Annotated in this window: 55 protein-coding genes and 4 pseudogenes (1 of these 59 running past the window's edge); 19 read left to right on the top strand and 40 right to left on the bottom strand. The window is 67.3% G+C overall.

Annotated features, from left to right (window positions below):
• The 7 genes from ACIRJP_RS25715 to ACIRJP_RS25685 all read left to right on the top strand — a co-directional run.
• Positions 1–213, top strand: partial view of an ATP-binding protein gene (locus tag ACIRJP_RS25715; RefSeq protein ID WP_404178528.1) — the 3' portion only. Its footprint begins 492 nt before the window's first position; 213 of the gene's 705 nt are visible here — the last part of the coding sequence; its start codon lies off the left edge, out of view; the stop codon is at positions 211–213.
• A gap of 115 nt (positions 214–328) precedes the next feature.
• On the top strand, positions 329–895 hold the full coding sequence (locus ACIRJP_RS25710) for a WhiB family transcriptional regulator (protein ID WP_404178525.1): 567 nt from the start codon (positions 329–331) through the stop codon (positions 893–895).
• On the top strand, positions 892–1,944 hold the full coding sequence (locus ACIRJP_RS25705) for a DUF2637 domain-containing protein (protein ID WP_404178522.1): 1,053 nt from the start codon (positions 892–894) through the stop codon (positions 1,942–1,944). Before ACIRJP_RS25710 ends, ACIRJP_RS25705 begins: the two co-directional genes overlap by 4 nt.
• A 101-nt stretch (positions 1,945–2,045) precedes the next feature.
• Complete coding sequence (locus ACIRJP_RS25700; RefSeq protein ID WP_404178519.1) at positions 2,046–2,273, top strand: hypothetical protein; 228 nt, start codon at positions 2,046–2,048, stop codon at positions 2,271–2,273.
• Positions 2,274–2,476: 203 nt separating this feature from the next.
• On the top strand, positions 2,477–2,935 hold the full coding sequence (locus ACIRJP_RS25695; RefSeq protein ID WP_404178516.1) for a plasmid mobilization protein: 459 nt from the start codon (positions 2,477–2,479) through the stop codon (positions 2,933–2,935).
• Positions 2,935–4,707, top strand: a complete 1,773-nt coding sequence (locus ACIRJP_RS25690) for a relaxase/mobilization nuclease domain-containing protein (protein ID WP_404178513.1) — start codon at positions 2,935–2,937, stop codon at positions 4,705–4,707. The genes ACIRJP_RS25695 and ACIRJP_RS25690 overlap by 1 nt, the downstream gene beginning before the upstream one ends.
• A 105-nt stretch (positions 4,708–4,812) precedes the next feature.
• Positions 4,813–5,214 (top strand): hypothetical protein, encoded by a 402-nt coding sequence (locus tag ACIRJP_RS25685; RefSeq protein WP_404178510.1) that lies wholly within the window; start codon positions 4,813–4,815, stop codon positions 5,212–5,214.
• Positions 5,215–5,380: 166 nt separating this feature from the next.
• Here the strand turns inward: ACIRJP_RS25685 and ACIRJP_RS25680 are convergent, their stop codons facing one another.
• From ACIRJP_RS25680 to ACIRJP_RS25650, 7 genes are all read right to left on the bottom strand, one after another.
• Positions 5,381–6,202, bottom strand: a complete 822-nt coding sequence (locus tag ACIRJP_RS25680) for a DUF3800 domain-containing protein (RefSeq protein ID WP_404178507.1) — start codon at positions 6,200–6,202, stop codon at positions 5,381–5,383.
• Positions 6,203–6,642: 440 nt separating this feature from the next.
• Positions 6,643–6,876: a hypothetical protein gene (locus ACIRJP_RS25675; protein WP_404178504.1), complete on the bottom strand. Its 234-nt coding sequence runs from the start codon at positions 6,874–6,876 to the stop codon at positions 6,643–6,645.
• A 32-nt stretch (positions 6,877–6,908) separates the two neighbouring features.
• Positions 6,909–7,145 (bottom strand): MarR family transcriptional regulator, encoded by a 237-nt coding sequence (locus ACIRJP_RS25670; RefSeq protein WP_404178501.1) that lies wholly within the window; start codon positions 7,143–7,145, stop codon positions 6,909–6,911.
• A 105-nt stretch (positions 7,146–7,250) separates the two neighbouring features.
• Complete coding sequence (locus ACIRJP_RS25665) at positions 7,251–7,580, bottom strand: esterase (RefSeq protein WP_404178498.1); 330 nt, start codon at positions 7,578–7,580, stop codon at positions 7,251–7,253.
• Positions 7,581–7,671: 91 nt separating this feature from the next.
• A complete protein-coding gene (locus ACIRJP_RS25660; protein ID WP_404178495.1) occupies positions 7,672–7,884 on the bottom strand; it encodes a hypothetical protein in 213 nt (70 codons plus the stop codon).
• 94 nt (positions 7,885–7,978) lie between these two features.
• Positions 7,979–8,197: a hypothetical protein gene (locus ACIRJP_RS25655; protein ID WP_404178492.1), complete on the bottom strand. Its 219-nt coding sequence runs from the start codon at positions 8,195–8,197 to the stop codon at positions 7,979–7,981.
• A 296-nt stretch (positions 8,198–8,493) separates the two neighbouring features.
• Positions 8,494–8,835, bottom strand: a complete 342-nt coding sequence (locus tag ACIRJP_RS25650) for a DUF317 domain-containing protein (RefSeq protein ID WP_404178490.1) — start codon at positions 8,833–8,835, stop codon at positions 8,494–8,496.
• 220 nt (positions 8,836–9,055) lie between these two features.
• On the opposite strand from ACIRJP_RS25650, the gene ACIRJP_RS25645 reads away from it, so the two are divergent.
• Positions 9,056–9,319 (top strand): hypothetical protein, encoded by a 264-nt coding sequence (locus ACIRJP_RS25645; RefSeq protein WP_404178487.1) that lies wholly within the window; start codon positions 9,056–9,058, stop codon positions 9,317–9,319.
• 4 nt (positions 9,320–9,323) lie between these two features.
• On the opposite strand, the gene ACIRJP_RS25640 is transcribed toward ACIRJP_RS25645, so the two are convergent.
• The 11 genes and pseudogenes from ACIRJP_RS25640 to ACIRJP_RS25590 all read right to left on the bottom strand — a co-directional run.
• Entirely contained in the window at positions 9,324–9,812 is a 489-nt protein-coding gene (locus tag ACIRJP_RS25640; protein ID WP_404178484.1) for a hypothetical protein, read from the bottom strand.
• Between the two features lie 77 nt (positions 9,813–9,889).
• Positions 9,890–10,828, bottom strand: coding sequence for a DUF317 domain-containing protein (locus ACIRJP_RS25635; protein ID WP_404178481.1), 939 nt, complete (start codon positions 10,826–10,828; stop codon positions 9,890–9,892).
• A gap of 120 nt (positions 10,829–10,948) precedes the next feature.
• Complete coding sequence (locus ACIRJP_RS25630; RefSeq protein ID WP_404178478.1) at positions 10,949–11,794, bottom strand: winged helix-turn-helix transcriptional regulator; 846 nt, start codon at positions 11,792–11,794, stop codon at positions 10,949–10,951.
• A 56-nt stretch (positions 11,795–11,850) separates the two neighbouring features.
• Positions 11,851–12,393 carry a hypothetical protein gene (locus ACIRJP_RS25625; RefSeq protein WP_404178475.1) on the bottom strand — a complete coding sequence of 181 codons (543 nt, stop codon included), beginning with the start codon at positions 12,391–12,393 and terminating at the stop codon, positions 11,851–11,853.
• A 23-nt stretch (positions 12,394–12,416) separates the two neighbouring features.
• Positions 12,417–12,848: a hypothetical protein gene (locus tag ACIRJP_RS25620; RefSeq protein WP_404178472.1), complete on the bottom strand. Its 432-nt coding sequence runs from the start codon at positions 12,846–12,848 to the stop codon at positions 12,417–12,419.
• Positions 12,845–13,513 (bottom strand): hypothetical protein, encoded by a 669-nt coding sequence (locus tag ACIRJP_RS25615; RefSeq protein ID WP_404178469.1) that lies wholly within the window; start codon positions 13,511–13,513, stop codon positions 12,845–12,847. The genes ACIRJP_RS25620 and ACIRJP_RS25615 overlap by 4 nt, the downstream gene beginning before the upstream one ends.
• Positions 13,510–13,986, bottom strand: a complete 477-nt coding sequence (locus ACIRJP_RS25610) for a hypothetical protein (protein ID WP_404178466.1) — start codon at positions 13,984–13,986, stop codon at positions 13,510–13,512. Before ACIRJP_RS25610 ends, ACIRJP_RS25615 begins: the two co-directional genes overlap by 4 nt.
• A complete protein-coding gene (locus tag ACIRJP_RS25605; RefSeq protein ID WP_404178464.1) occupies positions 13,983–14,750 on the bottom strand; it encodes a glycosyl hydrolase in 768 nt (255 codons plus the stop codon). Before ACIRJP_RS25605 ends, ACIRJP_RS25610 begins: the two co-directional genes overlap by 4 nt.
• A complete protein-coding gene (locus ACIRJP_RS25600; RefSeq protein ID WP_404178462.1) occupies positions 14,747–15,352 on the bottom strand; it encodes a DUF4913 domain-containing protein in 606 nt (201 codons plus the stop codon). Before ACIRJP_RS25600 ends, ACIRJP_RS25605 begins: the two co-directional genes overlap by 4 nt.
• Before the next feature lie 93 nt (positions 15,353–15,445).
• Positions 15,446–16,342, bottom strand: a pseudogene (locus tag ACIRJP_RS25595) (DNA cytosine methyltransferase); the annotation flags it as partial.
• 121 nt (positions 16,343–16,463) lie between these two features.
• Positions 16,464–16,583 (bottom strand): annotated as a pseudogene (locus ACIRJP_RS25590) (DNA methyltransferase); the annotation flags it as partial.
• Here ACIRJP_RS25590 and ACIRJP_RS25585 point away from each other — a divergent pair.
• Together ACIRJP_RS25585 and ACIRJP_RS25580 are read left to right on the top strand one after the other, a co-directional pair.
• Positions 16,536–16,697 (top strand): hypothetical protein, encoded by a 162-nt coding sequence (locus tag ACIRJP_RS25585; protein WP_404178711.1) that lies wholly within the window; start codon positions 16,536–16,538, stop codon positions 16,695–16,697. The pseudogene ACIRJP_RS25590 and the gene ACIRJP_RS25585 sit on opposite strands and share 48 nt — an antisense overlap.
• A 205-nt stretch (positions 16,698–16,902) precedes the next feature.
• Positions 16,903–17,178, top strand: a complete 276-nt coding sequence (locus ACIRJP_RS25580) for a hypothetical protein (protein ID WP_404178459.1) — start codon at positions 16,903–16,905, stop codon at positions 17,176–17,178.
• Between the two features lie 92 nt (positions 17,179–17,270).
• Here ACIRJP_RS25580 and ACIRJP_RS25575 read toward each other — a convergent pair whose 3' ends face one another.
• The 7 genes and pseudogenes from ACIRJP_RS25575 to ACIRJP_RS25545 all read right to left on the bottom strand — a co-directional run.
• On the bottom strand, positions 17,271–18,440 hold the full coding sequence (locus ACIRJP_RS25575; RefSeq protein ID WP_404178456.1) for a DnaB-like helicase N-terminal domain-containing protein: 1,170 nt from the start codon (positions 18,438–18,440) through the stop codon (positions 17,271–17,273).
• Complete coding sequence (locus ACIRJP_RS25570; protein WP_404178453.1) at positions 18,437–18,667, bottom strand: hypothetical protein; 231 nt, start codon at positions 18,665–18,667, stop codon at positions 18,437–18,439. Before ACIRJP_RS25570 ends, ACIRJP_RS25575 begins: the two co-directional genes overlap by 4 nt.
• Positions 18,664–20,452 (bottom strand): annotated as a pseudogene (locus tag ACIRJP_RS25565) (type IV secretory system conjugative DNA transfer family protein). Before ACIRJP_RS25565 ends, ACIRJP_RS25570 begins: the two are co-directional and overlap by 4 nt.
• Positions 20,338–20,994: a hypothetical protein gene (locus ACIRJP_RS25560; RefSeq protein WP_404178450.1), complete on the bottom strand. Its 657-nt coding sequence runs from the start codon at positions 20,992–20,994 to the stop codon at positions 20,338–20,340. The pseudogene ACIRJP_RS25565 and the gene ACIRJP_RS25560 overlap by 115 nt, the downstream one beginning before the upstream one ends.
• A gap of 59 nt (positions 20,995–21,053) precedes the next feature.
• Positions 21,054–21,551: a hypothetical protein gene (locus ACIRJP_RS25555; protein WP_404178447.1), complete on the bottom strand. Its 498-nt coding sequence runs from the start codon at positions 21,549–21,551 to the stop codon at positions 21,054–21,056.
• Between the two features lie 26 nt (positions 21,552–21,577).
• Entirely contained in the window at positions 21,578–22,348 is a 771-nt protein-coding gene (locus ACIRJP_RS25550) for a hypothetical protein (RefSeq protein WP_404178444.1), read from the bottom strand.
• A 1,231-nt stretch (positions 22,349–23,579) separates the two neighbouring features.
• A pseudogene (locus ACIRJP_RS25545) lies at positions 23,580–23,940 on the bottom strand (hypothetical protein); the annotation flags it as partial.
• Between the two features lie 228 nt (positions 23,941–24,168).
• On the opposite strand from ACIRJP_RS25545, the gene ACIRJP_RS25540 reads away from it, so the two are divergent.
• Positions 24,169–24,528, top strand: a complete 360-nt coding sequence (locus ACIRJP_RS25540) for a hypothetical protein (RefSeq protein WP_404178441.1) — start codon at positions 24,169–24,171, stop codon at positions 24,526–24,528.
• Position 24,529: 1 nt separating this feature from the next.
• Here ACIRJP_RS25540 and ACIRJP_RS25535 read toward each other — a convergent pair whose 3' ends face one another.
• The 7 genes from ACIRJP_RS25535 to ACIRJP_RS25505 form a co-directional block, all read right to left on the bottom strand.
• Positions 24,530–26,035, bottom strand: coding sequence for an ATP-binding protein (locus tag ACIRJP_RS25535; protein ID WP_404178438.1), 1,506 nt, complete (start codon positions 26,033–26,035; stop codon positions 24,530–24,532).
• A gap of 26 nt (positions 26,036–26,061) precedes the next feature.
• Entirely contained in the window at positions 26,062–26,514 is a 453-nt protein-coding gene (locus tag ACIRJP_RS25530) for a DUF6238 family protein (RefSeq protein WP_404178435.1), read from the bottom strand.
• Positions 26,515–26,548: 34 nt separating this feature from the next.
• Entirely contained in the window at positions 26,549–28,021 is a 1,473-nt protein-coding gene (locus tag ACIRJP_RS25525; RefSeq protein WP_404178432.1) for an SCO6880 family protein, read from the bottom strand.
• Between the two features lie 144 nt (positions 28,022–28,165).
• Positions 28,166–29,596, bottom strand: coding sequence for an ATP-binding protein (locus ACIRJP_RS25520; RefSeq protein WP_404178429.1), 1,431 nt, complete (start codon positions 29,594–29,596; stop codon positions 28,166–28,168).
• Between the two features lie 27 nt (positions 29,597–29,623).
• The gene (locus tag ACIRJP_RS25515) at positions 29,624–30,313 is read right to left on the bottom strand and encodes a hypothetical protein (RefSeq protein WP_404178426.1); all 690 of its coding nucleotides are present in this window, start codon (positions 30,311–30,313) and stop codon (positions 29,624–29,626) included.
• A complete protein-coding gene (locus ACIRJP_RS25510; RefSeq protein WP_404178423.1) occupies positions 30,313–30,621 on the bottom strand; it encodes a DUF6112 family protein in 309 nt (102 codons plus the stop codon). The genes ACIRJP_RS25515 and ACIRJP_RS25510 overlap by 1 nt, the downstream gene beginning before the upstream one ends.
• A 326-nt stretch (positions 30,622–30,947) precedes the next feature.
• Entirely contained in the window at positions 30,948–32,096 is a 1,149-nt protein-coding gene (locus tag ACIRJP_RS25505; RefSeq protein ID WP_404178420.1) for a C40 family peptidase, read from the bottom strand.
• A gap of 578 nt (positions 32,097–32,674) precedes the next feature.
• Here ACIRJP_RS25505 and ACIRJP_RS25500 point away from each other — a divergent pair.
• Positions 32,675–33,421 carry a DNA-methyltransferase gene (locus tag ACIRJP_RS25500; RefSeq protein ID WP_404178417.1) on the top strand — a complete coding sequence of 249 codons (747 nt, stop codon included), beginning with the start codon at positions 32,675–32,677 and terminating at the stop codon, positions 33,419–33,421.
• A 95-nt stretch (positions 33,422–33,516) separates the two neighbouring features.
• On the opposite strand, the gene ACIRJP_RS25495 is transcribed toward ACIRJP_RS25500, so the two are convergent.
• From ACIRJP_RS25495 to ACIRJP_RS25465, 7 genes are all read right to left on the bottom strand, one after another.
• The gene (locus ACIRJP_RS25495) at positions 33,517–34,458 is read right to left on the bottom strand and encodes a transporter (protein WP_404178414.1); all 942 of its coding nucleotides are present in this window, start codon (positions 34,456–34,458) and stop codon (positions 33,517–33,519) included.
• Between the two features lie 313 nt (positions 34,459–34,771).
• Positions 34,772–36,073 (bottom strand): DNA sulfur modification protein DndB, encoded by a 1,302-nt coding sequence (locus ACIRJP_RS25490; RefSeq protein WP_404178411.1) that lies wholly within the window; start codon positions 36,071–36,073, stop codon positions 34,772–34,774.
• A 27-nt stretch (positions 36,074–36,100) separates the two neighbouring features.
• On the bottom strand, positions 36,101–36,706 hold the full coding sequence (locus ACIRJP_RS25485; protein WP_124284328.1) for a GIY-YIG nuclease family protein: 606 nt from the start codon (positions 36,704–36,706) through the stop codon (positions 36,101–36,103).
• Between the two features lie 143 nt (positions 36,707–36,849).
• On the bottom strand, positions 36,850–37,686 hold the full coding sequence (locus ACIRJP_RS25480; RefSeq protein ID WP_124284327.1) for a phosphoadenosine phosphosulfate reductase family protein: 837 nt from the start codon (positions 37,684–37,686) through the stop codon (positions 36,850–36,852).
• A gap of 2 nt (positions 37,687–37,688) precedes the next feature.
• On the bottom strand, positions 37,689–41,258 hold the full coding sequence (locus ACIRJP_RS25475; RefSeq protein ID WP_404178407.1) for an ATP-binding protein: 3,570 nt from the start codon (positions 41,256–41,258) through the stop codon (positions 37,689–37,691).
• Entirely contained in the window at positions 41,255–42,373 is a 1,119-nt protein-coding gene (locus ACIRJP_RS25470; RefSeq protein ID WP_241200023.1) for a DUF4007 family protein, read from the bottom strand. Before ACIRJP_RS25470 ends, ACIRJP_RS25475 begins: the two co-directional genes overlap by 4 nt.
• 35 nt (positions 42,374–42,408) lie before the next feature.
• Positions 42,409–43,578: a cysteine desulfurase family protein gene (locus ACIRJP_RS25465; RefSeq protein WP_404178403.1), complete on the bottom strand. Its 1,170-nt coding sequence runs from the start codon at positions 43,576–43,578 to the stop codon at positions 42,409–42,411.
• Positions 43,579–44,027: 449 nt separating this feature from the next.
• Here ACIRJP_RS25465 and ACIRJP_RS25460 point away from each other — a divergent pair, with 449 nt between their 5' ends.
• From ACIRJP_RS25460 to ACIRJP_RS25440, 5 genes are all read left to right on the top strand, one after another.
• Positions 44,028–45,644 (top strand): DEAD/DEAH box helicase, encoded by a 1,617-nt coding sequence (locus tag ACIRJP_RS25460; protein WP_404178400.1) that lies wholly within the window; start codon positions 44,028–44,030, stop codon positions 45,642–45,644.
• Positions 45,641–47,509: an ATP-binding protein gene (locus ACIRJP_RS25455; protein WP_404178397.1), complete on the top strand. Its 1,869-nt coding sequence runs from the start codon at positions 45,641–45,643 to the stop codon at positions 47,507–47,509. Before ACIRJP_RS25460 ends, ACIRJP_RS25455 begins: the two co-directional genes overlap by 4 nt.
• On the top strand, positions 47,506–48,417 hold the full coding sequence (locus tag ACIRJP_RS25450; protein ID WP_124284323.1) for a phospholipase D family protein: 912 nt from the start codon (positions 47,506–47,508) through the stop codon (positions 48,415–48,417). Before ACIRJP_RS25455 ends, ACIRJP_RS25450 begins: the two co-directional genes overlap by 4 nt.
• 154 nt (positions 48,418–48,571) lie before the next feature.
• Positions 48,572–49,249: a hypothetical protein gene (locus tag ACIRJP_RS25445; RefSeq protein ID WP_404178393.1), complete on the top strand. Its 678-nt coding sequence runs from the start codon at positions 48,572–48,574 to the stop codon at positions 49,247–49,249.
• Between the two features lie 214 nt (positions 49,250–49,463).
• On the top strand, positions 49,464–50,267 hold the full coding sequence (locus tag ACIRJP_RS25440; RefSeq protein ID WP_404178390.1) for a phosphoadenosine phosphosulfate reductase: 804 nt from the start codon (positions 49,464–49,466) through the stop codon (positions 50,265–50,267).
• Between the two features lie 131 nt (positions 50,268–50,398).
• Here the strand turns inward: ACIRJP_RS25440 and ACIRJP_RS25435 are convergent, their stop codons facing one another.
• On the bottom strand, positions 50,399–51,838 hold the full coding sequence (locus ACIRJP_RS25435) for a DNA phosphorothioation-associated putative methyltransferase (protein ID WP_404178705.1): 1,440 nt from the start codon (positions 51,836–51,838) through the stop codon (positions 50,399–50,401).
• Between the two features lie 843 nt (positions 51,839–52,681).
• On the opposite strand from ACIRJP_RS25435, the gene ACIRJP_RS25430 reads away from it, so the two are divergent.
• Positions 52,682–53,599: an esterase/lipase family protein gene (locus tag ACIRJP_RS25430; RefSeq protein ID WP_404178702.1), complete on the top strand. Its 918-nt coding sequence runs from the start codon at positions 52,682–52,684 to the stop codon at positions 53,597–53,599.
• A 332-nt stretch (positions 53,600–53,931) separates the two neighbouring features.
• The gene (locus tag ACIRJP_RS25425) at positions 53,932–55,296 is read left to right on the top strand and encodes a PQQ-binding-like beta-propeller repeat protein (RefSeq protein WP_404178387.1); all 1,365 of its coding nucleotides are present in this window, start codon (positions 53,932–53,934) and stop codon (positions 55,294–55,296) included.
• The last annotated feature ends 198 nt before the right edge of the window (positions 55,297–55,494 follow it).

Here is a 55,494-nt window from a genome sequence, read left to right as displayed (position 1 = left end):
GCGGCCAAGGCGTCCGAGTGGGTCGAGGAAGTGACGTACCGGCTGATCAACCGCCGGTACAACTACGAGCTCCCGACCTTGATCACCACCAACCTGGCGATCAAGGACCTCCGGGCCTACCTCGGCGACCGCGTCACCAGCAGGCTCGCGCAGATGACCACCCGGGTCGAGTTCGAGCCGGTCGACCGCAGACGCCACCGCACCGCAGCCTGAGCCACCGCAGGCCGCCACACCGGGCCGTGCGCCACGCGCCGCCCGTGCACCTCACCGACCCAGCGCACCTCTCCGCCGACGCCCCTGCGCGCGGAGAGCGATCGGAGCACCTCGCATGACCACCATGACGATCAGCCCTGCCCGCCACCGGTCGCTCGGCGACCAGACCTGGCAGGACGAGGCCGTCTGCCAGAGCACCGAGTACAACCCGGTGGATCCCGACATCTTCTTCCCGGAGCCCGACGAGACCGGCAAGATTGCCGCGGCGAAGGCGCTGTGCGGCCAGTGCCCAGTCCGCCGGACCTGCCTCGATGCCGCGCTGGAAGGCGGCAATAGCGACGGTATCCGGGGCGGCCTGACCGAGGAGGAGCGCGGGCCACTGCACGAGAAGATCGCCCACCGCCTCGACTACAGCCGTGTCAACGACACGATCGCGGGGCGCGACATCCACCTCACCAATGCCGAGCGCCGCGCGGTCGTCTACGCCGCCTTCCACCATGGGGTGACCGAGCAGCGTCTGGCCTGGCTCCTGAAGATCTCCGAGGAGCATGCCCAGAAGCTGTACCGAGAGACCCGCCGCGCTCTCGTACACCGTGACCTGGAGCCGGCCACGAACACCACCACGTCTCCCGAGGCCGACGGTGAGCGCCTGGGCCGCGACGACTTCGGGACGGCGGCGTGAGTACCGCGAGCATGCCGAAGGCGGCGCACATCACCGGCTGGGACCGCGCGGTCGTCATCGCCCTGGGCGGCGCAGGATGCGCGCTGTCGTACGACGCCCTCCAGCAGATGGCCGTCGCCGTCCACATCCGCGGTTTCCTCACCTACCTCTTCCCGCTGGTGATCGACGGGTTCATCGCCTACGGCATCCGGGCACTCCTGGTCCTCCGCGACGCGCCTCTGCGCGCCCGGCTCTACGTCTGGACCCTCTTCGGCACGGCCACCGCCGCCAGCATCTGGGCCAACGCGCTCCACGCGGTGCGACTCAACGAGGACGCAGTCGCCGACACCGGACTCCGGCTCGGGGACACAGTGGTCGCGGTGCTGTCCACCATCGCCCCGCTCGCGCTGGCCGGAGCGGTCCACCTCTACATCCTCATCGCCCGGGGCCCGGTCAAGGGCAGTGACCGCGAGGACCTCGGTCAGGCCGGTCACCTCGGTCAGGCTGACCGACCCGAGGGAATCGCGGTCACCCGGACTGACCGGGTCGGTCAGCAGCAGCCGCAGGCCGGTCAGGTCAGCGCCGGACAGCCGGTCACTGCCCTGACCGACCGGCCGCGACTGTCCCTGGACAAGCAGACCCCGAGTCCTCGGTCACTGACCGGGGACAGTGCCCCGGCGGACAGCAGCAACCCGGTCACCGGTCACCACGAGCAGCCGCACGAGGCCGCTGACCTGCCCGGACAGTCGGACACCGCGCCGCCGGTCACTGACCGCCCGGCCGGCACCGAGCCGGTCACCGACCACCAGGACCGCCTCTCGCCGGTCACCGACCGGCCGGTCACTGACCGGGACACCCGCACAACCAGTGACCGGCGGCCTGACCCGGATACCGAGGAGCTGCTGAAGATCGCCCGGTCAGCGGTCAGGGCCGAGGACAAGCTGACCCGCAAGGTGGTCGCCCAGGCGATCCGAGGCCAGCAGATCCCCCTGTCCAACGACACGCTGACCGCCCTGATGGCCCAGCTCCGCAAGCACCACGGACAGCCGGTCACCTCCGCCCGGAACTGACCGGACAGCCCGAAGCGGGTGACCGAGCCGGACACCTTGGCCGGTCACCCGCCCCGGACACACACCCCCACAGCCTCCCGAAGCGGAGCGGAGAGCACCACATGCGCACCCACCCGGCCACACCTGCCGAGGTCGATTCCTGGCTGACCGTCCTGCACCAGCGCGGCCACCTCCGCCGCGGCGCCCAATCCGGCCCCGACAACACCTGGACTGTGCAACGAACCCCGCACAGTCGCCCCTGGACCCTGCACCACCCGGTCCTGGCCATGGACTGGATCGAGGAACTCGTCCGCGAAATCCGGCAGCAGAATCCGGAGACGAGCCGGTGACCGCCAACGACCTGGTGGTCACCACGGCCGGACAGCAGCGTGACCCCACGACGGCTCCTGGCGGAGCAAGTTGTCGCGTACGACGGTCCTACGGCCCGTCGTACGCACTTGCCCCCGCCCAGGAGGGCGGGGGAAGTCCGGTTGGTCCCCGAGCGAGGGCGCACGGTGACCAACCGGACTCCCGGCACCAGGAGGCGCCCGTCGTGGGAGGAGAAGCAGACCGCCACGACCACCGCGAGCAGCCGAGCCCGAGCACGCCCGCTTTCCCCGACCGCAAACCGCGCCGCCGCAGCCGCAACCCGAGCGAGCGCACCCGCAAGACGACCACTCGCCTCTCCGACACTGAGAAAGCCGAGATCGTCGCCGCCGCCGCGCAGCGCGGCGTCACCGTCGCCCGATTCCTCGCCGCCGCCGGCCTCGCTGCCGCCCGCGGTTCCACCACCTTGCACACCAACGACCAACTCGACACCGCCATCGACGAGCTGGCCGCCCTGCGCACCGCCCTCTCCAGGGTCGGCAACAACATCAACCAGATCGCCTACATCTACAACGCCGGAGGGCAGCCCAGCCCCGGCGAACTCGACCACGCCCTCACGGCCCTGACCCGACTCCTGGCCCGCATCGACGACACGGCCGACGCCCTGGTGAAAAAGCGACTCTGATGGTCCCCAAAATCCGACGCGGCTCACGAACGCACGGCCTGCTCGTCTACCTGTACGGTCCCGGCAAACGCGATGAACACATCGACGCCCACCTCGTTGGGAGTTGGGACGGCTTCGCCCCCGACCCCGGACGCGACACCAGCCCCGACTCCGACCCCAAGGTCACCCTCGCCCGCCTCGCCGCCGCGTTGGACCTGCGTGTCAAGCAGGCCGGCACCACGGCACCGGCCGAGCACGTCTGGCACTGCTCGGTCCGCACCGACCCCGGCGACCGGACCCTGACCGACGCCGAGTGGAACACCGTCGCCCGCCGCCTGGTCCACGCCGTCAACCTCGCCCCCGAAGGGGACCCGGACGGCTGCCGCTGGGTCGCCGTGCGGCACGCGGACGACCACATCCACATCCTGGCCACCATGGTCCGAGGCGACCTTCGCCGCCCCAGGATGAACTACGACTTCAAGAAGGCCCAGGCCGAATGCCGCCGTATCGAAAAGCAGATGGGACTGCGCGAGCTCAAGCCCGGCGACGGCACCGGAGCCAAGACCCCCACCAGCGCCGAACGCTTCAAGGCCGAGCGCACCAACCGACCCGAGGCGCCACGCGAGACACTCCGGGAAGCCGTCCGCCACGCCCTCGCCGGGACCGCCACCGAAGAGGAGTTCTTCACCCGGCTGCGCCAGGCGGGCCTGCGCGTGAAGATGCGAATCGCCCCATCCGGCGATGCCATCGGCTACAATGTCGCACTCCCCGGTGACCGCAACCGCGACCGCAAGCCGATCTGGTTCGCGGGCTCCACCCTGGCCCCTGACCTGTCCCTGCCGAAGATCCGCCTTCGGCTGGCCGACGGCACTGCCGACCAGAGGACGCCTCCGGCCGCCACCAGCGGCCGACCGGACTGGTCCCAGCCCGCCCGGGAACGACGGAGCGCCACCGGTATCGCCGAGCACGCCGCCATCATGCTCGCCAGCGACGACGACGAAGCCGCAGCCCAACTCGTCGGGGTCGGCGAACTCCTGGACGCGGTCGCACAGACCTCTCCGGCCGCCACCCGCTCCGAGCTGGGTGCAGCCGCCCGCGCCTTCGAGCGCGCCACCCGCAGTCACGTCCGAGCCGAGCGCGCCGACACCCGGGCAATCCGATCGGCGGCCCGGGGCATCATCCAGGCCGGCAGCGCACTTGGCCGTGGCGAGGACGGCGGCACCACCGCCATGCTCGTCTCCACCCTGGTCCTCGTTGCCCTCGCCGCCGCCCGCTGGCACTCCGCTCGTGGCCATGCCCAACAGGCCCACGCCTCCCGACAGACCGTCGAGCATCTGCGAGCCGCCTACCGCCAGGCCGCCGCCACGCCCATGCAGGCACTGCGCGACCAAGGCCGCGCCCTGCTCGAAGCCGAACGCCGAACCTACGAGGCCACCATCCGTGCAGCCCTGCCGGAAGAGAGGCTGCGAGCAGACAGCTCGTCGACGAAGACCGATGCCCTGGCCGCGACCCTTGCCCAGGCCGAGCAAGCAGGCCACGACCCCAAGGCCCTCCTCCAGCAAGCCATCGACATGCGCGAACTCGACACCGCCGAGGACGTGAACGATGTCCTGGTCTGGCGACTGCGCCGTGTCGCCCAGCTCCCCGCTCACCCGGGCGAGGCGATCCGCCGCCCGCAGGCCGGCACCAGCCAGCGCAAGCCCTCGGCCAACCGCACCATCACCCGAACAGCACCCATGGCCGCACCTCGCCCCGCCGCCTCAGACCCGCGTAACCGCCCACCGCGCCGCTGACCGAACTCCGGCAGGTCGGTCACCGGCTGCCAGACTCCGAGAAACCCCTGGACAACCGGTTCCACCGGCTGTTAGGGATGGAAACAGAAGGCCCTCGACCGGGAGATGACGCTCGTGCTCAGAACCACCGACCGCCCCGCAGAGCCGACACCCGTGCTGCCCATCCTCCCCGCCGGCAACGATCCCCTGCTGCAACTCGAGTACGAGACGCAGCCGCCCAGCGGCCCCGGCGCGACGCGCTGCCTCAGCCACCCGCGCGAACTGGCCCTTCGCGGGATCCCCGTGATGTGCACGGCCTGCCGCGCCCGGCGCGACTGGCTGCTCATCAACCACGGCCGCAACGTCTGGATCGTCTGCCGGTGCAGCGACCAGTGGCTCGAACCCGAGATCAGCCGCGCCGACTTCGACGCCCTGATCGCCACTCAGGACGGGACTACCTACCCCAGCATCGAGCAGGGGCTCGCGGCTCTCGGCTTCGACGGTGCTTTCGCTGGCACCTACCTGTAGCGGTGATCAACTGGGCGACCGTCTGGCCCAGGGACGATGCCGACAGTGACGCAGGTGGGTGTACTCGTCCTTGAGCACGATTGACTTGTCAGTGCCTGGTCCTACAGTGGGAACCACGCACGGACAGTCGTCTGCCACCGAATTCGGCGGCACCCGCGTCACGCGGCTACAGCCGGCTGACGTGCAGCCCAAGGTCGCTTACCCACTGGTAAGCGACCTTTGTGGTTTCGTTCCACGGGTGCATCTTGAGCCCGTATGAGGTCAAAGGAGAACTGCCACGGCGGTAGAGCCGGGGATGGAGGTGCTCAAGGTAGCGGCGCTCGGTGTTGCCGAACTTGTCGTTGTCGAATGCCTTGTAGGTGGCGGACGCAGCGATATCAGCGAGTTGGAGCATCTCGTTGCGTTTAGGCTGGTCGATCCGGCCACCGCGGGGGTCGAGAGCCGCCCATTCAATGCGGCAGGTTTCCGGGCCTTCCTTGCGGAGCAGTGCTTCAAAGGTGCGGAGCTTCGCTACTTCCATCCGAACGATGTGCGCAAGGGTGTAGCAGAGGTTTGCGTCGGTGTCCCGGGCGAGCCAAGAGAGCCGCTCAAGCAGGTACCGCACGGTGAGGAGATATGCCTCATCCTCGTCGAGGATCCGGGTCTCATCAGGTAGAAGGCGCTTCGCCACCACGACGGTGGAGATGGTTACCCACTCTTGCTCGCCGAGAAGCCGTGCTGCGTGCACACGTTCCTCGTGTTTGAGCTTCTGCCAGTGGAGAGTATCTCCAGGGCGGCGACCGAAATCGTGGCGGAGGTTCGCCAGGAACTCGCGAGCGCTGGGCAGGTCTTCGTCAGCGATGATGACCGCAGAGAGGATGAAGTGGTCACTCGCCTTCGGTTTGTGCGAGCGGACGCCGGCTTCATCAATGAACGCGTGCAGCCGACGTACGATCGGCTGATGCCGGTCTTGTGCGGGCAGGGCAACTTCTACTGCCGGGTCCACCACTTCTGGCCCTCCACTCCTGCGTGACGGCGGTTGTACGGTCGACCGTCTAACAGGAACGGCGGCGCATACGTCTGGAGGAATGGTGGCACTGCAAGCCGTACTTAGCCACGTGACTATCCACAGGCGTTGTTTGTACTGCCAGTAGAACTGTGGAAAACCTCCTCAACTCTGTGGATACGGCGGTGGATAGACGCACTTTCAGTGCCCCTAGGATCCGCCCATCATGCCTCTGAACTGGGCGTTCGCGTGTAACTGGCCTGTGGGAGAAAGAATTCCCTCACCGGTCCGACTCAAAGGAGCGCACTTAGCCGACAATTGGGCAACTTTGGCCCGCGTTCGCGCTTCAGCTCGGCACCGCCCTTTGCCTGGTGGCGAACTACAGCCGCTCTCACCCTGTGACTACCGACACAGTCGCGGCATTCCTCGGTCTTGCATGGTGGTCAGCCGCGGTTGTCGTTCTTCGGCAGCCCACCCCGGAAGTGGCAGCCGGGGCACTCGTCCTCGCCCTGGATATGACCCTCGTTCCAGCCGTGGACGGTCACGTGCAGGATCGCCTCTTCCACCGAGGCTTCGCCGTCGCGTACTGATGCGATGGCGTTGCCGACGACCACCTGGAGCACAGCGTTGTCAGACGAAGGGAACGGCGGAGACGGCATCGGCGAGTCGGACGTCATGGCCGCAGCCTACGGGCGGGCACGACTACAGGTCAGCCGGACGGAGTGATCTCGTGCTGAGAGGGGCCGTGCAGGTCGCTCCGGAACCCTCGGCCGACGGGCCGCCAGCCCTGGAAGGTAGCGGGCTTCCAGCGCGGCCGGTCCGGCACGCTGGTGTCGTCGGGCTTCGGCAGGCTGCCCCGGCTCTTGCGGCTACGGGCAGCTCGGACGCTGATGCCCAGGTGAGCGGCGACCTCCGGATACCCCCAGAGTTGCTGGTCGTCGGCCATCGTGTCCTCCTCGTTCGTCGGTGGTGAGCGTACGCAACGCGCGGCTGGGCGTGCGGCAAGGCCGCCCCTGCCTGAGCGACACGGGGCGGCCTTCTGCGGTTTCGGTCAGACCTGGGCGAGGCGATTCGAGAGATCGAGGGCGGCGGTCGCGACCGCGAGGGCGGCGCACAGGCCGAGCACCTCGTGGATGGTTGGGCGGACCAGGCGCGGCCAGTCGTCCGGGGCGGCGGGCCAGGAGGCGAGATGCACCTCTGTGGTGGCCAGGCCCAGATGGGCTGTGACGTCCCAGCCTGCGAGGGAGGCTGGCTCCCAGTGAAGGCGAATGCGCCCCAGGGGGAGCGTCTGAGTTTCGGCGGCGAGCCAGGTGACGTCGAGCGGCCCGTTGGGCAGGGCGGAGACGCGCTGGACCAGCGCGCCGCGTACGCCGCTCGGCATGGGCCGTATGGCGAGGCCGTGCAGCGGAAGGACGTGCGAAGGTCGGGATCGCGACGAGATAGGAACCTCCGGGGTGGGTCGGTGGGACTGGTCAGGCCCAGGCGAGGGCGTCGCTGACCTCCACCGGGAGGTAGCCCTCTTGGCCGTCGTCGGTGATGAACGCCTTGCCGTTTCGGACGATGATCTCGGCCCCCAAGTAGTGGGTGAAAGGGAAGTCCGGGTTGATGGCGAGGCGGATCGGCAGGTTGGGGTCGAGGTCCTGGAGCTGGCGGAGCAGGTGGCCGACGGTCAGGTAGTGGGGCACGGAAACCTCCGAAAGGGGGATGGGATGACGGGGCGAAGTTGGTGGTGGAGCATCAGGAACCGTCGAGTCGAAGGAGGTAGCGAAGGACCTGCGGTCACTGGGTGTGGCTGGCGAGGTGCCGCTTGCGGCACTCGTTGACGTAGCCCTTGCCGTACTCCTCCATCTCCCAGCCGCCGCAGGAGTAGATGGCCCGCGTGTATGCGCGGCCGGGGCAGTCGGGGTGGAGCGGCTTACCGGAGCTGGTGTGCTTGTGGTCCGCCGGGCGGCCGGTGCCATCAGCGTGGTGGTTGGTCAGCGGGGCGCGGAAGGGCATGGTGGATTTCTAGTGGTGTAGGGGGCCGGAAACCGGTCGGCCGGGTTCGGTGGGTATCAGGTGTGCGCGGTCATTCAGTGAAGTCGCGCTGCCACTGGCGTCGTTCGGCACGACGGGCTGCACGGCGGCGCACGGTCTTGGCACGGCGGCCGTACTGACCGGGTAGGTAGAAGCAGGTGCAGCGTCGGGCGTAGGCGCACTTACAGCGGTAGCCGGGGCGGGTGGCCAAGAGCATGCGCACGGTCGGAACCTCCTGTCGGATGGTGCTGTTCGGAGCAGGCGGCGTGGAGGCGCGGTCAGCGGTGGGCAACGAGGGCAGTGATGAATCCGGCGACGGCCTCGGACGGCGTGTAGAGGCCGAACTCCTGGACCCAAGGCTCGGCATTGGTGGGGTGCACCCGGACCTGCCAGACGATGCCGCGCTTCCAGGCGGCGGGGTCCTCGGGGAGCCAGCCGACGTAGACACGGCCGTCCGGGCTCCTCGCGTGGACGTTGGCCTCCGGGGTGTCGACGACTGCCCAGCCGAGGGCGTCGAGGAGGTCGAGCACTGGGCCCGCGCAGTGGTCGGAGGAGAGCCAGCAGCGGTCTTCCGTGGCGGGGCGGACGACAGCGGGCAGGAGGGTGGCGGAGGCGTTCACGGTTGGACGGTCCCTTCGTTGACCTGCGGTTTTTCCCAACACCCGTACGTTGACATGCGGTGTGCCGAAGTACGTAGTCCTTTCCCGGGAAGCGGCGTCTGCCGTGGGCGAACTGGTGGCCGTCAGCAGAGGGCGCGCGGCCCCGGGAATGGATGGGCGGACGCGGTTGTCCTAACTGGGTTGTGGCAACGGGCCGCACGGGACCGAAGGGGGAGCGGGGATGGCGGAGCCGAGCAGACACTGGGACGGAGCCGGGCTGGAGCTCAAGATCCGGGCCGCCGGGCGGCCGTGGACGGTGGGCGACATCGCGATGGTCGCCGACGGCCAGTGGGCTGTCGGTGCGCAGTCCGACGGACGGCGAGACGAGGGCGCGGTGGTGGAGGACCGGATCGCGGATGGGCGTCGCGTCGAGTTGACGGTGGAGGAGCTGGCCCGCGCGGTGGGCTCCCGCATTGGGGATGCCCACCGCGAGGGCCTCGCCTGACCGATCAGCGGTGCGGCCCCAGCCCGGCCACCGACGGGCCGACAGCGGCCGAAGGAGCGTGCTGATCGGGTGACTGGCCCAGGGCGCGTGGAGCGTGCCCGGAGCGGGCGACAGCGGCCTGGGCCAGCCGAACTGCTGGGGCCCGGTCCGCGGTCCCGGCGGCTTCACGTGCTTCAATCACGTGGCTGATTGCCTGCAGGGAAGTACGGCTCTCCGCTTGGGCGACGCGAAGGTCCGCCGCTGAGCTGGTGATCCGTTCCAGGTCGTAGAAGGCCGGCACGTGGCTGGGCCGGGTGAGGGCGTGCTGACGGTCCTGGTGCACAGACACGGCGTTGTCGGTGATGACCAGGGCCGAGCGGATGTGCATAGCTGAGCGCAGGAGCGGGTCGTCGCTCGGGCGGCGGACCGCGAGGGACTCCAGAGCTTCAATCGGGCGGCCCCAGGCTTTCTCGATCATGGCCGTGGCCTGATCGAGTGCCGTGGCGTCGGGCATGGTGGAACTCCCGGCATTCGGAATGGGTGCTTCGGCAGAGGTGCTGTCCCAGAGGGACCGGAGCCGATAGTCAGCGGCTATGGCGTGGGGGTGTCGGGGTGGCCGACGGCCTGGCCCCGAGAGCGGGCGCAGGGATTGCTCGACCGGTTCTGCGCTGAGGCCGCTGTACGGCTGCGGGCGGCCATGACCCGCAGGTCGGTGGCTGTCCGAGGGAAACGTGCGGCGCGGTGGACGGCCTGCGTGACGGCAGTGCGGCGTACGTCAAGGGGAGTGGGAGCCCGAGGAACCTGGGGGGCGGTCGGGCCGACGGAGGTGAGCGAGACCAGGTGCTCCACCTCGCGATGGATCTGGTGCCGCTCACGTGCCGCCGGGGCTGGATCGGCCATGGCCGCTGCCGTTGCGGCGATCAAATGCGAGGGAGTACGGGCGGAGAAGACTGCTTCCGCGCGAGTGCCCCAGCCCGGTGGACCCGCCCAGAGCGTTACGGCTTCGTCGTCCAGACGGGAGCGACGGTTGTCGATGAGGACGCCTGCCTGTCCGTCCAGGGCGATGATCTCGACGGTGCCCGGCTCGGCTCCGCCGTCGCGGGTCCAGCCCGCATCGGTCAGGGGCCGGACGGCGTCGGCCCAGTGATAGGAAGGGCTCGCCAGGAAGCGCCCGTTGCCCTCGTAGGCATCGGCTTCGGCGTAGTCGTGAGCGAGAGCGGTGGTGAGACCGGCGACGATCTCGGCCGGGGTGACATGGTTGAAGGTTGCCGTCCAGCGGGGTGCGGAGACGGCCTCCTCGGCTGCGATGATCTTCCACAGCTCGAAGTCGTCGCCGAACCAGCCGATACGGATCCTCTGATCGGGCGAGGTTACAAGAAGCTGGCAGGGGCCCTCTTCGAGGTAGTGATGGGGCCAGTGAGCGACGGGGGCGAAGCCAGCGTCTCCGGTCCCGTTGGAACCGGCCAGGTACATGGGGCTGACCAGTACCTCTTGGTAGGGATCCTGGGTGTAGGGCTGCCGGGTGTTCATGGTCGAGGCTCCGGGGTGAGGGAGGTGAACGCGCCCGCGTGCGCAGCGGCACGGGCTGCTCGACTGCACGCGGGCGCCGTGGCAACGGGGAGGCGTGGCTGGCTCTCAGCGTCACTCGGATCACCGGCCCCGAGAGGGGGTCGACCGGGCGGTGACGGCTGCGGGCACCCGCGGATGCGGCTGCGGCGCGTGGCTGAACAGAGCGCTCGGCGCGGCGGCGCTCCGGCGCAGGGCCGCCGAAGTTCGGATGTTGTCCGACCCCAGCGGGACGCCGGTGTGGGTCCGGGTGGCCGCCGCGACAGGGGTCGGCGGTGCCGAGCGATTCCGTGCGGCGACGGGGTCACTCCAGCGCTCGACGGCTGCGTAGACGGGGCCCAGCGCTCGCCCGGCGTCGGTCAGGACGTACGGGTCGCCGTGGCGGGGCCCGGTACGGGCGACCAAGCCGTCGACCTGAAGCCGGTTGAGGCGCTGCCGGGTGAAGCCGTTGTCCAGGCCGGCCTCCTCGGCGATGTGGACGATCCGCATGGGGCCGCCCGCGTCGAGAACCTGGATCACGGCGGTCGAATGCCGTAGGTGCAGCCGCCGCACCGCGTCCTCGATGCGTTCGGCACCGGCTACCTGGCCGCCGAGCGACAGGTTGGCCTGGGACCAGTCAGAAAGGGCGTGGTGCACCCGCGACAGCGATTCGCCGAAGGCGCTGAGCTGATACGGAGCGCCATGGCGGTCGGCGGCTCGGGTTACCAGTCCATCAGCGTGCATCTGGGCCAGCCGCTTGCCGACGAGCTGCTCGCTGACGAAGGGGAGCCTGGTCGCGACGTCACGCACACGCATGGGGCTGCCCTGCTGTGCCAGGGTCTGCGCCGACCAGGTGGTCCACTTCGGTGCTATCAGGGAAAGCGCGTCCTCGACACGTTGGGCCTCGACCGACCCGATCGAGGCGGCGGAGGAATGAGAGGAGGCGGACATGGGGCGAACTCCGTAAGAGCGAAGGGGGTTTGTGGATTTGCGGTGCGCCTGGGCGGTCAGCGGGAGGTGCTCTCGGCTCGAAGCCTCTGGAGCACCGCGCCGAGGCGGCGGTTGCTGACGTGGACGCCGCGGTCGTGCAGGCCACGGCGCAGTGCCTCGCGGTTGAGGCGATGCAGGCCGGCGGCGACCTCGCGGGCGATGACCAGTAGGTCCTGATCGTCTGGAGAAGGGGCGGCTCGATCAGCCGACGGCTGCCGAGCAGAGGCGGCGTCCAGGAGGAAACGGACATCCAGCAGGTCCCAGACCGCTTCCGCCTCGCTCTGTTCCTGGCGTTCGAGGTCGACGACTTCGGTCGCGTACAGGAGCACGAGATCGTCGAGGGCGTGTTCGCCGGAGCGGTGCCGCTGCCAGGCCGCGTCGAGGTTGCGGCGGGCTGACCGGGCATCGACGCCGGTCTGGGCGAGTCCGTCGAGCCGTCGCAGCAGGATGGGCAGGACGGGGTCGTCGGAACGGCCGGAGGCGTTGCCGCGCTGCAGCTTCTCCAGCGGGCGGCCGTACCGGTGCTCGACCAGGCGGCGGGTGTAGATCGCGGTGGACATGGGGGGCGTCCTTTCGAGGGAGATCAGCGGGAACGGAACGGCCTGGTGGCCGTGCTTGTCGCAGGTGCGGCGGATGGGTCGACGCCGGGGCTGGTGCCGGAGATCGCTGCAGCGCCGCTGCGGCTGAGGGCTGCGGATACGCGCGGCGTGGCCGTACGGGCGTCTCGGAGGGCCACCTTGCCCTGCGGTGTGAGCGAGAGGAGCTGTCCAGGCCGGTACAGCCCCTCGCTGGTGTCCTGGGCGAGTAGCCCGTCGGTGACCAGCCGCTGGACGGTTTCAGGCCAGACCTCCGGGTTGGGGCGCTGGCCCTGTCCGTCGGAGAGGTAGATGTAGCCGTAGACGGCGCTCTGGTGGAATCGCAGTCCGCCAGCCTCGACGGCTTCGAGGGCCCCGAGGCGGCGATCACCCGAGATGGCCCAGTCAGCGTCCCGGCCGGTCGCGTCATGAGGGTTCATTCCGCCGCCTCCATCCGGGCGAGCAGGGAGCGGACCAGAGTGGGCAGGCTCTCGGGACCGTCGCCGATCCAGACGTGGTCGGTCACCTCGCCGAGGACGTACGCGGCGTCTTCGAGTAGGCCGCTGGAGATCTCCATGCAGGCGTCGGTGATACGGGAGGCTGCGAGCAGGGACTCGGAGAGCACCTCGACGTAGTCGACCGGCGCGAGACCGGCGGCCTCGGCCGCAGTACGGATCGCCGCCAACTCCAGGGCGCTGAAGGCAAAGTCGAACTCGCTATTCTTCTCCACACTGACCCGTGCGGCGAGGGCCGGGTCTGGTGGCTCCGTGGGGATGCCGAGGCGCGTGCAGATCCGGTCGACCGAGGCGGTCAGCTCGGCGAGGGACTCGGTGAGCCATCCCAGCGCCGAGGCGTAGGAGGCCAGGGTGAAGAGACCGGCCGGCGTCGTGGGGAGCGGATCGTCGGCCACGAAGCCTTCGAGCCGGTCGTTCAGCTCGCAGACGACCTGGGGCCCGGCGGACAATGCACCGAGCACGGGGTGCAGGTAGGAACGGCTAGCGGCCGTCGGATACTCGGCAGTGAGGATGCCGGAGACGCTGTGCGCAACCTCGGTGAGGAGGTCAGCCAGTTCGGCGCGTGCCAGGGGGGTGCGGCCGGCGGTCATCGCTGGGGAGCCTTTCGAGGAGCGGCAGCAGTGGGTTGGACTGCTGCGGGAGGAGTTGCCGGGACCGCAGTCGGCTGGTCGACCGCGCGGGGAGAGCGGGATCGAGCGGCCTGCACGCGCGCCTCGGAGGCAGAAGCTGTCTCGGTGTCCTGGTGGGGGCCGGTGCGCAGGTGCGCTGTGCGGTAGACCGCGTAGTCCTTCCGGCTACCGGCGGCGACGAGATAGATCTCGCGCTTGTGGTACGAGGTCGGAGGAGCCGGGCGGAACTGGATGACCATCCGGTAGGAGACGGACGGATCGACGTAGACCTTGTGGAAGCCCGCGAGGCGACCCTTCAGCGGTAGGCAGTCGTCGCTGCCGTGAACCAGGTTCTGCAGTTCCAGCAGAGCCAAGTCACGCATCTCGTCGGGAAGCTCCCGCAGGTCCGCGATGGCGTCCGGGTGTGCGGAGAAGGCGAAGCGGGCGCGGCTCACATCGACCGCCCGGGGCTCGGTCGCTGTGCCGTTCCTGTCGACGGCGCGCTGGGGGCGCCGAGGCCGGCCTTCGGTATCGCGGAGGCACCGGCCGACCGGGTGAGGGCAGCGCGGGTCCGGAGGGCAGCGGCGTCTCCGCGGTATTCCGGCGGCTGCGGCAGCGCGGTGCTGCGGTCGTCCAGCCAGTGCCGGGCGGCGTCCTCGTCGGCGAAGGCACCCTCGCGCATCGTGTACGTGTGTGCGTCGAAGTCCCCTTCTTCGAGGAAGACACGAATCGGCGCCTGAGCAGCAGTGGAGTCGCGGGTCAACGTCCATGTCTCGCACGGGTCGAAGTCCGAGGTGTAGCTGTCGAGGACCTTGTACCGGTCGCCCGACGTGCGGAGCTTCTGTTCGACCCGCGCGGTGAGGTCGTCGGCGGGCTTCATGAAGTCGTCGCCAACCTGGGAAATCCGCTCGGACGGGCAACCGCGCTCGGTCAGCCAGTTCTGAGCGAAGGACACGGTGGAGTGATAGGTCGACTCGAACGTGAAGGTGTTCTGGTTGAGGTCCCGTGCGACCTTGATCGCGCGAATCTGGGGCTCGCCAGGTACCCCCCAGGTGACCGAGCCGTCGTGGGCGAGGACGAAGCTGTGGGAGCCGTTGGGGGTGGTGTGGTGCTCGGCAAGGACGGTCAGGTCGCCAGCCCAGAACCGCTGCTGCGCGTACTCCGAGTCTGCGTCGGCGGGCTCGAAGTCGTCCAGGCGGAAGTCGAGTTCGTTGCTCATGCCGCCAGCTCCAACTGCTCGGGCGTAGGGGTGGCCAGCACGCGATGGTTGGGTCGGTTGGGGCTCGTCGTGCACGCGGCGAAGGGGCCGTCGGGAGCACGGAGATGGACCAGCGCCTGGTCCAGGTGGTCGCGGTGCCACGTGGAAGGACCGGACAGGCCGGCCTCGGTGTCGGTGAGCTGCTGCCACGCGAGCCAGAGTGCGTGCAGCCGGGCAACGGCTTCGGGGTGTTCGTGCCACTGCGCGCACCATGGGCGGGTCGTGCTGATCTCTCGGCCGTACACCGGGAGGAAGAGGTAGTTCACCCAGTCGCTGAGGGCGGCGATCTCGGTGGCGTACGCCTCACCGCCCAAGGCGAGGATGAACACCGAAGCGGGGCCATCCTCCTGCGCGGAGCTGGTCGCCTCTGCGGCCGGAACGCCGTCAGACGACGGGAGTGCGGCGGAGGCGGGAGCGGGCTCGGAGCCCAGGCGGTCGAGGATGACGCCGTGCTGCCTGACCTCGGCCATGGTCTTGGCGAGCGTGCTGGCGAGGTCGTCGAGGTCCCCGTCGGGGACGCGGAACGGCTCCGGGTCGGGGGCGGTCGTGCTGGTGTCGGACATGGGGGCGTGCTCCATCTGTGAGACGGCGACATGAGGAAGAGGATCCGGAGGAACCGCGATTTGGTCCGGCCGGGAAAGCCCGGTAGTGGGGCGCTACGCCGTCGCGCAGCGAGGGCAGCGCGGGAAAGGCGGCGCCAACAACTGCATTGCTCGTGCGGCCTGTTGGGGAACAACGCCATTGCCGAGCGCCGTGAGCTGAGCTGGTCGTCCGAGCCCTGGAGTGGCGGTGACCCAGCCGGGCTCCAGGCCCTGCATCCACTCCACGAAGTCGGCACGAAGCCGTCCGGCCCCATCGGCGGGCGGAGGCGCGGGGCGGGTGAGCATCTCCCATCGGGTGATGGCGGCTGCGTACGCCCCCCATCGGCGGTCGGGCTCTCGGTTTCCGGAGTCGATTCCGTCCAGAGCGGCAGAACCACTGCCGACAGGGGAGGGTGCCACCCCTTGCCCGGCCGGCGTCCCGGCGTGCCCGTGTCGCTGGCCCGCGGTGTGGGCAGCAGCGATGCCGCCGGGCTCGGCAGGGTCATGTCCCCATTGCCGTGACGCTGGTTGGGCGAGCCCTTGATCCCGTCCGATGCCTTCGGCGTAGGCAGGAGCCACTCCACCTCGTCGGCCAGGTTCGGGCCGTGTCCTCCGCTCTTCCTCTTGGAGGGGTGTTGCGAGCCGCCGTTCTTCGCGATGTTGCTGGTCGGCGTCTTGAATAGCGTGTTCGGCGGGCCAGGCGACGAGGAAAGTGCGCTCGCGGCGGTGCGGGGCTCCGATATCGGAGGCGCGAAGCACGAGCCACTTCGCGTCGTACCGGAGGTCGGCCAAGGATCCGAGTACGGCACCGAGTGCCCGCAGAGGAGGCTGACCTGGGGCGTCTCCCAGACACCACGGGCAGGGTTCCACGTCGCCAGGGGAACCGGCGGGTGAGGTGAGGAGGCCGCGCACATTCTCGATCACAACCAGGCAGGGTCGGAGGGCTGCGACCGCACGGGCGACGTGCAGCCAGAGCCCGGAGCGGGTCTGGGAGTTGAGTCCGGCCCGGCGGCCGGCGACCGAGACGTCTTTGACAGGGGAAACCGGCCGTCAGGACGCACACCTGGGGAACGGTGGACCAGTCGACGGTCGTGATGTCGCCCAGGTTCGGGACGCCGGGCCAGTGGCGGGCCAGGATGCGCGAGGCATTCGGATCGACTTCCGCGTGCCAGGCCAGCGTGCCGCCGAGCGCGGACTGGACGCCGAGGTCCAGCCCGCCGTACCCGGAGCAGAGCGAGCCGATCAGCGGAGGGCGCGCGATGGCGGTCTGCATGTCACCGACCCCGAGCGATCCGGTCCGCAGGAGCTGCTGCTCCCGGGACAGTAGGCGAAGGTGAAGCGAATGCAGGAGCTGCGGTCGTGGACCGGCTGCGGGCTGCCTGCAGCCGCGTGGACGGAGGCGAAACCGTCGCCGACGCGGCGTGAAGAGAGTCGGCTGCTTCGCGTAGGGCCGTGGTCGCTATGCCGAGCGCGTCATCCGTCACCCGCGCCGCAGCCTCCCGAGCGTCCCGGGCATCGGGCTGGTCGCGGAGGTGCTCGGTCTGGTTCAGGAACGAGAGCTGGTGGGCCACTGCCCCGAGAGCGGATGCCGCCTCGCCGGCAGGGCCTACGGCGGCGGCGAAGCTGGTGATGACCCGCGCACTGTGGGCCTCCTGGTCTTGGTCGGCGACACGGAAGAGGACTTCGTCGCCCAAACCGCGTATCAGCGTGCCGAGTTCGGAGATCTGCCTGGCGACGACGACGCTGTTCGGCGAGCGGTGGGGGTTTCCGGGGACCGGGAGCTTGCCGCGCTGGGCATCGAAGGCTGAGGCCGTGGCCCGCAGGGCCAGGGCGTCGGAGACGGGGGTGTTGTTCACGGTGAATCCCAAGGGAGAGGACGAGCGACGGGAAGGGGGAGGGTTCAGCCGTGTCCGCGAGAGGGCGGTCGCACGGCGACCGGGCTGGGGGCAGATCCAGGCCGGGCCGAGGGTGGCGAGACTGGGCGCGGTGTGCTGCGGGCGAGCGCCGCGTGCACCTGCGCAGGGGGCGGCCCGGTCGGCGAAGGAGCCGGGGCCGTCGGCGTCGGTGCGGAGCGGCCGTTCGCCGCCTGCCAGCGGGCACGCACTTCATCGAGTGGACCGAGCGCGTGCAACGCGTGATTGATGAGCCGCCCGGGGGCCAGAGCCTCGTTCTCCGCCAAGGCCCGGATGGCACGCGCAGAGGTCGCCGCCGTGCGGGTGACCGACGAGCGCATCACCAGCTCGCCGAGCCATTCGGCGCTGCCTGGGCCCACGCCGTCGCAGATAGCGGCGAGCTGATCGCCGGACAGCGTTCCGTCGGCCAGAAGCCCGCGCCGCTGGGCCTCCCAGAGCAAGGTGACCCGATCGATGGGTTCACCCCGGTGGTGCAGCGCGCCGAGGCAGCGGTAGAGCTGCCCGTGGGCGGGGTCGGCGAAGTCGCCAGGCCGCAGCCAGCCGACTACCTCGTCCATGGCCTTCGGCTGCTCAGCGAGGACGGCTAGAAGGAACCGCTCGTCCTCGGCGACCTGGTCGGCCCGAACCGGCGGTGGCACGGCCGGGACGGTGGCCGGCGGAGTAGCAGGCGCGACCGGGCGCGGTTCGGTACCCCACCGCTGTGCGAGATCGCTGAGCACGCCGGTAAGGACGTCCGCGTAATGCAGGGCTCCCTCGACTTCGCCCTGCAGGGAGTCGGCGCGAGCCGCCTGGTGAAGGCGGATGGCGTGTTCCGTGATGCTGCGATGGATCGCGCCCTCCAGCACCATGCGGCCGTACACCGGAGCGTGCGCGGGACGCGGGCAGGCCGAGATCAGGGTGTGGGCGTACACCGCGGTCAGCCCCCGTACGTGGGTGCTGGCCTCGTCGACCGCATCGGTCACCCATGACAGCGGTACGGACTGTTCGGCCAACGCGGGGTGGCTGTCGTCCCGGAGCTTGCGCAACGCGGCGAACAGCGCCTGGTGGACCGGCCGGTAGAAGTGATCCGGCGCGAGCCAGTCAAGGTGCGAGAGCTGACCCGGGTCGAGCAGCACGGAACCGAGCACCGCCTGCTCCGCACCGAGCAGCGGGTTCATCGCTGCCCCCCTGCATCAGAAGCGGGAGGTTCGCTATCCCGGGCGTGGAGGTCGTCGACCGCCTGGTCGGCAGCGGCCATCGCCTGGGCGAAGCAGTCCAGCGTGCTGGTGAACGTGGGATCGGAGGCGAGTATCGAGCCGGCCCCGCTGACCAACCACCACTGCCCGTCGCGCAGAACGACCGGCGAGCGTACGAACCGCCCGGGACGCGGCTTGGGCGCGCTCATGCCGACAACCCGAAGTCGTCACGGCCGTGGGTCTTCGCGATGGCCCGCTCGGTGATCGCCTTCGTCGCACGGGCCGAAGCTGGGCCGACCACCTTGGCGGACGGCTCCTTGTACCAAGGCCGGAGATCGAGCATGGCGACCCGGATGCCTGTGGCCAGGAGCAGTGCCTTGCCCTTGGGCAGGGCACGGATCGCATCGGGCGGCAGGATCCGCTCGGTGCGCATGCTCACCGAGGTGGACTTGCCGCCGTCGCTGGTCGACACCGAGGTGGTCTGCACGTCGTGGTCGCCGACCTGCCTGCTGAGCCGGTCGGCGAAGTCCGCGTCGTCGATGCCACTTCCGATGATCTTGACGGTGGCCGCGGACCAGAGCGCGTCCATGCCGGTCTCGCCCCAGCACCGCTGGCCCTGCCGGTAGGACTGCAGGATCGTCATCGGGATGACGCCTCGGCTGCCCAAGTGGCTGTACAGGTCAGGGAGATCCGAGATTTTGCAGACGTTCGCGGCTTCGTCGAGGACGCACAGGGCGGGAGGGTCGAGCCGTCCGCCGGAGCGCTCGGCGACGACCACGGCCGCGCGCATCACGGCGTCGGCCGCTGCGGCGATGATCGCGCTCGCGCTGCCGCCGCCGTCCTTGCTCAGCAGGTACAGGGTGTCGCGGGACGTGGCGAAATCGAAGGGCTTGAACTCGGGGAGATCCTTGGCAGGCGTGACCCAGGCTGCAACGTCCGGGTCGAGCAGACAGCTCGCGTACTGCCGCGCGGTCTCATAGATGCCGTCGCGGGTCTCGGTCGCGCCGGAGACAGTGCCCTGAAGCTGAGCGGCCACCGCGTCGTGGCCGGCATCGGTGAGCAGGTCGACCGGGGTCCGGTCGGCGGGGGAGGCGAGCCAGGCCAGGACATCGGTGATCGGGCGCCGGTGGCTGGCGGCAGCGAGGAACAGCCCGCCGAGCGTGTTACTCGCGGCGGTGGACCAGAAGTCGGAGCCGTTCGACTCGTCCACGCTGGCGGCGACAAAGTGCCCGGCCAAACGTTTCGCCCCGGCCAGGTCGCGGGCGTCGGCCAAGATGTCCCACCACATCTCGCGCGGGTGGTGGGCGATCTGCTGGGGGTCGAGAGTCCAGATCGTGCCGACCTCGGCCCGAGCGTCCACCGTCGCGGTGAAGGCGTCGTTCGCGGCCTTGTTACTGGTGAGCAGGACCGGGCCGGGCGCCGCGAGAATCGCGGGGATCGCGAGTCCGGAGGTCTTCCCGCTTCGCGGAGCCATGATCGCGACGATCACGTCCTCCCAGGACGCGCGGACATTCGCCCGCCCCGGAGAGAGGGTGCCGAGAAGGATGCCGCGGTCAGCAGGGGCGACCTCTTTTACACTCCCGGCCGCTCAGGGACGGCCGCAGATCCTTGGCCTTGGCGGTGATCTCCTTGTCCAGCAGCGGAGCGAGGTCGGCCTTCCGGGCGAGGCCGTTCTTCGCGCCGCCGCGCAGCCGCATCCACAGCACCAGGCCGAGGAAGGTGAGGCAGACGGACAGCAGACCGGGGATGATCCGCACGCCGACCAGCAGGGCGGTGGTACTCAGGTGCGGCCACAGCACCTCGGGATGAAGCAGCGCGTCAGCGGCCCTGAACGGAGACCACGGCCCCTCCCCGAAGAGGGAGTTGGTGAGGTTGCCGCTCAGCCAGGCCAGCGAACCGAAGGCGAGCGCGATGCCGAGTATGCCGAAGAGGAGGTAGAGGAGCGCGTCCGATCCGGTGGTGGTCGAGGGTGCGCTGGTACGCGGTGCGGGCATGGTGGGTCCTGGAAGTGAGCGCAGGCGAGTGATGGGGGCGGGGCGCGCGGCGCTCTTCTGCTGGTCATCGAGGAAGCGCAGGCGGCGCGGGCGAAGTAGGCGTCGTTGTGCAACCGGGCCCAGCGGCCGTCCTGGCGGATGACGGTCGCGACGATGTCGAGCCCGCTGGCCTGGTTGCGCATGGCCGCCCACCGGCAGGCCGCCGGATCGGCGTCCGGCTCTATACCTGAGGCGTCGAGAACCTCGCGCGTCAGCTCGAACCAGTCGTCGTCGAGTTCCACGTCGGTGGTGTTGCGAATGGCGCAGTGCCAGGTGAGCCGCCGGGACGCGGTGTGACCGGCCCGCGGTTTCCGCAGCGCGACCGGTTCATCGAGCAGCAGTGCCAGGTGCGGCTGGACGACGGTCTCCTGGGCGGTCAGCTCCGGGGACCAGGCGGTGAGCAGGTAAGGGGCGAAGCCTGGCTCGCTGCGGTGGAGGCGGCCGAGGAGGTCCGTGGTGCTCTCGGTGCGCCGCACATCGAAGCGCAGGGGGTACTCGGGCATGGGGTATCCAGGTCCTTGACAGGGGAGCCGGTGCCCCGCTGAGGCGGGGCACCGGGCGGTCAGAAGTGGGGGTTCTCGGTCGGCTGGTCGGCCTCGGTGGCTGCCTGGAGCAGTTCGGCGAGGTCGTCGGGCTCGGAGGAGCGCTGGTCGATCCACCACCCGGCACGGGTGATGGTGCGAGCGGCCTCTTCGATCTCCTCCCACTCCGTCTCGCTGGTCTCGCCTTCGAGGACCAGGGCGGTGTAGGCAGCGGCCAGGAGCTGGTGGCGACAGCGGACACCCCAGGCGACCGCTCGCTCGGTCCCCTCCAGAGGAGGCATCCGGTACTGCTTCGACCAGGCTTCGGATTTGGCCTGCTCTTCGGCCCGCTTGGCCTCCAGCCAGGCGGCCTTGTCCTGCTCGTCGCCTTCCTTGGCGGCCCGCCAACAGTCGGTGCACTCCTGCTTGGCGAGCCATTCGGCGAAGCCCGCGCGACGGTCGGCTGCCCGGTCGGACAGGTCGCGTTCGGCCTGGTGGCCGCAGGAGTGGGTGATCTGCCAGATGGTCTTCACGGCCATGGGAACTGCTCCTTACGGGAGTTGGGTCAACGATTGCGGGAGAACGCAATGCGCGGGTCGACCGGCCGGGCCGCCGGAGCGGAGACGGCGGGAGCGGGGACCGGCGCCTTGCCCGGGAGGCCGGCGCGGGCTGGGCTGGCGGCGAGCGCGGCGGCGCTAACGGGGAACTTGCGGGTGGTGAAGCCCTGACTGCGGTCGTGGCGCGCGGCTGGCGCGGGTGCAGGAGGGCGGCGCGTTGCTACGTCCTGGGCGAGACGGGGCTGCACCGCGACCTGGAGATCGGATCGGTGCATCGACACCGTGGCGCTGGCGACCTTCTCCAGGGCCTCGGTGCGGTTGGCGGTGATGGGCAGCGTGTAGATATCCAGGTTCGGGTTCAGCCGCCAGCCGTGTTCCTCCAGGATCAGTCGGCTGCCGAGCGCGGAGGAGTGGTCGCTGGTGGCCGCGACGATGCCGAGCCGCGGATGCTCGGCGAACGCGACGTCGGGATCTATGCGCGGGGGCCGGTCACGGGCGGGAGTTCCACCGGAGGCCAGCGAGGGGTCGAACGCGGCATCCACGTCGACCTGGTAGCCGGCCTTGCGTAGCAGTGCGACGGCCCGGGTGGCGCGGCCCTGTCCGTCACGCTGCTGGTCGGCCAGTGCGTACAGCGTCGGCTGGTCAGGGACCGGGTGAAACTCGAAGCCCTTCAACATCCATGTGCTGGCGGCGAGTTGTTTCGGGTTCGCAGCGACGATGCCGTAGTCGGGGTGGCGGCCGATTGCGATGTCGGGAAGCGAGTCGTAGTGGGTGGGCATGACTGATCCATCCGGTGCAAGCTCGGGGGCTGAGGCGGTCGAGGGCCGGGATGGTTCTGCTGGTGCGGGACATGGCGCACTCCGAGGCGGGAAGCGGTCAGCGACCGGGTACGGACGGGGGACGGGCGGGCGACAGCGCGGGGCGTACGGCCGAAGCGGCTGGCAGTGGTGCTGGGCTCGTGCGCTGAGCGGTCGGCGAGAGCGCGAGAGCAGAAGTCACGCGCGGCGAGGCAGAGCCCGGCCGTGGAGGCACGTCGAGCTGATCAAGACGCGCGTCGACGGCGGCGAGCAGCTTCGGCTCCTGGGATGGCGAGATGATCAACGAACTGCCGTCAGGGAGCGCGACGTGGACGATGTAGTCGCTGGCCGTACTCGACGGTGCACTCCAGGTCACGCTGCCGAAGGGGAGCGGTGAGGTGTCCGTACCCGTGCTCCCGTTCCGGGGCGCTGGCAGTGGAGTGCAGAGGAAGAGGAGCGATGGTGCGCGCGGTGACGGCTGTGATCTCCCGTCGGAGGGAGACCAAGGACTGGTCGGGGTGCATGGGGCTTCTCCATGGCGGGGTGCCTCAGCAGCCGACGACACGAGCCGCAAGCGCTGGGGCGATGGGGGTGGCGGCGTTCCATGAGGATCCGGCGATTGGCCGGTTTGGTACCGCCGAGATTCGGTGCTAGAGCCGTCAGCGGGAACGACGCGGGGCCGCCGGATTCGATGCGGGCGGTGCAGGAGGCGGAGCGGGTGGGGCCCCGCGGTTGCCTGATGTGGACCGGGCGAGGGCCACATGGGCACGTTCGGCCTGCGAAGGTTGGTCTGGGTCCACCCGGCTGGCCAAGTAGTCGCCAGCCCGAGTGAGCGCCGGGCCTTGGAAGGACAACTCGTCCGCGTAGTGCCAGCCTTCGGAGTTGCGGATCTCCTCCGCCCGGCTCACGTACATCGCTCGCGAACCGGGTTGTGAGAGGGCGTTCAGGGATAGATTGCGGTGCTAAGTCGCTCCTGCGGTCAACAATCTGCGGGCCGATTCACACCTTGCATGCGTCTTCGCGACCTTTCGGATGTCGACTTGTACACCCGTTTCATCCGCTTCTCGGTGCTGGATTCCGTCTGGCTTATTAATGGGACAGAAGATCCCCATCAGTGTGAAGTTTCCAGGCATTTCAGGCTGTGCACGTTGGCGATGAATGCGGCAAAGCAGCTCGAAATACCCACCGCGAATCAACATCAAACGCCCACTGAGGCGTCCATAAGCGCCATGACCTGGTCCCACTCGTTATGGATCTGGCCTGCCCGTTCCAGGGTGGTGTCGATTCCGCGTATCCGCCGGAGGTCCTCGCTGATCGGCCCCTCGACGTAGTCGGCGCCGTTGGCGGCGGCGCGGACACCGGCCAGTACCTCGGGGCCGTGGGCGAGGAAGACCTCGACGTGCTTACACGCTTCGGCGTCACGTTTCACTTTGCCGTCCGCATAGCCCTTCTCGTCGATGGGCCAGCCGTCGTGGTCGCAGAAGGAGTCCGAGATTGCGTTCCAGGCGTCGGACGCCTGCCTGATGGCCGGCGGCGGCAGAAGCCAGCGCCGGGACATGCTGCCGCCACGCCAGGTGATCGGCGGCCGACGCTGGCTGGTCTTCATGGGGAGCGGGAGATTCGGGCACGATGGATCCTTGTTCGTATGCCTCTGCTCACCGCGAACGCGGCAGTGAGCGGACGGCGGAAGGTGGAATGGGAGCCGCAACCTGGTTCTGCTGGCCGACGGAAGGCCCACTGACTGACACGACCGGGGAGACACGAGCCGCTGCTGCCGCTCGGTGCGAGCGGGAGCTGAACTCGTGACCCAGGCCCTCCCTCACGAGGTACAGATCCTCGCCGAGATCGGTCAGGCGGCCGGTCAGGGCGTCCAACTCGGAGTCGCTGCCACGGGCTCCGTGGGTGCGGCACCACTCCGAGGCGGTTTCGAGCATCTGGTGCAGCCGGGCCACCGCGCCGAAGTCGTCCGTGAGCGCCTCGTGGAACAGCTCGGCGAACTCCTCGGGACGGGCGGCGGCGAGGCGATCGATCCAGTCGCTAGAGAGCCGGTGCCGCGGTGCGCGGGCTCAGGCCCGAGGCGGCACCTCCCCCATGGACTCGGTGGTCTGGTCGCGGTACGGTTGACGGCATGGTTCAACTCCATTGCATGGTCCGCTAGTTGAGCTAGGCCGACATGCGGGCGTCGGTGTCGAACAGCTCTCGCTCGGCCGGGTGCAGGATGTGCTGGGTGATGAAGCTCCGGCCCGCGACCTTCCACAGGCCCCGGCCCTTGGTCAGGGCGGACACGGCCTGGGTCTCGACGCCGGTCAGGCCGAGCAGGGAAGCGGCAGCAGCGACCTGGTCGGGTTCCTGGCGGTAGATGATGCGGGTGGAGCAGTCGGCCAGCAGGCCCTCGGCTAGCACCCGGCCTCGCGAGCCGGCATCGCCTGCGCTGAGCAGGTCGCTGAGGCGGTGGATGACCATGAGGTTGGCGATGCCGAGCCCGCGGGAGAGCTTCCACTGGGACTGCATGCGTTCGAGCAGGCCGACGTGCCTCATCACGCGCCACGCCTCGTCGTAGATCACCCAGCGTTGGCCGCCGTCCGGGTCGGCGAGAGCGCTCTCCATCCACGCCGAAGCGCAGGTCATGGCCAAGACCAAGGCGGTGTCGTCACCGGAGCCGCCGAGGCGGGAGAGGTCGATGGACAGCATCGGGGTGGTCGGGTCGAAGGCCACCGTCGACGGAGCGTCGAACATGCCGCTCAGGTCCCCGTGCACAAGACGGCGAAGGGCGTGCGCGAGGTCCTGCGCGGCGGGCCCCATGTGTCCGGCCTGGTCGCCGAGAGCTCGGTCGAGGCGCTCGGGCGAACCGAGGGCGTGCGCGATCTCGCCGAGCAGCGGCACCGTGCCGCTGGCGTCGGCCTCCGCGACGACTAGGTCGAGAGCGAGGTCCAGAGCTGTGTGCTCCATCGGCAGGAGATCGCGCTTCAGCACGGTGCGAGCCAGGCCCGCCAGGAGTAGGAGGCGGCGCTTTCGGACCTCGGTCGACCAGTCGCCCTCGCTCACCGAGGCGGGCCGAGCCGGAGCATCCAGCGGGTTCAGCCTGCCCGGGAGCCCCGGCCCCAGCGTGATGCTGTAGCCGCCGAGAGCCTGTGCGACGGCCGTCCACTCGCCCTTGGGATCGCAGGGAACGTAGACCCGGTAGCCATGGGCAATCGCCCGGGTGGCTATCGACTTGGCCAGCGCGGACTTGCCCATGCCGATGATCCCGGCCAAGACAGCGTTCGGATTCGTGAAGCCCTCGATCCGCCCGCTGCTGTACAGCGAGAACGGGTCGTAGCAGAACGCTGCCTCCGCGTGCACGTCCCTTCCGATGAAGATCCCTTCGGCGCCCAGGCCGCCCTCCGCGAGAAACGGATAGGCACCGCTGACGGTGGCTGTGGTCATGCGGTGGGCGGGCAGGCTGATCTTGCCGCCCCGAGCTGAGGAGGAGCCGGGGCGTCCGGACGGTGGGTAGGTCGGCCGTAGTTCCGGGTCGAGGTTCTCCTCGGCGCGGTGCTTCGGCGGTGCTCCGGCAAGGCGCGCCTGGCGGCGGGCCTCGGCGAAACCGGCACGGGCGGCTCGCTGCTCGGCGCGTGATGCCTTGCGGGGGACGAACAGGTGGGAGGCGCTGGCGCGGGTACGAGGCATGAACGTTTCTCCAGACGGAAGGCGGGTCAGCGGTGGACGAGGCCAGTGAACGGCGCGTACAGGTCGGCCGGGGTAGTGCGGCGGCGCACCAGGTGCGCGGTTCGCTGGTGGCGCTGGCAGATGGTCAGATCTGCCGCCCCTTCCGGCAGGCCGGCCTGGCACGCCTCGCGCTCGGGCACTTCGCCGGAGTCCGGCCGGGGTGCCGCGTGGTAGGCGGCGTGGATGTGGTCGGCGGCCTGCCAGATTCGAGTGCGGGCGGCGCGGAGCTGGTCGCCTTCGACCGGCACGAGCTGTCCGGTGCGAGAGGTATGGGCGTCGAGCAGGCCGTGTAGCGAGACGAGGTGGTCGTGCAGGGCGTCCAGCTCGGCGCGGGTGGTGACGAGAGGACCGCCCGGAATGTTGAGCGCGCGGTGGAAGTCGAGCGCGGCGGTGGCGAAGGGCACGAAGTCCTGCGCGGTCGTGCTGGCGGTGCGGGACATGGGGGTGCTCTTTCGGAGGGAGGAGAGGCCAGCATCAGGCGGCGAGGGCGAGCGGCATGGCGGCGACGGTGAACGCTTCGGCCTGCTGCCAGGTGAGCGGCCGGAGGTCGAGCTGGGCGCCGACGGCCGCGGTCTCTACGACGGCGCAGGCGGAGCGGAGTTCCTCCTCCGAGTCGGCCGAAACGGTCAGCAGGCCGGTCAGGGCGACATCCGCGTGGCCCGCGATGAGCTGGCGCTCCCGGGACTTGATGTCCTGGTACTCGATCGAGTCCGCCTCGGAGTCGACCTGACCCCGTCGGGCTCGCTCGGCGGCGTCGGCGATCACGCTGGCCTTCTTGCGCTGGACATCGCGCAGGGCGGCGTCCAGTCCCTTCGGCTCGTACGACAGTGACAGCGTGCGCCGGACCCCGGCGGTGAACAGGAGCTGGTGCAGAAAGCCCGCCGACGTCTCGGTCCTCGGCCAGTTCTCCACCCAGTACGTGGCGTGGACGGCCGAGTCGGTCGCGATGTGGTCCGCCTTCTCGACGACCACGACCGGGCCGGCAGCGGCGGACTCAGCCTCGGGACGACCGGCGGTAGACCAACGATCCAGCGTAGCGAGAGCCTTGGGGTCGTACGCCGTTCGCACGACGGCCGCGATCTCGCGGGCGGTGAGCCAGCCGGTGGGATTGAGCCCGGCGGTACGCGCGGATTGGTCGAAGGTCGAGGCCAGTTGCGCTAGGACACTGAAGGAGCCGGTGAGGCCGCCTCCGGCCTGGTTGATCAGCCGCCGGGCGGCCTTGGCATCGAGCGATACCGCGACGTACGCCTCGTGCGGCGCCGCCGCCGGGCCAGCACTCTGGATCAGCTCGCTGTAGATCGCGCCAGCCACGGGGGCATTGGGCTGGCCGTGCTCCTCCCAGTACCGGCGCAGCGCGTCGCCGGAGTCCGGGACGGTGCGCTCGATCACCTGGATCCGGGCGACCTGCCCGGTCCGGGCGAGCGCGGCCAGCGCGCGTCCCCAGCCGTTGACGTTGGCGTTCTGGGTGCCCGGGTCGAGCAGCGCGTAGGCGCGAGAGGAGACCTTGACGACGGCGGTCAGCGTGCGGGTGTGGGGGTTGTGGATCGCACCGTATCGGCGATCGGGGGCGGTGACCACGCGCAGGCTCGCCGCTGTGCCGGGCAGGTGGAGCAGCCCTTCGCGGATCGGGCGGCAGGAGGGCCGGGTGAGCCAGATCAACTGGCCCCGCATCCGACGCAGGACGTACCGGGCAACGATCGGAGCCCAGTCAGCCAGGGCGCGGCCTCGGTAGCGGACGAAGACGAGGAGGGCGATGGCGGACCAGAGGGGGATGAGTTCGAGAGCGCTGCCCACGCCGCGGGTGAGGATCACGGCGAACAGGAGGAGGCCGGTGAGACTGACGACGATCAGTTGCGGGGCGGTCAGGCCGAGCAGGATGCCGCGCCTGCTGCGGTGGGGAAACTTCACGGTGGTTGGGGTGGCTTCGGCCTGCGGCTTGTCAGACATGTGGTTCCAGACGGTGGGAGCGGGCGGAGTGCGAGGCGCGCGGCGCTCTTCTGGAGGTCATGGCAGGGATCCGTTTCTGTTGATCGGCGGCGCGGGGTACGGGGGCGGGCTGCGGGAGGCAGCCCGCCCCTCGGCTGTGGTTGGTCAGGATCCCGAAGGCGGCTGGCTGGGGTACGCCCAGCTTGTCGGCGTCGGGGAACCGGTTGCCGACGGACCGGTGGAAGGCGGCGGCGGTGCGGCAGGGCTGCTCGTGCCCCCGGGTGCAGGGCCGGCAGGCGGCGCGGCACCGGCGCGGATCATGCTGCCGCCCGCAGCCGACGCGCCAGCGAACTGACCAGAGCCGCTGGCGGCACCCGGGGCGCCCGCTTCGGAACCTTCCGTTTCGCCCCCGCTGGGTCGGGTGATGAGCGGCGGGACGCCGGGTCGCTGGATCAGGGCGCGGCCCTTGTCGCCGGAGGCGTTCGGGTCTTCGCCGTACCGGAAGCTGGTCCGCGGCTTGGGCGGTCCGGCGTCGATGCCCTCCTTGCTGAGGTTGCCGCCGGAGGGGTTGATGCCGGAGGCGACACCATCGGCGCCCGTGCCGGGGACCTGGCTCGGACCCTGCGGAGCGGGGGTTCCGGTGCTGGCCCGCATCGCCAGACTGCCTGCGGTCTTCGCCGCCCCTGCGGCGACCGCCATGCCGGCAACGCTGGTGCGGTGCAGGTCGTCGTGACCCCCACCGTCGCTGGCCCAGTGGACGAACTTATAGGTGGCGTAGGGGCAGAGCAGCACCAGGACCATGACGACGATGCCTGCCATCGCGTCGGACAGCGCAGCCATGCCGTCGCTGGCATCCGACTTGCCCATCGCCGAGACGCCGATGAGGAAGACCACGGTCATCAGGAGTTTCGAGACGACCAGCGTGGCGGTGGCTTCGATCCAGCCGCCCCGCCACCGTTTGGCCACTTCCCAGCCTCCGCCGGCTCCGGCGAAGACAGCGAGGGCGACCAGGACCAGGACGCCGACCTTGCGAGCGACCATGACCCCCCAGTACATGAACGCGCCGATCGCGCATCCTAGGGCGACCAGAGCTGGGACTCCCCAGCCGAGGCCGTACATCGCCCCCAGTAGGTTGACCTTCACCACACGGCGGATCGCGTCGTCAACTGAGCTGTTGGCTGCTTGGAACAGGCCGTCGGACAGTGCGTCGACCACGGTGATGGCGACGGAGGTGAAGGCGATGGCGCAGAAGCTGAAGAGGACGCCGGTCATGGTGCCGATGGCGGCTTGAGCCAGGGCGCGTCCGTCTCGGCGCCAGGCCGCGAGCATCAACTGGATGCAGAACGTGCCGACGGTCAGCGCGAGCCCGATCGGTAGCAGCAGTTCGTAGTTGTCCCGGAACCACTTGGCGTTGAGATCGATGGCGGTCGTCGCGTTGACGGCCTTAGCGGCGAGATCCGCCGCGCTGGCGGCCAGTTCTCCGGACGACTTCGCGATCCATGCTCCGATGCCGTCGGTGACGGCCCCGGCGGGGTTGGTGGCGAAGTCAACAGCACCGCACACCTTGTCCATCAGCGGAAAGTCGCAGACTCCCATGGCGATACCTCCTTTCTGGGTTGGGGGTCAGGGCGCGACGGACGGCATGACGCCGGCCAGGGCACAGGGGTGGGAGGGGCGGCACTGGACCGCGAGGGTGGTTACGCGGTTCTCCGCACCACCGGCAGGCGAGCCGTTCCAGGCGATCGACTGCTTACCGGAGACGGTCACGGCGTAGACGTACGCCTGCGTGATCGTTCCGGGATTCGCCTGAAGGGCCTGGGTGAACGAGTCCGGGAAGTGACCCTCGTTGACCTTGGCGGTGGCGAACTGGCCGTTCGTGGCCATTTCCTTCCACAGCGCAGGCGAGGGAACGACCACGTCGACTGAGGCGGGGTCGGCGTACTTGGTCTCGGTGGTCAGCCACCGGTGCAGGGCGGTCAGCAGCTCTGCCTGGGAGTACGCGCGGGTGTCGTAGGACCACACCGCTGCGGCGGCTGCCTTCCCGAACTCGATCGGATCGTGGGTGTCCGGTGGGATCGGGAGGGAGTGAGGGCGTGACCTCGGCGAGGGCGACCCGGACGTCGAAGCGGCCGAGGAAAAAGGAGAAGACGAACTCGCTTGCGGCACAGGGGCTTTGGGCGACGTCCTGCCATCGCGGGTGAGGTAGGCAGCCAGGCCGGCGAGGGCGACGAGCACCACCAGGACGGCAGTGCCGAGCAGCGCCCGGCGGCGCACGCGAGATGCGCCGCCGGGGTTCGAGGAGTGGGAAGGCATCAGTGGACCTGCGTCCCCAGCGTGCTGAAGAACGCGACCACACCGTTTGCGGCACCCAACAGGAGGGCCGCGCCAGCGCTGACCAGCACACCCTTCTTGCCGTTGGCCTCGGCCTGGTGGCCGCCGGAGTGGTGGCCCCAGGCCCACACGCCCGCGCTGACGGCGAGCGCGCCGACCACGGCGATGATGCCGAAGAGGTTGATGGAGCCCATCACCTGCTTGAGGACGGAGAGGCCCGGCAATCCGCCCTCGTTGGGCTTGATCCCGGGGTCGTAGGCGAGCTGGACGACCTTGTCGGCGAGATGCATGGCGAACTCCAGTTCGATTTAGTGCACGCCAAAGCCCGTGGGAGCGAAGCGGCGGTGCGAGAAGGAGGGGGAGGGGGAAGCGCCTGTAGGTTCCGATTTGACTTGTCGTCTGGCGATTCGCTGACCTGCGGCTTTGCCTGGCTGTCCAGGCAGCTTGTCGGCGGATTCGTCCAATCAACTTGTCGGATTCTTCAGCCGAGACGGCCCGTTCGGGCCCTGCTGACAGATCTCTCGGACAGCCGACCTGCGGGTTTGCCTCAGCGGGTGACAAGCCGACGACAGAATGGCCGGACAGTGACAGGTTGAACCGGAACCTTCAGCGCCGGTCAGACGACTCGGCGGGCCGCGAGAATCTGAGATTTCCAGGACGCGAGGGTCGCGATGCGGACCACGTCACCGGTATGCGGGGCGTTGATGATCAGACCCTGGCCGATGAACATGCCGACGTGTTCGGGGACGTGGGACGTTCCTTCGGTGAAGACGAGGTCGCCCGGCTGGAGAGCGTCGGCCGATACCGCCTTGCCCTCCTTGACCTGCGTGTACGTCGTCCGCGTGAGGGTGACCCCGGCTGCCTTGTACGCCTGCTGCATCAGCGAGGAGCAGTCGCAGCGGCCCATGGGGTCGGGCCCGTGGGAGTCGGTGCAGCTCCCGCCCCACTGGTACGGGGTGTCGAGTTGGCCGAGCGCCCAGCGGATTGCCGTCTGGACCTTTGGCGGAGCGCCTGCCGGGATCTTGTATCCGGCCGGCACGGCGCCGGGTGGGATGGTTCCGAAGTTGGTTCCGTCCCCGCCGGTCGTACAGCCGTCCGCGGTACTCGGTGGAGAACTGGCCGTGCTGTCCGAGCTGGATGGCGAGGGGCTCGGCGACGTGCCGCTGGCCTTCGACAGCAGCGGCTCGATCGCCTGCTGCAGGGCGGTGGCCAGGGGCTCCCACTTCGCGTAAGCCTCGGGGAAGCCGGACTTCTGCACCGTCTGGGCGGCCTGGGTGACGGACAGGGACTGCCAGCCCGAGACCTTCTTCAGCGCCTCGTAGAACTTGGTCGAGGAGTGCACCGGGTCGAGGATCTCGTTCGCGGTGCCCCAGCCCTGCGATGGCCGCTGCTGGAACAAGCCCAGTGAATCGCGGTCGCCGTAGGTCAGGTTCCGCAGGCCGCTCTCCTGCAGGGCTGTCGCCAGGGCCACGATCTGGCCCCGGGCCGGGATGTTCATCGCGACGCCGGTGGCCTGGATGGTCTTGGCGTTGGGGATCTGCTCGGCCGGGCCGTCCAGGCCCGGCATGGAGACCGTGCCCTTGCCGCCGCCATCTAGGATCGCCTTCACCTGAGCGGCAACGGCTGAGGTATCCACAGCCTGTGTACCGCCGGTCGAGCAGGAAGCCGAGGCACTCCCGGCCGCGATACCGAGGATCGGAACGGCCAGCAGCAGCGGACCGGAGGCGAAGAGACCGACGACGGCTCCGGTGCTCTTCTTCTTCATCGCCGCCGCCGTTCGCCGATGCGGACAGCCCGGCCGGGCAACGGGGTTGGGTCAGGGCGTGGGCGTATCAGGGCGTGCTGCATCGCAGCGGCTCCTCGCGGTTCGTAGGAGGCGCGGTGCCGACTTCTCGTGCAAAGCCGTCGGCACCGCGCCGATGTGAATCCGCCTCTCAGGGCGGGCCAGTGTCAGGGGAGTTGGTAGCTCCCGGACGCCGGTCTCAGGTCATGCGCGGCAGCCGGCCGCGCTCGTAATCTCAGGCGGTGCACCGGGTCTCCTCACGGCTTCGAGAACGGGGGGCAACGTGCCCGCCGGACCGCGTTTTTGGACGCGGCAACACGGATCAGCACAGGTCAGCGGGGGTGGAGCCGGGCTCCGCCTCGGTGACATGGCGAGACAGTAGACCGGGATTCCGGCCGCACCAAACGACTGCCGAACCCGGGCCCGGAGCACGGCACGGGCTCGTTAGGTGCGGCCGGAAATCGCGGCTAACCTCCGGCGCAACCCCACTCCGAACGGCCGCTGTTGACCGCCGTCCGGAACGGGCCCAGTCCCGCCGTGCCCTGAAAGAGGCCCCGCACATGAGTTACACGCTGCACCGAGGCGACGCCCTCACCGTGCTGAAGACCCTCCCGGACGAGAGCGTCAACGCCGTCATCACCGACCCCCCGTACAACTCCGGCGGACGCACCAGCTCGGACCGCACCGGCCGCACCGCCCGAGCCAAGTACGTCACCAGCGGATCGGCGCACGACCTGCAGAACTTTCCCGGAGAGAACCGCGATCAGCGGAGCTATCGAAGCTGGCTGACCGCGCTGCTCACCGAGGCGTACCGGGCCGCGACCGAGCACTCCGTCGCCATGGTGTTCTCCGACTGGCGCCAGGAGCCGACTACCAGCGACGCCCTGCAGATGGCGGGGTGGACATGGAGTGGCACGATCCCCTGGATCAAGCCCGCCAGCCGGCCCCGCAAGGGCGGGTTCAAACAGTCGGCCGAGTTCATCACCTGGGGCGTCAAGGGCAGCCTCAAAAAGGACCGGGACCTCTACCTGCCCGGCCACTTCATCGCTTCCCAGCCGCGCAAGGATCGCGTCCACATCACCCAGAAGCCGGTCGAGATCATGCAGCAGCTCGTGCAGATCTGCCCCGAAGGCGGCACCGTCCTCGACCCGTTCACGGGCAGCGGCTCGACAGGCGTCGCCGCCCTGCGCGAGGGCCGGCAGTTTGTGGGAGTCGAGCTGTCCTCGCACTACGCCGGCGTCGCCGAAGAGCGACTCCAGCGTGCCCTGACCCAGGACGACTTCGAGTTGGCAGGACCCGAAGAATGAGACCGGACCATGCCAGACGACCAACCTTGACGACACGCAAAACGGGGGCGGGTGTGTTGTCGGAATACCGATGCACACCCACCCCCGAACGCTCGTCAGCGGTCTTCGACGCTTCGCCGGACGAGATCACCGGCTCTCGCCAGGTCCTCCTGGGACCGGATCCGCAGCTCCAGAGGGCCCGTCCCCAGGCAGCCGATCTTGCGTACGTCACGGGTGAAGCCCTCGACCAGCTCGACCGTGTCCGGGTCGACCGCAAGCCGGACCACGAGGGTGTGACTGCGCGGCTGGAAGCGGGCGGTGGCGACGTTCTTGATGCGCCGGTAGGCGACGTAATGCAGCTGGAACTCCTTCTGCACATCGGCATGGGAGATCAGCATGGCGTCGAGGTCGGCGTACAGATCGCGCAGTGACTGAGGCGACTCGTCGTAGAACTGCCGGACCGGCTTGACCGTTGAACCACCACCCCCAGGACCCGCCGAGGGCGCACCTGTGCTCCCGGGTGTGCTTGGGGTCCGGGACGATGTCGTGGAGCCGGTCACGGAGGCGACCAGCTGCAGAGCCAGGAGGCCCCCACCGAAGTCCCGGTAGCTCACGAGATCGATCCGGCGGCCGATCTCCCCCAGCGCGTGCGCGTCGTGCGACGTGAAGTCGCCGGCGATACACACCAGGCGGGGACTGCTCCAGTCCACCAAATCGGCCGCCTCGCCGCCCAGTCGCTCCTTGACCAGGCTCTCGAACTCGTGCCGGTGATCCCGCAGCCACGACAGATACGAAAGAGCCTGCGTGATCACAGCCTTCCCGTTCGAACGCTTGTACTCCACGATGACCGGGTTGCCGTTCTCGTCCAGGCCGAGTGAATCGATCCTCCCGTGGTGACGAGGGCCGGTGGCGTACTCCGAGGCCAGGAACTGGATCCCGAGCATGGCCTCCATGTTCGCCTCGATCAGCGTCTGCAGATGGCGCTCCAGAGCCACCGCCGATCCGGCGATCTCGACTGACCGGCCGTCCACGACGCGGAACAGTTTCAGATCATTCACCGGTCTCTCCCGTTCACCCCAGCACCTTCTATCGAACAATCGCTTTGGGGGCGGGCAGTATTCCGGGCGGGCGGACGCCAGGCAACCGCAGAAGCCCGCGATGCGCAGCTGCGCAACTTCCAGGTCGGCTACCTGCTCAGGATCGAGCGCAATCTGCAACCCGCGTCACTCGTCCAACGCATCTCTCGGAGCCTCGCTCGGGGCGCCGGTGCTGGCGTGTAACTGCATCCCACGCCGGAGCAGCGGATGCCCTGGCATAGCGGCAGGACCTAGTGCGACCGTTCAGTGGAGTCCACTTGAGGCGCTGGTTTGTTCAGTCAGCGTCGATCGGAAGAAGGGCAGTCAACGACTCCACCGGGACCGGGTACTTGGTCTTCATGAGGTCGGAGTAGGAACGAAGTGCCCTGCTGATCTGTACCTTTGTACGCGGGGCGAGGTGGACGAGAAGCAGGTCGTAGAGCAGTTGGGTGTGGTCCTTGCCGCTGGCCATCTTGCCCTGCTGCTTCCCCTCAGGAGTCTCGATCCACATGGACGAGAAGGGCGCTGCTGACATCTTCCAGTCGAGGGCTGAGAGGCGCTTCATCAGCTCTTCCCACTCCAGCGTTTCCTGTTCCAGGATGTGCCGTACGGCCCGAGCGACCTGTACTTGTACCGCCGGCCGCATGAACGGGTGCCCTGCGCCATCGCGGCCCTTCGGTGCGCGCACATCCTTGGGGGCCTGGGCGGTGAGGTAGCGCTGGCGCAGGTTCCCACAGGCGTCAAGAAGATTCTGGATACGTGTCGCGAGGAGATCGTAGCTCTGGTCGAGGAGATCGTCCGTGGCCCGTTGCGTCGACTGCTCCACGGTGCACGGGAGGTCGAAGCCGATTTCCTTGACGATGTCATAGAGCACACCGATCGTGCTCCAGGCGGGGCTGGTAGCGGTGATCGAGCGCTGGGCGAGGACCAGTTCGCCATCCTGGCCGACCTTGCTGAACACGAGGACGACCTTGTCCCGGTTCAGGAAGGGGTGATCATCGAGCAGGCGACGGGTAAGAATGGCGAAGCTGTCGTCCTCGTCGAGCGCGATGTTCTCCTGCGCGTTGGTGCTCTTGGCGTTGCGGTTGATGTTGGTGAACAACCGCCTGGTGCGTCGACGGCCGTCAGGGGTGTCGAAGTGGGGTACGACGATGACGTTGATGTCTTCGCCGCCCAAGTCGGGGTCACGCTTGATCGCATCCTTGATCGCCTTGAGCCGGTGCTGACCGTCGAGGGCGAAGAACTGTTGCGTTCCATCGAAGGTGAGGACGCCGAAGTTGCGATCGAGGCCGGCAAGAACTGCCTGGTTCGCATCGTCTGTGTCCATCGTTACTTCAAGGTAGTTGGGATCCCCGCCCCAGACCGCGATGATGATGGCTCCGAGGAAACGGTTCTCGTTGCTGAGCAGGTAGTCGGTGATCTGTGCAGTGCGGGTTCCGACACCTCGCTGGATCATGGTGCCGAGGTCCTGGTTCCCCCCGAGTTCATGCGCGAAGTTGATCTCGCGCGCCACCTGCGCGTAGCTCATCAGGCAGGAGTAGTAGGTCCAGTTGCCAACCTGTGCCTTGAAGGCGGGGACGAAGGTCTTGGATGCCATGTCTTCCTCGATGTCGGGATGCTGAAGTCAGCTATCGCGCAGGGCCGGTTGGGGGATGCTGCTGAGCCGGCCACGCAGCTTTGGCCGGTTCTGGTTGTTGAGGGGCGGGTTGTACAAGTTGATCAGCCGGGCCTCTAGGTTCTTGATCTTGGCGCGGTCTTCAACTGTGGCGAACCAGAACTCCAGCGGGCGAAGGGCAAGGTAGTGCGTGAGTCGGCCGGCCCGGGTGGTTGGAGGCTCCTCGGTCCAGAGGTTTTCGGGGTTGCCTCGAAGGTGCTTCTTGTAGTCCTTGTACCTATTTCGGAGCGTGTTGCCACGTTGGCCTGATCCACCTGCCTGGCCTATGTAGAGAACCTGGTGGAAGCTGCTCCAGGAGTCGTCAGCCATCGCGAGCCTGATCGATGGGCGCCAGACGAACATGTACAGCCCGGCCTCGTCAGGGAGTGAGCTGCCGAGGCTCTCGACCGCGAGGGCTTGTTCCCAGAGAGAGGCATGCTCCGCCAGGTCGTCCTGCAGGACTCTGTGGGCTGGGACATCGAGCATGGGAGCGATGCCGAGTCGGATGTCCAGCGAAGGACCAGCCTCAGTGCGGTGGCGGATGACGGAGCGCTCGTGGGTGTCTGGTGTCGCCATTCCTCAAGGCACTCCGGCTGCAGCGGCGGTAGATGGAGGAACATCCTTACACGCGGCACTGACAGTCGGTGCGATGAGACGAAAGTAGGCCCCGATAGTGATCAAACGTCACCATCGGGGCCTACTAGGGGGCTTCGGGATAATCAGAGGTGACAGACTGAGCAGCCGGCCTCGTCGTCGTCCGAATCCAAGGCGTCGGACAGGACCTCCAGCAGCGGCCGGTTCGGCTTCACACGCTTCGCAGCACGATCGAGCGCATCCTGATGCTTCGCTTCGATGTCCTCCCTACGCTCTATCAGCTGATGCAGTGACTCCCCCTGAGACCAGGTGTAGTCGCGTCCCTGCATGGCGGTCCCTTGGTGCCGTATTTTCTCCTCGTAAGCCACGGCCTTGTCGAACAGCTCGGGGTGACGATCCTTCAGCCCGACCCACTCGTGCTTGCGCTGGAAGAAGCAGAAGTAGCAGCCGGAGCGGGTGCGCCACTCGTAGTAGCCCGGCAGACCGGTGCCAGCCTCGTCGAGGATGCGACCGACGCCTTCGCGGTCGATGCCGTCCTCGCGGAAAGGGAAGACCGCGGTGATGTTGGGCTTGGTACTGACGTAGCCGAGCCTGTTCTCGTCCGCGCGGATGGCGACGTAGGAGATCACCTCGTCCTCGCCGACCCACTCCTCCAGCGGCTTGATCTTCAGGTTCTTAGTGCACCAGCGCATCTGGGGGCTCGGCAGAGTGCCTTGGTAAACCTCCAGCCAGTGGTCGAAGTCCCGGTCCGTGTTCAGCCTTGTGATGGGCTTGCCGACCGCTGCCTCAAGCTTGTTGAGGTACTCGTAGGTCTCCGGCAGTTCGGCCCCGGTGTCGCAGAAGAAGTACTCCATCTCCGGCACTCGGTCACGCATGTAGATCGCCAATGCGGAAGAGTCTTTGCCACCGGACAGGCCTAGGACGTGCCGGACCCTCTTCTTGGGAGCGGTGTCGTCGGTCATGGTCACTCCGTCCTCTCGACTGCGGTGTTGGTAGCGGGCTCGGTTACGCGCTGGGCGAGGGCGGCAAGCAGAATGCGGGCGCCGTCCGGACCGAGCATGTTCCTAGCTTGCTCCAGGACACTGACAGCGAGACTCTCGGCCTCCTGCCGGGACTGCTCCGGGACGTAGATCAGCGTCCGCTGTTCGACGCCGTCGTTGTCCGTCAGAGTGAGCAGCTGTGCTTCGAGGTTCTCAGTCTGGTCGGTGCTCTGTTCGCGGCTCTCGTAGAGGTGGCTGACCCGGTCGAGGGCAGAAGCCATCTCCTTGACGCGTCGAGAGAAGACGGCTGCATCGTTGTCGGACCAGTCGCCGAGGGCTGAGTTCGACAGCCGAACGATCAGTGGATCGAGCCAGTCATCGTCCGACAGGTACTCGTTGAGCGCGATGGAGACGAAGCCCCGCAATTCCAGGCTCAGGGAGACGCCGGCGAATCCCTTGAGCCGTGCGGCAAGCTCACGGCGGAGCTTCGGTAGCGAGGAGGGGACGCGGAACTGGCGGCTGATGGTCTCGACGACCTCGGCACGCAGTGCCCTCTCCGCCCCCGAGAGTTCCTCCGCTGCGGCAGCGAGCCGTTCTGCATAACCCTTGTTGCCGCTGCTGCTGATCCGGGCCTCAGGGCTGATCGGGTCGAGCCCCAAGGCCTGCGGCAGTGTGTGGAAGAGCAAGTCGTCCGGGTCCTGAGCTGTGAGCAGGACGGTTCGGACAGCGATGGCGTCCTTGCTGATGCGTTTGGTGCGGCGGGCGTAGGGGGTCAGGACCATCACCCGCTCCAACAGCGCTCGGGTCACCGCGAGCAATGCTGGATTGCGGAGAGCCTGAGACCGTGGAGAATCCACCTTCAGTGCAACTGACAGGTTCTTTACGACGCTCTGGCGCAGGCCGTCCCCGAGCGGCGTGGACTTCACGGAGAAGCGCTTCGGTGCCTTGAGCATGCGCTCGACGATGTCGGGCGTAAGGCGGGGCAGGTATGTGCCCTCCTCGAACAGCGCTACGTCCTGGCTGCGCAGGATCAGTGCAGTGACCACCAACAGTGGCACGGCGCCGGCCTTGACGCCGTAGGGTGGCACCATCAGGGCACGGAAGATCTCGTCGAGATTGGTGCGCTTGTTCGCTGCTGTGAGTGACTCCTCCAGGGCCTCCCAGACCGCGAGGGTGTGCGGGTGAGAGTCGCCAGGTCGGGAGAAGCCGTAAGGGAACAAGGAGGTGGAGGAGTCGTCGGCTGGGGTGCCCGTGTTCTCCCGGTGCAAGCCCATGTACTCCAGGGCCCCGCTGTACATGGCACGCTCGGCTGGGTGCTTGGCGATACCGAGATACCGCTCACCGGATTTGAGTAGCATCGCTGTGAGCAGTTCGCGACGGGCCTTCGCGCCCTGGCTGGTGAGTTCGTGGCGGCCGAGCATCTCATTGCGGATGTGCGGGGTGGCTGAGAAGACCCGGTCGCAGGCGATCGAGGCCAGGCCGCTAAGGCTGCGGCCCTCGATCACTTCACCTTCGTTGTCGTCGTCGGAGATACCCGAGCGCCACAGTCGCCAGGTCGCGCGCTGGGTTTGCGGGTAGAAGGCCGCATCGAGGAGTTCCAGCAGTTCGCGTTTGGCCCCTGTCGTGCGTTCCCTGATCTCACGCAGCGCCACCGGGTCCAAGGACGTGTCGAGCAGCAGTTCCTGGAGGGCCACGAGGTAGGTCGCAGCGCTTACGACGAGTTCCGGTTCCTCCGTGACGCCGAGGACCACCGGCAGCGAGGACTTGACCACGGGCCGGTCCTCGGTCGTGCCGAGGTGGAAGACGAGCAGCCCGTCAGCGTGGTCATTGAGCTCGTCAGGGCCCTTGACGTTTTTGGTCTCGGGGCCGGTGACGCGGGTGAACAGGGCGCGCATCATCCCGGTGACCTGGCTGTGGCGGCCGGCGGTCAGCGCCTGCGGAAGGTACTCGCCGAGCCTTTGGATGACGTATGTGCTGTCGAGATGGTTGGTGATGTCCTTCAGACGACCGTCGATGTCGACGTCCGTGCCGAGCCACGCCCTGTACTCACCGTTGAACTTGCGGTGCACCAGGAAGCCCCGATCCACCAGGCTCTGCAACTGCTCCTCAAGGGCGGCGAAGGCCTTTGCGTCTGCCCCGTCGGACGGCTCGTGCAGCGCAAAGTAGATCATGGCGGCAGTCGCTCGCAGCGCACCATCCGAGTCGATCAGATTCAGCATGCCGATGGTGCGCAGCAGGTTCTGATCGGCTGTGGACAGTCCGTTTGCCTCGGTGACTCTGGCTTCGATTTCGATCCAGCGGCCTGCGTTGGTGGAGGCCAGGAGGGAAGTACGGCCGGAGTCGAGGAAGAAGTCGTACAGCTGCGGCAACTGGATGGTGCTGGCCCGCCGCGGTTCGGCGAGCGAGAACAGGTCCAGCGAGCGGCGGACCGTGTTGGGCTCGTCGCTGTTGAGGAAGTTCGTCAGGCTGCGGTCGTGCTGACCGATCTGAGCCGCGAGGAGAGGGGCCGCGACCGCCGTCAGCGGGTGCAGCGGGTAGAGGTCCGCAAAGTCTTGGGCTTTGAGGCCAACGACGGTGTTGAGGCCGTGATGCTTCCAGGCCTTCTCGGCAGCCTCGGCCTGGGCCCGGATCAGCTTCTGGCCGGACTCGGGAGCAGCGGACTGGTCGAGCCGGCGGCGCATCAGTTGGACGGCGTCGCCAATGTGCGGGGTGAAGGTGATGTCCTCGAACCGGCCCTGGATCTTCGCCCACTCGCGGGTCTGCAGCTCGCTGGAGCGGGCGGCGTAGTCCATGAACGACATGTGCTGCAGCGTCATCATGAACAGCGGCAGACCCTGATCGCCGGCGCTCTTCTCGGCGAGTTCCTGCAACAGGAACAGGTCGTCCTTGGTGCTGGCGAACTCGCTGTGTCCGGCAAGGTGCTCAAGGGTCTTGCCGAACTCGTCGATGACCAGCAGCAGCGGCTGCAGCGCGCACAGGGCCTCGACGGCGTTCAGGATGTCCTGCGGCGACGTCGTTGCGGGGTCGGTGCAGGCGGCAAGGGCTGCAGCGACTGCCTTGGGCGGGCGGGTCTTCCAGCGGCGTTGAGCAGCGGTGTGGAGAGCCCGCGACAGCGTCGCGACGAGCGGCTCGCGGCGGGCTGTGGCGACGGCGCCGAGGAAGCCGGCCGGGGCGAGCTGCTCCCGGCCGGCGGGCAGACGCTTGGCGAGGCTGGGGCTGGTGGCGCCGAGCAGGGACTCCGCTTCGGAACGGCGGACCTTGTCATGGCCGAGGAGTGCATCGATGAGGTTGGTCAGGGTGGACTTGCCGGAACCGTAGGGTCCAGTGAAGGACCAGGACCGGGGACGGCGCAAATTACCGAGAGCACTCGTAACGCGTTCGAGCACGTCGACTGCACGCGTGCCGATGTAGAGAGAGTGCAGCTCGGTCTGGACGTCGCGTTCCAGATTGGTCGAGCGCATCTGAGAGCCGACCAAGGCGATACCGGTGGGGAACTGCGGGCCACCAGGGTTCTTGGCTGCGGCACTGCGCCGCGTGGGGGTCGCGGTGGTCACACGTTCTCCTCAGTCAGGGCGAGCTGTGGCTCGACGGCGTCCTGGTTCTTTCGCTCGCGCTTCTCGGCGTCCGCGAGTTTGGGGTATTCGCGTGCCCACTCCTCGCGGGTGGGGAACCCCGGCCGTGACCGGACCTTGTCGTACTGATCGTCCAAGACGTCCCAGGCCAACTCGAATGGATCAGAAGAGAACGCGAGGCTTTGCTGCCCGATCGCCTCGACGATCTGCAGCCCCGGGTGATCACCGGAGACTTTCTCCAGGGCGGCGGCGATATCCGGTTCGCGGATACGGAACGCGCGGCCGGGACCCCCGTGTTCGTTAGCGAGGCGGGCGAGCGAGATGGAGCCAGCACCGCGGGTCGTGCGGGCCGCGTAGTCAAGGCAGGCGTACGCCACGATCCGGGCCGGCAAAGAGGTGCGAACACCAGTGGTGAATTGCCATTCCATCTTGCCCCGCTGCCCAACCTGCTCCAGTAGCCCGAGTTCACGGAAGGGGCAGGCGAGCAAGTCCTCAAGCGCGCCTGGGGCACCGATCTTCCCTCGGGGCGCGGGGGCGTACATCTTGGTGATGCAGTCGACGTCCTTGGCGATGGAGGCTTCCACCGGCCCTTCACGGAAGGACAGGTTGACGTGACGCACGATCAGCTGTGTCAGATCCTCCGCTGTGAACCGGGAGAACGGCGCGATGTGGAAAGCGACATACCAAGCCGGAGCCCAGCTCTTGGCACCCGGCCGGGAGCAGAGAAGCCACCAGTGCAGCAACCACAGGCTGCCGGGCTCTTCCAGATAGGGGTCGGCTCCGTCCTCGTCGAGCAGCCACCGCGCCTCCCACGTCGGGAACGACAACATGGCGCGCGAATTGGTGTCGTCGCCATAGTGCTCGCGGGTGAGCTTGAACGCCCGGGACCAGTAGCGCATGGAATAGACCATGTTCTTGCCGACGCCGAGCTGCACTGGAGCGTCATCCGCGAGGAACGTCTCCGGGTTGTCCTTCACCTGCATGTACGCCTTGTGGAGCCACCCAAAGCGCGGCGCGAACGTCTCGTGGCGCGCGAAGGAGGAGTGAGCGGCTTCCGCGAGCCGAGTGTCTGACATGCGGGATTTCTCCGTGTCCATTCAGGTTTTGATGAGTTCAAGGCTGATGCGTGAATTTAGATCGGGACTGACAGGAGTCTTCGCACCTTCCGAACGGCCCGGACGATGGAGGGAACAGCCCGATCGACATCGCGCTCCGTGGTGGCGTACCCAAGGGAGAATCGGACTGTGGAGTCTGCCTCTTCCCGGCTACGCCCCATCGCCAGGAGCACATGGCTCGGGCTCGGCGCCCCAGAGGAGCACGCACTCCCCTCGGAGGCAGCCACATCTGGCATCGCGGTGAGGACCGCATCGGCAGGGGCCCCGTGGAATGTGATGCTGGTAACGCCGGGGAGTCGGCATTCGCGCGCACCGTTGATCCGGCAATCGCCGAGTTGCTCAACGAGAGCACTCTCCAGCAAGTCACGGAGGCGCGTGACGCGTACGCTCTCTTCGGACATGCCGCGGTGGGCTGCTGCTGCCGCTGCTCCCGCACCCGCGATGCCGGCGACGTTGAGCGTCCCGGCTCGCCAGCCGCGTTCCTGCCCTCCGCCGAAGATCAGCGGGTGGTAGGGCAGTGAGATGCCACGGCGTACAAAGAGAGCCCCTACTCCTTGCGGGCCGCCGAACTTGTGAGCTGACAGAGATAGCAAGTCCACGTCGACCTCTGCGAGGTCAATCGGCAGTCGCCCCACCAGCTGTGTGGCGTCGGTATGGAAAAGAGCCCCCGCCGCATGTGCCGCTTCTGCGAGGGGTGCGAGGTCGGTCAAGACGCCCGTCTCGTTGTTCGCGGCCATCAGCGAAACGATCGCCACGCCACCCGCCGACAGGGCGGCATGGAGGCCGTCTAGATCCACCAGGCCGTCCGCATTCACCGCCAACAGCGTGAGCGCCTTGGGCGCGTTTGCCGTAAGGTTCTTCGCGGTCTCCAGCACCGCGGGGTGCTCGACTGTGCTCGAAATCACACTTCCGCCGGCGCTGTACGCGGCTCGCAGCGCAAGATTGTTGGCTTCGGTGGCTCCAGAGGTGAAGACGATCTCGCCGGGAGAGCAGTTCAAAAGATCAGCGGCCTGACGGCGGGCCTCGTCGACCCGGTGTGCGGCGTCACGGCCCGAACGGTGTGTGCTTGATGCGTTACCCACCGTCTCCATCGCGGCGAGAGTGACTTCTCGCGCTTCGGGTCGCATGGGCGCCGTGGCGTTGTAATCGAGGTAGGCCAGACCTGAATTGAGTGACTGTTCTGTCACAACCCACCCCACTTCTTTCCGATCCGTCTGCCCTACTGGCGGTTGCTCGCGACGGTGCGGCAGCTTCCACCAGTTGTCAACGGCGATCCTAGCTGTCGGTGGATGCGGGTGGGACGCAGGCATGGCTTTCGCGCGTTTGGTGACCGCATGTGACTGCTCTTGGTAGAACATATGTTCGCATCACGGGTGCTTCGTGGCCACCCGTAAGAGCCTTGAGGGGCAGGGGAGTTGAGTCACGAAGCTCCGATCGGCCTGGCAGCGTCGACTGTCGTCCATTGGATTGCGCCGAGCTGGCCTCGCCTGTCAGTGGTCGGGACTAGGGTTGATCATGCGCTGAACCTCCACTGAATGGGGGTCCGCGGATGAGGTGGATGATCTTGCAAGGGGATGGGATTGCGGACGGTAGGGATGCGCGGAGCCGATGAGGCGCGGACGAACTGGGGATCACTGTGATCGGATCCCCGGGTATCGCGTTTCGGGCCGTCCTTGATGCGGCCCCGTTGGCCTACGTACGGCGCCTGCTCGGCGAGCACGCCTGCGAACTCCTCGAATTGCTGCAGGAGGGGTCCGATGAGGGGGCCATCCGGAAGGTGGCAGCGGCTGCTATCTCTCCAGAGCGGTTGATCGGCGACGCTGAGGAGCGCGCACAGCTGCTGGAGTTGCTTCCGGAAAACAACAAGGCCGAACTAGCAGAACGTCTTGGCTGGAACGGGTCCTCTTCGCCCGGAACATTCCTATCCGCTCTGTCTTGGTCGCTTGAAGAGCGCCGCGCACTTCTTGGTTTCCTGGGGCTCGTCGTTGATCGAGCGCCTGAGGCTCCCGTGTCCTCGCGTAGACCTGCTGAGCCGAATTACAGCCTGTTCCCGCATCAGCGGCGTGCGGCCGGCAAAGTGCGGCGACTGCTCTACTCCAGTGAACGACGCACGGTACTGCACCTGCCGACCGGGGTCGGCAAGACCCGCACCGGTATGGACCTGATCTGTGACCACCTTCGGCGGAATGAGCCCACACTGGTCGTGTGGCTGGCCCGAGGCCGCGAGCTCCTCGAACAGGCCGCGCTGGAGTTCGAGCGTGCGTGGGCCTCCCTCGGTAATCGAGAGGTCACCGTGGCGCGCATGTGGGGCGATGCTCCCATCGATCTTGATGACATCACCGACGGCATCGTCGTACTCGGACTGGAGAAGGCCGGTGCTGCGGCAAAGAGCGTGCCGGGCTTTCTCGACCAACTTGCGCTCCGCACCACATTCACAGTTTTCGACGAGGCCCATCAGGCCATCGCACCCACGTATCGCCGGGTAGTCGAAGCCCTCACTCTCCGCAGCGATTCAAGCCTCCTGGGGCTGACCGCCACGCCAGGAAGGACGTGGGCTGACATCTCCGAAGACGAGAAGCTCGCGGACTTCTTCGCACGCCAGAAGGTGATGCTGGAGATCGACGGCTACGACAACCCTGTCACCGCTCTCATCGAGCAGGGATACCTCGCCCGCCCGGACTTTCGTACGGTTGCGGCTGACTCCGGGATGAAGCTCAGTGCCCGGGACAAGCAAGCTCTCGCTGCGTCCTTCGACGTCCCCGACGAATTGATCGCGCGGCTCGCAGACAACGTGCAGTGGAATCTCCAGGTTGTCCGCACTGTGCTCGACCTCAGCGAACAGCACAGGCGCATCCTGCTGTTCGCAGCTTCGGTCGAGCACAGCCGCCTGATCGTCGCGATCTTGACCATGTTCGGAATCGACGCCGAGCAGGTCACGGGCGAATCCTCAGCACGGCATCGCGATCGAGTCATCAACCGCTTCAAGGGTCCTGGAACCCGACCAATGGTCCTGTCGAACTACGGCGTACTCACCACGGGCTTCGACGCCCCTGCGGCGAGCGCCGCCGTCATTGCCCGCCCTACCCGCTCACTCGTGCTGTACAGCCAGATGGTGGGCCGCGTGATCCGCGGGCCCAAGGCCGGCGGCACCTCGACTTGCGACGTCGTAACCGTCGTCGACCCCGCGCTCCCGGGCTTCGGAGACGTGGCAGTCGCATTCACCAACTGGGAAGACGTATGGAAGGCTCGATGACATCCAAGTACTCGATCGTCACATCCGACCTGACGGTCAAAGCCTTGCAGGACAGCGGGTACAAGTCGACGGCACACGCCATTGCCGAGCTGATCGACAACGGCATCGAAGCCGGCGCTGACCTAGTAGAGCTGTTCGTCGTCGAGTCAACCGACCGTCCTTCGCAGCGATCACGGCACCGGGTCGAGAAGATTGCCGTACTCGACAATGGCAGTGGCATGGACCCCGAGACGCTCCGGCAGTCCCTCCGCTTCGGCGCGGGAACACGGCAACACCGCAAGGGCATAGGTCGTTTCGGTGTTGGTCTGCCCAACTCCAGCATCTCTCAGTGTGACCGCGTCGATGTCTGGTCCTGGACCAATGGACCCGACAACGCACTGCACACGCACCTTGACCTCACAGAGGTGCGTGGCGGACTCGAAGAGGTCCCCGAGCCCAAGTTCGACGGCGTCCCGGACGAATGGCAGGCGCTCGCCGAAGGGTTGGGCACCAGCGGCACCCTCGTGCAGTGGACGCAGCTGGAGCGGGTCCAGTGGCGTGGCGCGGAGGCAACTCTGGCAAATACCGAGAGCTTGATCGGCCGCATCTATCGTCGACTGATCGCCGAAGGAACGCGCATCAAGCTGGTCCCTGCTCGCGGGTGGGCTCCCTTGCCAGGCGTTCGTCCAGCACGCCCCAACGATCCGCTCTTCCTGATGTTCCCAAGCGCGACTCCACCTCCGTTCGACAGCAAGCCGATGTTCCGTCCCTTTGGCGGCGGCAACGTTGGCGAGATCGGCGTCGAGCAGTTCATGGTCCAAGGAGCCGACGGCAACGAGTACCCCGTCCTCGTCCGTTCCTCGATCGCGGTCGATGCAGCGCGGCGTCCGGACATCGCAGGTGAGGAATGGCCCAAAGCGTATTCTCCGAGTCTCGCCCCAGGCGAGACCCCGTGGGGCAAGCACGCCCACAAGAACCTCGGTATCTCTCTGATCCGTGCCAACCGCGAACTCGACCTGGATACGAACTGGACAAATTCCTACGATCCGGTTGAACGCTGGTGGGGTGTAGAGATCGACTTCCCACCTGCGCTAGACGAAGTCTTCGGGGTCACGAACAACAAGCAAGCCGCGACGATCTTCTCCGATCTGGCTCACTTCAACTGGCGAGAAGAAGCTGCTGGCCTTACCTGGGACGAGTTCCGGGAACAGCTCCGGGAGGAGGGGGATCGACGACTCCCACTTATCGAGATCGTCTATCACATCCGTGAGAAGCTGCTCGGCAAACTACGCTCCGACCTCGCCGACCAGACCCGGGGCACGCGTGCCAATCGGAAACGGCACGAGGACGTGGAGACGCAGGCCGAGGAAGCGGTAAAGCGGCGCCGCGTGGAGACAAAACCGAGCTTCACCGACACGCTCGCCGAGCAGGTCACCGAGGAAGAGAGTAAGGAGATCCAGCTCGAAAACCTCGTGGAGACCCATAAATACACGCCCGCTGACGCACAGCGGATCATCGAGGAGTCGACCCAGCAGGGCAAGCACGTCCGCCTGTTGACGAGCCGCAACCCGGACTCGCCAGCCTTCTTCAACATCGACTACATCCCCAATCTGCTGCAAGTCACCCTCAATCAGGACCACCCGGTCTACGGCGACCTCATCGCCGTGCTCGACGGCGATATCGATGGCGCGAGCAAGGAAGAACTCGCAGAGCGGCTGCGAGGCGCGGCTGGAGCCTTCAAGCTCCTCCTCATGTCCTGGGCAAGGTTTGAGGACGAGCTGCCGGATAAGCCCCGGGAGCGAGCGAAGAAGATGCGCCAGGACTGGGGCCGCATCGCCAGCGACTTCCTCGGCGCGGACGAGGCCGACGACGAGGATGATGAGTGACCCGAGACCACGTCTGGCGACAGATTGAGCAGCTCCTCCTCGGCGCAACTCGCGAAGTTCTCTTGGTGGCTCCCTTCATCAAGAAGGAATCCTTCCAGGCGGCCCTCGCAGCCGTGCCGGCCGGCGTGGAACGCGTTCAGTGCGTCACACGTTGGTCCGTCGCCGAGGTCGCGGCGGGCGTATCCGACCCGGAAATCGCGGAACTCGCTGAAGCCGACGGGCGGGTGGAGATCTCGCTGTGCCACAACCTGCACGCCAAGCTGTACGCCGCTGACGACCGTTGCCTCGTGGGGTCTGCCAACCTCACGGGCAAGGCAACCGGGCGAGTGCCGACTCCGAACATCGAGCTGCTCATCGAAGCCGAACTCGCGCACCCCGAAGTGCGCCGAATACTCGACGACATCGACTTGTCGGCCGTGCCCGGAACGGTGGAACTCGCGCGCCAGATACGTGAGCAGGCTGACCTCGTGCGTGCCGATGAGGACGCCCCACAGATTCTTGTGATCGGCGAGAGCGAGACACAGGCGCGCTGGCTGCCGGAAACCCGGAACCCGGAGCGCCTCTACCGGGTGTACAACGGTCGGCACCGGAACATCGCCAGCGACGTCCTAGCCGGAGTGCTGCGTGACCTCGTCCATATGGACATCCCTCCAGGGCTGTCCGAGCAGGACTTCGGGGCGGAGGTTCTTGACCGACTGCGCTCCTTGCCCGAAGTCCGCACGCTCGCAGAAAACGGGGCCCTGAACCTTGATGACGCGAAGAGGACGTTGACCGACAGAGGTCTCCACACGCCAGATCAGGCGCAACGGGCAGTGGAAACGATCGCCAAATGGCTGAGCTACTTCGACGAGGTGTACCTCGTACCGGTTGGCCCGTGGGAGATCCGGCAGGGCAGAGAGATCAGGTGACTCGGTCGGTGGGCCGGCGGGCGTGTCCAACGGTCATCGGGTCACCGGCACACAGTGCGACCGCCGGTAGGGCAACGGGGTCCAGCCGGGCTTGAAGCATGAGCGATACCTTTAGCAGACTTCGTACTCTTCCTCGGGGCCTTCGCCCGTCACGATGATCGAAAAGGTGCTGTGCATGGTGGCGGTACGCAAGCCGTATCTCCTTGGACACACCGAGATCGCTGCCCTGTACGGAGTGGAACGCCAGACCTCACAGAAGTGGAGAGCCGACGGGACGCTGGCAGAACCCGACCTGGTGATCTCGGGGAATCCCTACTGGTTGTTGTCCACAGTGCTTCAGCTCGGCGACGACGGCGCCCGAGAGGTCACAGAGCAACGGTTGGCTGAGTACGAAGCCAGTATCCCTGGCGGATATCGCGCCGACCTCTTGGAGCAACTCCCGGTCATCGTAGGGATCACGGAAGTGGCCAAGATCCTCGGCCGTGACAAGCAAGCGATCTCCCGATGGCGCCACCGCAAGCAGATCGCGGCATCTGACTTCGAGTTGTCAGGATCACCCCTGTGGCTCATCGACACCATCCTGACGGATGCGACTGCCCGTGGCCGTGCGGTGGTGCAAGTAGAAGTTGAGCGCCTTCGCACGGGAGCGCGCGGTTCTCAGAAGCCCCGGGGGCGCCGGAGTGTGCCCCCGGTAACTCATCCTCGTCAGACGTCGCTGCCTGCCGCGCGGACGTTCACGAGTGACCAGGGCGACGAAGCCGCGAGCTTCCTAGCCGCCGCCCTTGCACAGGGCCACTCAGTCGTGATCCGGCCCAAGCGCCAGAAGTCGTAGTACGAGCGGCCAGCAGCCCATCCCTCATCCGGTGCAGCACGACAGGGGCAACTTGCGTCTCGGGGTGGAATAAACACTTGATCTCATGGTTGATGTCCATAGAAACTTCCAGAGCTTCAATGGCCTCAACTGATCGGGAGCCCCCCATGTCGGACAGCTGCCTCTACGTCCTGCAACACAAGATCGAGAGCGTTCCTTGCCACCGGGTCGCCGTATGAAGGTCATCTCGTTCGGTGGCGGAGTCCAGTCGACCGCCCTGTTGGTTCTCGCAGCCCGGGGAGAGATCGACTATCCAACCTTCCTGTTTGCGAACGTGGGTGACGACAGCGAACACCCTTCGACCTTGGCGTACGTTCGCGAAATAGCCCTGCCGTACGCCACTCGCGCCGGGCTCGACCTGCAACAGCTGGAGCGTCGCCGTCGAGACGGTTCCACCGAGACGCTGATGCAGAGGCTGAACAGGCCGGGCATCCGGTCGATCCCGATTCCCGTTCGTATGGCCAACGGAGCCCCGGGCCGCCGATCCTGCACCGCCGACTTCAAGATCAAGGTCGTGGGCCGCTGGCTGCGCGAGCACGGTGCCACGGCGCTCACCCCGGCCACTGTGGGCATCGGTATATCCCTCGATGAAATCCACAGGGCTAACCGCCGACGCTGCGAGGCGCACGAGCGGATCGAGTACCCCCTCCTCGACCTTCACCTACGTAGAAGCGACTGCGCGCGCATCATCGAGGATGCGGGACTTCCGGTCCCGCCGAAAAGTGCCTGCTTCTTCTGTCCCTTTCGCACTGTTGACGCCTGGCGTCGCCAGCGGATGGACGAGCCAGAACTATTCAGTGCGGCGGTTCGGCTGGAAGAGACGATCAATGAGCGACGAGCAGCACTTGGGCGAGACTCCGCGTATCTGACGCGGTACGGCCGCCCTCTTGCTGAGGCCATACCGGCACCCGCTGTAGAGGACGAGGAAGCTGAGGAAACTGGAGATGGTGATTGCGACTCCGGATGGTGCATGACCTGATCCGGTGAGAGTGCCGAGGTGCTGGAGGTCGGGCGTTCGTCCTCCAGCACCTCGAAAGACGGCGTACGGGGGCAGCGCAGAGCCGACGCCTCCGTGGTGACGACTAGAGCCAGTCCCGTTCGCTGAGCTGGTCAACTCTTAGCGCGAAGGATCAACCGGTGTCCCCGCAGCGATCGGCCGGTGCGCGCGAGTTCCCGTTCCCAGCCCTCCTCATTACCGATGAGGTGCGGATGCTCGTACAGGCCGGCGCGTACCTCAGCCTCGGTCAACCGCTGGTATTTGGGGACATCTGGATCGTCCGGCGCAAGGAACTCGTGCTTGCGGTGCAGCAGGGGCCGGTTGGTCGAGTCGGCGTACGACAGGAAGGAAGCCTTCAGGGTCTTCAAGTCAACCGCGTAAGAGGTGGAGAGCCGGGGATGTGGATCCGAGTCGAACTCGGGGTAATCGAGCCAGCTGACTCCACGGCTCTGATGGCGGAGCTTGACGATGGACCACGCGGGAGGACGGCCAGCGGCAATGCTCGCGCACTGTTCATACAGGCGCAGGATGGTCGGGATCCGGGGCATCGCCCGGCGGTGCACGTACAGTGCTGTGGCCGTGAACTTGCCAGCCACTGACCCGTTCATAGCGCGACGTACATACGCGTCGTCGCGGAGCTTGAAGAGGAGCCGGTCCGCCCGCTTGCATGCCTCTGCGTAGGACGAGAAGAAGGCGCGGATGTCCAATTGGACAGGGATTGGAAGGCTGCTCGCCGGGCCGCGACCATGGAAGAGTTCAACCGCAAGGAAGAGCAGGGTGTCGAGAGCTGAGCGCTCCGCGCCAGTCTCGACTTTCAAGGGATCGGCGGCCTGCTCGACGAGCCTCTTGAGTTCCTGCGGCCGCATGTGTCGAAGAAGCCCCATGATGGGGTATGGCATCTCCTCCAGTTGGGGAACCCGCCCACGTTGCTCCAGGTGATCCACGACGGCAGCGATCGCGGAGGCCGTGTCCTCGGACGCCAGCCAGGCGGCGTCAGGCGTGATCTGACGCGCGAGATATGCGAGGCGCGCTTCGTCACTTCTGAAGGCGTAAACGATGCCAGGAGCTGCTGAGAGGCAGCGGACTCCCGTCACATCCTGGACGAAGTCCCGAAGCTCGCTCGCAGCGAAGAGGTGCTGGAAGGTATTGCGACTGGTGATGATGCCGTCGCCATACTCCGTGCCCTTGACCTGGTTCCGTTCCCAACGCAGCCGGGCGGAAACGACGAGAGCGACCTTCGTGTGCTCCCATGCCTTTGCGAGAGCTACGCGCCGTTCATCAGGTTTCTCGATGACGTTGAGGACGTACGTGAGGAGCACGATGTCGGAGGGCTTGAGATTCCCGTCAGGACGGTGCACTGGGTCCCAGCCAGAGACGTCGAGACCGAGGTGCCCAAGAGCGCGAACATCACCACCGCGGCCACAACCGTAGTCAAGGACCTGAGTGCCGTCGGACATCTGCAGGTCCATCACGGCCTGACGGGCGGGGGCGGAGAGCCCCATCCTTCCGATGGCAGTCCGATGCCTATGGCTACTCCACGGCTGCAGTGTCATCAGCGCTTCCCGTGAGTCGAGGGGCAGATCCACGTACAGCAGCATTGAACCGTACGCTTTTGCCGCTCGGCGGAGATCCAACCGACGAGGGCCGAAACGAACAAGAGTGGCGCAACGCTTGGTCGAGCAGAGTGACTGAGGCGGCCTCGTCCAGGGGGCCAAGGTCGTGCAGGCGGGCTTGGAGGCCGTCGAGGGTGTGCCGCGAGGTCATCAATGCCACGGTAACGCCGTCGCTGGGCAGCAGCGGGCGGGCTTACCCGCTGGAAGAGGCCTTGTCGACCACCACCAGGATCCGGCGGCCCTTCTGTGCGTAGCACTCTAGGACGCTTCGATAGAGCCGCTGCCGGTCCTCCAGACCGACGGGAATGTGTTGGCCGGGCACGGCCAGGTCCCGCAGCAGGCTTTCCAGGGCCCGTTCCGGTGGCAGACACAGCGCGAGTCGTAGCCGAACAAGTCGATGAACAGCACGCCGCCTGGAAACCAGCTCGGCCGACTCAGCGCCTGGATGGCGACGTGGATAGCCAGTTCGGTCTTGCCGGTCCGGTCAGGCTAGCCACGGCGCTCACCGCCACCGAGGCTGGCCTCCTCCGACCGCCGGTCCGCCGTCCGCGCGAGGTCGCCGAGGAGCGTGGCCACCTGCTCGTGGCCGACCTGTGGACGCGGGCGAGGGAGCGGGCAGTCCGGACAGAGCCGGGGTGATCGTCCGCGGCAGTTGCACGGTGATGTTCCGGCACTGGATGACCGCTTCGAAGTACATCCCACCGGTCGTCCGGGCTAATGTCGAGGCTTTGACAACGCCCTCTGTAAGGTGATCCGTTGAGCGATAGTCGACTCGGTGTGGTGATGGTTCATGGGATCAGGTCCGGTCCCGACGTGTGGGATCCGCTATGCCGACTGATCGCGCAGGACGAGAAGCTAGCCTTCGCTGAACCGCTCCAGTTTCGGTATGCCACCGGGGTGCGGCGCCTGCATCCGCTGCGGGTCTTCCCCACCATCGACACGGTCGCCGACAGCTTCAAAGAATACCTGGCGACCGAGGCTGGCGAGTTCACGCGGCTCATGCTGGTCACGCACAGCCAAGGGGGTCTGGTGGCCCAGCGTCTTCTGGCCCGCGTCCTGGCCGATGGGGAGGGGCGCCGCCTGGCCCGCATCCGGCGGCTGGTGATGCTGGCGTGCCCCAACAACGGCTCCGAGTTGCTGCTGTCGCTACGTCGTAACGTCCTCGGGCTCGGCCATCCGCAGGAGCGGGATCTGCGTCCACTCAACGACCAGGTGAACGCGACACTGCGGACGGTCCTGCGGGATGTCGTCCACGCCACCGCTGTGAGCGACCGCACCTGCCCCATCCTCGTCAGCGCTTACGCGGGCGAGAGCGACCGAGTGGTGCGGGCGGTGTCCGCGCAGTCGGTGTTCCCCGACTCCGCCGCGCTTCCCGGTGACCACTCCACCATCCTCAAGGCCAAGGATGCCGGGCACCGCACCTTCACCACACTGCGCCGCCTGCTCCTCACCGTTCCCGATGCTGCACCTGAGCACGCGCCCGAGGCCACCATGACCCCCGCCGAACTACCAGGTCTCCAGCGGACCGTCACCAACACCTTCAGCGGCGGTCGGGCCTACGGGCCCGTCATACAGGGCGACACCGTGCACGTCTCCTTCCCGTCCGTTCCGCCCTTCCAGGCTCCCCAGGCCGGCTTGGACGCCGACAGAAGCGGGAACGACGACACCTCCGAGAACGGACACACCGACCGGGAGACCTGACGCCCACCCTGACCGGCTGCGCCTGAGGTTGATAGCTTATGAGGCCCGACTTCTCGCTGAGCAGTCGACCCTCAGGGCGGTTGCAAGTTCCGGGGGCGTGCGGTTGGTCGGGTAGTGACCGGGTGGGGTGCCTAGCAGAGCAGGCACGGTCTTCGTGATCATTGTGAAGTTCCCCCCACCGGCAGGAGCAGGCAGATTCTCCTGATGATTTCAAGTTGGCCCCTTGTCACCACCTGACGAGCCGTAACATCTGAGGTCCGTTGAGCTCGTCACGCGCGATCAAGCTGGGTGGCGGCTGGCGTGTGGCGTGACTCTCCTGGAGGGGTGCAGCGATGGACGGTGGGCTCGTGACATCCAGCGGCATGACGAGAAGATCATTCGTATGGTGGGGTACGTCTTCGGCTTGTGCCCTTGCTGGGATTTCTGGCTGCTCGGGCGACAGCGCGACAGACGGGAAAGATCGTGTTGCCCATCGCTGCCCGTCCTGGCCTGAGTTGACCCCGTCGCCCGGGGCGCCGGTGTGGCCTGTGCCTTTCTCGGGTGCTTTACGTACTTCGCTTTCTCTGTCTGGGCCCTGGTTGAGCGGGGCAGAGGGGGACCGCACAGTGTGGTTGAGGGAGGCGCGCAGCGGCCGCCTCAAATGGCGCAGTTCTGCAGGGAATGCAGGTGAGCCGGATAAATGGGGCCAGCCGTACTATCCGCAAGTGATTGCAGCCGGGGGGCAGGTCCTGGTTGGGGGTGGCGACGGGGACACGACCGGCGAGGTCGTAGCGCTATGCGCAGCCAACGGAAAGCGCATGTGGCGGCGAAAGTTACCTGGAAACCAGGTAGTGGAGATTGCTAAATCTGGCGCCTTTGTCGTAGCCGCCACGCAGGACCACGTATTTGGATTGTCCGCGAAAACGGGCAGGATCCTCTGGCGAGTCAAGGTATTTCAAGCGGGTCAAATTATCGTGCACGGGAACATTCTTATTTTCACCCATAAAGGTGTGGAGCCGTCCGGGGCTATGGCGCTGGATCGTGAGACAGGGAAAGTGATTTGGGCTGAAGAAATCCCAGACGCTAGCGACTTGGGAATCAAAGTGGCCGGTAGTTTGGTTCATTTGGTTGCGATTCGCAATGCCGAGAGGCGCCAGGATGACGGAACTACTGTGTTCGTTACCGCGCCGGGGGAATTGCGTACGCTTTCCGTTGAAAATGATCGAGTTGAATGGACTCGAACATTAATGTCTTCGGATGCCTCATTCCTCTCGGGGGGAGGACTCCTTCACCTAGTGACGGATGAGAAATTAATTACCCTGCATAGCGACACGGGCAGGACAGTCTGGTCCATTCCGCTGCCGGAGCCGGGAACGCCGCTGCAAATGGTGCTTCACGATGACCTCCTCATTGTCCATTTTTCCGTTCGTGTCAACGGAGAATATTCTCTTCTTGCGCTTGACCCTGAAACGGGTAAGGAGCAGTGGCGAGTAGGGGGTGAACTGTCATCTGAAATGCTTCCAGGGCCTTCAGGGGTGATTTTGGCCAACACTCAAGGGCCAAAGGTTCGCGCCGTCGACACGGCAGGAGGCGAGGATATTTGGTCATCCCCCTTGAAAGGTGCGGTTCAGATCGTCACCAACGATCTGATTTATTGCCACAATGGAGAGGAGATCACAGTCTACGACGTTTCCACAGGTGACCTATTCTTTGGCTAAGTTTCGCTTTGATATTCATGGCGGCGAAGCTTTTGTGTCTATTTAGGATAACGGGAGGGATGCTTTGTCATCGCAGCAGGGTGCCAATCCGCCTGTGCCGCCGCAGCAGGGTGCCAATCCGCCTGTGCCGCCGCAGCAGGGTGCCAATCCGCCTGTGCCGCCGCAGCAGGGTGCCAATCCGCCTGTGCCGCCGCAGCA

This window comes from Streptomyces sp. NPDC102437 (genome assembly GCF_044765565.1).
Classification (GTDB): Bacteria; Actinomycetota; Actinomycetes; order Streptomycetales; family Streptomycetaceae; genus Streptomyces.
Note: the sequence above shows the minus strand (reverse complement) of the source record. Positions and strands in the feature narration are given on the sequence as shown.

Excerpts from the sequence above, each read along its gene's own strand:
- ACIRJP_RS25640 (WP_404178484.1), bottom strand. The coding sequence starts at position 9,812 with ATGCCCGACGCCACGGCACTCGATCAGGCCACGGCCATGATCGAGAAA.
- ACIRJP_RS25505 (WP_404178420.1), bottom strand. The coding sequence starts at position 32,096 with ATGAAGAAGAAGAGCACCGGAGCCGTCGTCGGTCTCTTCGCCTCCGGT.
- ACIRJP_RS25655 (WP_404178492.1), bottom strand. The coding sequence starts at position 8,197 with ATGCCCTTCCGCGCCCCGCTGACCAACCACCACGCTGATGGCACCGGC.
- ACIRJP_RS25630 (WP_404178478.1), bottom strand. The coding sequence starts at position 11,794 with ATGTCCGCCTCCTCTCATTCCTCCGCCGCCTCGATCGGGTCGGTCGAG.
- ACIRJP_RS25620 (WP_404178472.1), bottom strand. The coding sequence starts at position 12,848 with ATGAACCCTCATGACGCGACCGGCCGGGACGCTGACTGGGCCATCTCG.
- ACIRJP_RS25425 (WP_404178387.1), top strand. The coding sequence starts at position 53,932 with ATGGACGGTGGGCTCGTGACATCCAGCGGCATGACGAGAAGATCATTC.
- ACIRJP_RS25455 (WP_404178397.1), top strand. The coding sequence starts at position 45,641 with ATGACATCCAAGTACTCGATCGTCACATCCGACCTGACGGTCAAAGCC.
- ACIRJP_RS25445 (WP_404178393.1), top strand. The coding sequence starts at position 48,572 with ATGATCGAAAAGGTGCTGTGCATGGTGGCGGTACGCAAGCCGTATCTC.
- ACIRJP_RS25490 (WP_404178411.1), bottom strand. The coding sequence starts at position 36,073 with ATGGCATCCAAGACCTTCGTCCCCGCCTTCAAGGCACAGGTTGGCAAC.
- ACIRJP_RS25570 (WP_404178453.1), bottom strand. The coding sequence starts at position 18,667 with ATGAGCGCGCCCAAGCCGCGTCCCGGGCGGTTCGTACGCTCGCCGGTC.
- ACIRJP_RS25535 (WP_404178438.1), bottom strand. The coding sequence starts at position 26,035 with ATGCCTCGTACCCGCGCCAGCGCCTCCCACCTGTTCGTCCCCCGCAAG.
- ACIRJP_RS25550 (WP_404178444.1), bottom strand. The coding sequence starts at position 22,348 with ATGCCCACCCACTACGACTCGCTTCCCGACATCGCAATCGGCCGCCAC.
- ACIRJP_RS25480 (WP_124284327.1), bottom strand. The coding sequence starts at position 37,686 with ATGACCGACGACACCGCTCCCAAGAAGAGGGTCCGGCACGTCCTAGGC.
- ACIRJP_RS25615 (WP_404178469.1), bottom strand. The coding sequence starts at position 13,513 with ATGACCGCCGGCCGCACCCCCCTGGCACGCGCCGAACTGGCTGACCTC.
- ACIRJP_RS25440 (WP_404178390.1), top strand. The coding sequence starts at position 49,464 with ATGAAGGTCATCTCGTTCGGTGGCGGAGTCCAGTCGACCGCCCTGTTG.
- ACIRJP_RS25690 (WP_404178513.1), top strand. The coding sequence starts at position 2,935 with ATGGTCCCCAAAATCCGACGCGGCTCACGAACGCACGGCCTGCTCGTC.
- ACIRJP_RS25525 (WP_404178432.1), bottom strand. The coding sequence starts at position 28,021 with ATGTCTGACAAGCCGCAGGCCGAAGCCACCCCAACCACCGTGAAGTTT.
- ACIRJP_RS25710 (WP_404178525.1), top strand. The coding sequence starts at position 329 with ATGACCACCATGACGATCAGCCCTGCCCGCCACCGGTCGCTCGGCGAC.
- ACIRJP_RS25555 (WP_404178447.1), bottom strand. The coding sequence starts at position 21,551 with ATGGCCGTGAAGACCATCTGGCAGATCACCCACTCCTGCGGCCACCAG.
- ACIRJP_RS25560 (WP_404178450.1), bottom strand. The coding sequence starts at position 20,994 with ATGCCCGAGTACCCCCTGCGCTTCGATGTGCGGCGCACCGAGAGCACC.
- ACIRJP_RS25530 (WP_404178435.1), bottom strand. The coding sequence starts at position 26,514 with ATGTCCCGCACCGCCAGCACGACCGCGCAGGACTTCGTGCCCTTCGCC.
- ACIRJP_RS25605 (WP_404178464.1), bottom strand. The coding sequence starts at position 14,750 with ATGAGCAACGAACTCGACTTCCGCCTGGACGACTTCGAGCCCGCCGAC.
- ACIRJP_RS25625 (WP_404178475.1), bottom strand. The coding sequence starts at position 12,393 with ATGTCCACCGCGATCTACACCCGCCGCCTGGTCGAGCACCGGTACGGC.
- ACIRJP_RS25435 (WP_404178705.1), bottom strand. The coding sequence starts at position 51,838 with ATGACACTGCAGCCGTGGAGTAGCCATAGGCATCGGACTGCCATCGGA.
- ACIRJP_RS25515 (WP_404178426.1), bottom strand. The coding sequence starts at position 30,313 with ATGCCTTCCCACTCCTCGAACCCCGGCGGCGCATCTCGCGTGCGCCGC.
- ACIRJP_RS25485 (WP_124284328.1), bottom strand. The coding sequence starts at position 36,706 with ATGGCGACACCAGACACCCACGAGCGCTCCGTCATCCGCCACCGCACT.
- ACIRJP_RS25510 (WP_404178423.1), bottom strand. The coding sequence starts at position 30,621 with ATGCATCTCGCCGACAAGGTCGTCCAGCTCGCCTACGACCCCGGGATC.
- ACIRJP_RS25665 (WP_404178498.1), bottom strand. The coding sequence starts at position 7,580 with ATGCCGAGCGGCGTACGCGGCGCGCTGGTCCAGCGCGTCTCCGCCCTG.
- ACIRJP_RS25575 (WP_404178456.1), bottom strand. The coding sequence starts at position 18,440 with ATGAACCCGCTGCTCGGTGCGGAGCAGGCGGTGCTCGGTTCCGTGCTG.
- ACIRJP_RS25430 (WP_404178702.1), top strand. The coding sequence starts at position 52,682 with ATGGTTCATGGGATCAGGTCCGGTCCCGACGTGTGGGATCCGCTATGC.
- ACIRJP_RS25520 (WP_404178429.1), bottom strand. The coding sequence starts at position 29,596 with ATGGGAGTCTGCGACTTTCCGCTGATGGACAAGGTGTGCGGTGCTGTT.
- ACIRJP_RS25600 (WP_404178462.1), bottom strand. The coding sequence starts at position 15,352 with ATGTCCGACACCAGCACGACCGCCCCCGACCCGGAGCCGTTCCGCGTC.
- ACIRJP_RS25700 (WP_404178519.1), top strand. The coding sequence starts at position 2,046 with ATGCGCACCCACCCGGCCACACCTGCCGAGGTCGATTCCTGGCTGACC.
- ACIRJP_RS25500 (WP_404178417.1), top strand. The coding sequence starts at position 32,675 with ATGAGTTACACGCTGCACCGAGGCGACGCCCTCACCGTGCTGAAGACC.
- ACIRJP_RS25470 (WP_241200023.1), bottom strand. The coding sequence starts at position 42,373 with ATGGACACGGAGAAATCCCGCATGTCAGACACTCGGCTCGCGGAAGCC.
- ACIRJP_RS25645 (WP_404178487.1), top strand. The coding sequence starts at position 9,056 with ATGGCGGAGCCGAGCAGACACTGGGACGGAGCCGGGCTGGAGCTCAAG.
- ACIRJP_RS25635 (WP_404178481.1), bottom strand. The coding sequence starts at position 10,828 with ATGAACACCCGGCAGCCCTACACCCAGGATCCCTACCAAGAGGTACTG.
- ACIRJP_RS25675 (WP_404178504.1), bottom strand. The coding sequence starts at position 6,876 with ATGACGTCCGACTCGCCGATGCCGTCTCCGCCGTTCCCTTCGTCTGAC.
- ACIRJP_RS25670 (WP_404178501.1), bottom strand. The coding sequence starts at position 7,145 with ATGGCCGACGACCAGCAACTCTGGGGGTATCCGGAGGTCGCCGCTCAC.
- ACIRJP_RS25685 (WP_404178510.1), top strand. The coding sequence starts at position 4,813 with ATGACGCTCGTGCTCAGAACCACCGACCGCCCCGCAGAGCCGACACCC.